57 protein-coding genes, 3 tRNA genes and 1 pseudogene (1 of these 61 cut by a window edge) are annotated in these 54934 nt (G+C 67.0%); 19 read left to right on the top strand and 42 right to left on the bottom strand.

The window, feature by feature from the left end; translation table 11 throughout:
* From F3J18_RS03565 to F3J18_RS03555, 3 genes and pseudogenes are all read right to left on the bottom strand, one after another.
* On the bottom strand, positions 1-271 hold the 5' portion of the coding sequence (locus F3J18_RS03565; RefSeq protein WP_025098869.1) for a DUF2214 family protein. The gene continues 197 nt to the left of window position 1, outside the view; 271 of the gene's 468 nt are visible here — the first part of the coding sequence; it begins with the start codon at positions 269-271; the stop codon falls past the left edge of the window.
* A 694-nt stretch (positions 272-965) separates the two neighbouring features.
* A pseudogene (locus F3J18_RS38045) lies at positions 966-1607 on the bottom strand (hypothetical protein); the annotation flags it as partial.
* Between the two features lie 312 nt (positions 1608-1919).
* Positions 1920-2984 carry a glycosyltransferase family 4 protein gene (locus F3J18_RS03555; protein ID WP_025098867.1) on the bottom strand — a complete coding sequence of 355 codons (1065 nt, stop codon included), beginning with the start codon at positions 2982-2984 and terminating at the stop codon, positions 1920-1922.
* Positions 2985-3609: 625 nt separating this feature from the next.
* Between F3J18_RS03555 and F3J18_RS03550 the strand changes: the two genes are divergently transcribed.
* Positions 3610-5448, top strand: a complete 1839-nt coding sequence (locus F3J18_RS03550) for an ABC transporter ATP-binding protein (protein WP_166911379.1) — start codon at positions 3610-3612, stop codon at positions 5446-5448.
* 93 nt (positions 5449-5541) lie between these two features.
* On the opposite strand, the gene otsA is transcribed toward F3J18_RS03550, so the two are convergent.
* Complete coding sequence (otsA, locus tag F3J18_RS03545; RefSeq protein ID WP_036053658.1) at positions 5542-6939, bottom strand: alpha,alpha-trehalose-phosphate synthase (UDP-forming); 1398 nt, start codon at positions 6937-6939, stop codon at positions 5542-5544.
* Positions 6936-7688, bottom strand: a complete 753-nt coding sequence (gene otsB / locus F3J18_RS03540) for a trehalose-phosphatase (protein WP_025098865.1) — start codon at positions 7686-7688, stop codon at positions 6936-6938. The genes otsA and otsB overlap by 4 nt, the downstream gene beginning before the upstream one ends.
* A 323-nt stretch (positions 7689-8011) precedes the next feature.
* Here otsB and F3J18_RS03535 point away from each other — a divergent pair, with 323 nt between their 5' ends.
* Complete coding sequence (locus F3J18_RS03535; RefSeq protein WP_025098864.1) at positions 8012-8695, top strand: SCO family protein; 684 nt, start codon at positions 8012-8014, stop codon at positions 8693-8695.
* Between the two features lie 40 nt (positions 8696-8735).
* On the top strand, positions 8736-9638 hold the full coding sequence (locus F3J18_RS03530; RefSeq protein WP_240155500.1) for a cytochrome c oxidase assembly protein: 903 nt from the start codon (positions 8736-8738) through the stop codon (positions 9636-9638).
* On the opposite strand, the gene F3J18_RS03525 is transcribed toward F3J18_RS03530, so the two are convergent.
* The gene (locus tag F3J18_RS03525) at positions 9635-10147 is read right to left on the bottom strand and encodes a GNAT family N-acetyltransferase (protein WP_166911377.1); all 513 of its coding nucleotides are present in this window, start codon (positions 10145-10147) and stop codon (positions 9635-9637) included. The two genes, F3J18_RS03530 and F3J18_RS03525, sit on opposite strands and share 4 nt — an antisense overlap.
* 101 nt (positions 10148-10248) lie before the next feature.
* Positions 10249-11115 (bottom strand): pirin family protein, encoded by an 867-nt coding sequence (locus F3J18_RS03520; protein ID WP_025098861.1) that lies wholly within the window; start codon positions 11113-11115, stop codon positions 10249-10251.
* Between the two features lie 125 nt (positions 11116-11240).
* Between F3J18_RS03520 and F3J18_RS03515 the strand changes: the two genes are divergently transcribed.
* The 6 genes from F3J18_RS03515 (at position 11241) to F3J18_RS03490 (ending at position 14976) form a co-directional block, all read left to right on the top strand.
* Positions 11241-12146: a LysR family transcriptional regulator gene (locus F3J18_RS03515; protein WP_166911424.1), complete on the top strand. Its 906-nt coding sequence runs from the start codon at positions 11241-11243 to the stop codon at positions 12144-12146.
* Positions 12147-12310: 164 nt separating this feature from the next.
* Positions 12311-12817: a GAF domain-containing protein gene (locus tag F3J18_RS03510; protein WP_013697151.1), complete on the top strand. Its 507-nt coding sequence runs from the start codon at positions 12311-12313 to the stop codon at positions 12815-12817.
* Positions 12818-13035: 218 nt separating this feature from the next.
* A complete protein-coding gene (locus F3J18_RS03505) occupies positions 13036-13587 on the top strand; it encodes a sigma-70 family RNA polymerase sigma factor (RefSeq protein ID WP_085963591.1) in 552 nt (183 codons plus the stop codon).
* 10 nt (positions 13588-13597) lie between these two features.
* Entirely contained in the window at positions 13598-13912 is a 315-nt protein-coding gene (locus tag F3J18_RS03500) for a hypothetical protein (RefSeq protein WP_013697149.1), read from the top strand.
* Positions 13913-13914: 2 nt separating this feature from the next.
* Entirely contained in the window at positions 13915-14211 is a 297-nt protein-coding gene (locus F3J18_RS03495; RefSeq protein ID WP_025098859.1) for a 4Fe-4S dicluster domain-containing protein, read from the top strand.
* 45 nt (positions 14212-14256) lie between these two features.
* On the top strand, positions 14257-14976 hold the full coding sequence (locus F3J18_RS03490; protein ID WP_166911422.1) for a class I SAM-dependent methyltransferase: 720 nt from the start codon (positions 14257-14259) through the stop codon (positions 14974-14976).
* A gap of 24 nt (positions 14977-15000) precedes the next feature.
* On the opposite strand, the gene F3J18_RS03485 is transcribed toward F3J18_RS03490, so the two are convergent.
* A complete protein-coding gene (locus F3J18_RS03485; protein ID WP_166911375.1) occupies positions 15001-15717 on the bottom strand; it encodes an Imm52 family immunity protein in 717 nt (238 codons plus the stop codon).
* Positions 15718-15830: 113 nt separating this feature from the next.
* Between F3J18_RS03485 and F3J18_RS38040 the strand changes: the two genes are divergently transcribed.
* From F3J18_RS38040 to F3J18_RS03465, 4 genes are read left to right on the top strand one after another with little or no spacing between them, the layout of a single operon-like run.
* Positions 15831-16241, top strand: coding sequence for a hypothetical protein (locus tag F3J18_RS38040; RefSeq protein ID WP_240154556.1), 411 nt, complete (start codon positions 15831-15833; stop codon positions 16239-16241).
* A gap of 11 nt (positions 16242-16252) precedes the next feature.
* Positions 16253-17272, top strand: coding sequence for a hypothetical protein (locus F3J18_RS03475; protein ID WP_166911354.1), 1020 nt, complete (start codon positions 16253-16255; stop codon positions 17270-17272).
* On the top strand, positions 17269-17556 hold the full coding sequence (locus F3J18_RS03470) for a hypothetical protein (protein ID WP_205195290.1): 288 nt from the start codon (positions 17269-17271) through the stop codon (positions 17554-17556). The genes F3J18_RS03475 and F3J18_RS03470 overlap by 4 nt, the downstream gene beginning before the upstream one ends.
* Complete coding sequence (locus F3J18_RS03465; RefSeq protein WP_205195282.1) at positions 17508-17876, top strand: helix-turn-helix domain-containing protein; 369 nt, start codon at positions 17508-17510, stop codon at positions 17874-17876. Before F3J18_RS03470 ends, F3J18_RS03465 begins: the two co-directional genes overlap by 49 nt.
* Positions 17877-17932: 56 nt before the next feature.
* Here the strand turns inward: F3J18_RS03465 and F3J18_RS03460 are convergent, their stop codons facing one another.
* The 8 genes from F3J18_RS03460 to uvrC all read right to left on the bottom strand — a co-directional run bounded on the left by F3J18_RS03460 (position 17933) and on the right by uvrC (position 24066).
* Positions 17933-18421 (bottom strand): type II toxin-antitoxin system PemK/MazF family toxin, encoded by a 489-nt coding sequence (locus F3J18_RS03460; RefSeq protein WP_166911371.1) that lies wholly within the window; start codon positions 18419-18421, stop codon positions 17933-17935.
* Positions 18421-19146, bottom strand: a complete 726-nt coding sequence (locus F3J18_RS03455) for a hypothetical protein (RefSeq protein WP_166911369.1) — start codon at positions 19144-19146, stop codon at positions 18421-18423. Before F3J18_RS03455 ends, F3J18_RS03460 begins: the two co-directional genes overlap by 1 nt.
* A gap of 74 nt (positions 19147-19220) precedes the next feature.
* Positions 19221-20414, bottom strand: a complete 1194-nt coding sequence (locus F3J18_RS03450; protein ID WP_166911366.1) for a site-specific integrase — start codon at positions 20412-20414, stop codon at positions 19221-19223.
* Positions 20415-20581: 167 nt separating this feature from the next.
* A tRNA-Cys gene (locus tag F3J18_RS03445) sits at positions 20582-20655 on the bottom strand.
* Between the two features lie 117 nt (positions 20656-20772).
* Positions 20773-20848: transfer RNA gene (locus F3J18_RS03440), tRNA-Gly, on the bottom strand.
* A 62-nt stretch (positions 20849-20910) separates the two neighbouring features.
* A tRNA-Gly gene (locus F3J18_RS03435) sits at positions 20911-20986 on the bottom strand.
* Positions 20987-21151: 165 nt separating this feature from the next.
* Entirely contained in the window at positions 21152-21745 is a 594-nt protein-coding gene (gene pgsA / locus F3J18_RS03430) for a CDP-diacylglycerol--glycerol-3-phosphate 3-phosphatidyltransferase (protein ID WP_013697096.1), read from the bottom strand.
* 95 nt (positions 21746-21840) lie between these two features.
* Positions 21841-24066, bottom strand: coding sequence for an excinuclease ABC subunit UvrC (uvrC, locus tag F3J18_RS03425; RefSeq protein ID WP_205195281.1), 2226 nt, complete (start codon positions 24064-24066; stop codon positions 21841-21843).
* 76 nt (positions 24067-24142) lie between these two features.
* Here uvrC and earP point away from each other — a divergent pair, with 76 nt between their 5' ends.
* From earP to F3J18_RS03410, 3 genes are all read left to right on the top strand, one after another.
* Positions 24143-25324 (top strand): elongation factor P maturation arginine rhamnosyltransferase EarP, encoded by a 1182-nt coding sequence (gene earP, locus F3J18_RS03420; RefSeq protein ID WP_166911364.1) that lies wholly within the window; start codon positions 24143-24145, stop codon positions 25322-25324.
* Between the two features lie 166 nt (positions 25325-25490).
* The gene (efp, locus tag F3J18_RS03415) at positions 25491-26048 is read left to right on the top strand and encodes an elongation factor P (RefSeq protein WP_025098850.1); all 558 of its coding nucleotides are present in this window, start codon (positions 25491-25493) and stop codon (positions 26046-26048) included.
* A gap of 265 nt (positions 26049-26313) precedes the next feature.
* Complete coding sequence (locus F3J18_RS03410) at positions 26314-27714, top strand: sigma-54 dependent transcriptional regulator (RefSeq protein WP_025098849.1); 1401 nt, start codon at positions 26314-26316, stop codon at positions 27712-27714.
* A gap of 95 nt (positions 27715-27809) precedes the next feature.
* On the opposite strand, the gene nagZ is transcribed toward F3J18_RS03410, so the two are convergent.
* From nagZ to F3J18_RS03300, 22 genes are all read right to left on the bottom strand, one after another.
* Positions 27810-28838 (bottom strand): beta-N-acetylhexosaminidase, encoded by a 1029-nt coding sequence (gene nagZ / locus F3J18_RS03405; RefSeq protein ID WP_013697091.1) that lies wholly within the window; start codon positions 28836-28838, stop codon positions 27810-27812.
* A 27-nt stretch (positions 28839-28865) separates the two neighbouring features.
* A complete protein-coding gene (acpS, locus tag F3J18_RS03400; RefSeq protein ID WP_025098848.1) occupies positions 28866-29297 on the bottom strand; it encodes a holo-ACP synthase in 432 nt (143 codons plus the stop codon).
* A 15-nt stretch (positions 29298-29312) separates the two neighbouring features.
* On the bottom strand, positions 29313-30086 hold the full coding sequence (gene pdxJ / locus F3J18_RS03395) for a pyridoxine 5'-phosphate synthase (protein ID WP_036052296.1): 774 nt from the start codon (positions 30084-30086) through the stop codon (positions 29313-29315).
* On the bottom strand, positions 30083-30970 hold the full coding sequence (gene recO, locus F3J18_RS03390) for a DNA repair protein RecO (protein ID WP_025098846.1): 888 nt from the start codon (positions 30968-30970) through the stop codon (positions 30083-30085). Before recO ends, pdxJ begins: the two co-directional genes overlap by 4 nt.
* Positions 30957-31859 (bottom strand): GTPase Era, encoded by a 903-nt coding sequence (gene era / locus F3J18_RS03385; RefSeq protein WP_013697087.1) that lies wholly within the window; start codon positions 31857-31859, stop codon positions 30957-30959. The genes recO and era overlap by 14 nt, the downstream gene beginning before the upstream one ends.
* Positions 31860-31918: 59 nt before the next feature.
* Positions 31919-33133, bottom strand: a complete 1215-nt coding sequence (rnc, locus tag F3J18_RS03380; RefSeq protein WP_166911362.1) for a ribonuclease III — start codon at positions 33131-33133, stop codon at positions 31919-31921.
* Between the two features lie 149 nt (positions 33134-33282).
* Positions 33283-34176, bottom strand: a complete 894-nt coding sequence (gene lepB, locus F3J18_RS03375) for a signal peptidase I (RefSeq protein WP_013697085.1) — start codon at positions 34174-34176, stop codon at positions 33283-33285.
* Between the two features lie 16 nt (positions 34177-34192).
* Positions 34193-35986: a translation elongation factor 4 gene (gene lepA / locus F3J18_RS03370; RefSeq protein ID WP_013697084.1), complete on the bottom strand. Its 1794-nt coding sequence runs from the start codon at positions 35984-35986 to the stop codon at positions 34193-34195.
* Between the two features lie 219 nt (positions 35987-36205).
* Complete coding sequence (locus F3J18_RS03365; RefSeq protein ID WP_025098843.1) at positions 36206-36460, bottom strand: glutaredoxin family protein; 255 nt, start codon at positions 36458-36460, stop codon at positions 36206-36208.
* Positions 36461-36467: 7 nt separating this feature from the next.
* Positions 36468-38009, bottom strand: a complete 1542-nt coding sequence (locus tag F3J18_RS03360) for a DegQ family serine endoprotease (protein ID WP_166911360.1) — start codon at positions 38007-38009, stop codon at positions 36468-36470.
* A 16-nt stretch (positions 38010-38025) separates the two neighbouring features.
* Positions 38026-39078, bottom strand: coding sequence for a MucB/RseB C-terminal domain-containing protein (locus F3J18_RS03355; protein ID WP_025098841.1), 1053 nt, complete (start codon positions 39076-39078; stop codon positions 38026-38028).
* 5 nt (positions 39079-39083) lie between these two features.
* Positions 39084-39698, bottom strand: a complete 615-nt coding sequence (locus F3J18_RS03350; protein WP_013697080.1) for an RseA family anti-sigma factor — start codon at positions 39696-39698, stop codon at positions 39084-39086.
* An 85-nt stretch (positions 39699-39783) separates the two neighbouring features.
* Positions 39784-40383, bottom strand: coding sequence for an RNA polymerase sigma factor RpoE (gene rpoE, locus F3J18_RS03345; RefSeq protein ID WP_013697079.1), 600 nt, complete (start codon positions 40381-40383; stop codon positions 39784-39786).
* 88 nt (positions 40384-40471) lie between these two features.
* The gene (locus F3J18_RS03340; protein WP_025098840.1) at positions 40472-40954 is read right to left on the bottom strand and encodes a hypothetical protein; all 483 of its coding nucleotides are present in this window, start codon (positions 40952-40954) and stop codon (positions 40472-40474) included.
* An 11-nt stretch (positions 40955-40965) separates the two neighbouring features.
* Positions 40966-42204 (bottom strand): beta-ketoacyl-ACP synthase II, encoded by a 1239-nt coding sequence (gene fabF, locus F3J18_RS03335; protein WP_013697077.1) that lies wholly within the window; start codon positions 42202-42204, stop codon positions 40966-40968.
* A 162-nt stretch (positions 42205-42366) separates the two neighbouring features.
* The gene (gene acpP, locus F3J18_RS03330; RefSeq protein ID WP_012735022.1) at positions 42367-42606 is read right to left on the bottom strand and encodes an acyl carrier protein; all 240 of its coding nucleotides are present in this window, start codon (positions 42604-42606) and stop codon (positions 42367-42369) included.
* A gap of 145 nt (positions 42607-42751) precedes the next feature.
* On the bottom strand, positions 42752-43501 hold the full coding sequence (gene fabG, locus F3J18_RS03325; protein ID WP_013697076.1) for a 3-oxoacyl-ACP reductase FabG: 750 nt from the start codon (positions 43499-43501) through the stop codon (positions 42752-42754).
* A 60-nt stretch (positions 43502-43561) separates the two neighbouring features.
* Positions 43562-44494: an ACP S-malonyltransferase gene (gene fabD / locus F3J18_RS03320; RefSeq protein ID WP_013697075.1), complete on the bottom strand. Its 933-nt coding sequence runs from the start codon at positions 44492-44494 to the stop codon at positions 43562-43564.
* A gap of 67 nt (positions 44495-44561) precedes the next feature.
* A complete protein-coding gene (locus tag F3J18_RS03315) occupies positions 44562-45551 on the bottom strand; it encodes a beta-ketoacyl-ACP synthase III (RefSeq protein WP_013697074.1) in 990 nt (329 codons plus the stop codon).
* Entirely contained in the window at positions 45552-46658 is a 1107-nt protein-coding gene (gene plsX / locus F3J18_RS03310; RefSeq protein ID WP_013697073.1) for a phosphate acyltransferase PlsX, read from the bottom strand.
* A 135-nt stretch (positions 46659-46793) separates the two neighbouring features.
* On the bottom strand, positions 46794-46973 hold the full coding sequence (gene rpmF, locus F3J18_RS03305) for a 50S ribosomal protein L32 (protein WP_010105341.1): 180 nt from the start codon (positions 46971-46973) through the stop codon (positions 46794-46796).
* A 99-nt stretch (positions 46974-47072) separates the two neighbouring features.
* On the bottom strand, positions 47073-47735 hold the full coding sequence (locus tag F3J18_RS03300) for a DUF177 domain-containing protein (protein WP_166911358.1): 663 nt from the start codon (positions 47733-47735) through the stop codon (positions 47073-47075).
* Between the two features lie 290 nt (positions 47736-48025).
* Between F3J18_RS03300 and F3J18_RS03295 the strand changes: the two genes are divergently transcribed.
* Positions 48026-48649 (top strand): Maf-like protein, encoded by a 624-nt coding sequence (locus tag F3J18_RS03295; protein WP_025098838.1) that lies wholly within the window; start codon positions 48026-48028, stop codon positions 48647-48649.
* Positions 48646-49368 carry an SAM-dependent methyltransferase gene (locus F3J18_RS03290; protein ID WP_013697070.1) on the top strand — a complete coding sequence of 241 codons (723 nt, stop codon included), beginning with the start codon at positions 48646-48648 and terminating at the stop codon, positions 49366-49368. Before F3J18_RS03295 ends, F3J18_RS03290 begins: the two co-directional genes overlap by 4 nt.
* A gap of 61 nt (positions 49369-49429) precedes the next feature.
* Here the strand turns inward: F3J18_RS03290 and F3J18_RS03285 are convergent, their stop codons facing one another.
* The 4 genes from F3J18_RS03285 to F3J18_RS03270 are packed head-to-tail and all read right to left on the bottom strand — an operon-like array spanning position 49430 to position 52524.
* Positions 49430-50446: a S49 family peptidase gene (locus F3J18_RS03285; protein WP_017918419.1), complete on the bottom strand. Its 1017-nt coding sequence runs from the start codon at positions 50444-50446 to the stop codon at positions 49430-49432.
* Between the two features lie 31 nt (positions 50447-50477).
* Positions 50478-50858 carry a Rieske 2Fe-2S domain-containing protein gene (locus F3J18_RS03280; protein WP_029950333.1) on the bottom strand — a complete coding sequence of 127 codons (381 nt, stop codon included), beginning with the start codon at positions 50856-50858 and terminating at the stop codon, positions 50478-50480.
* Positions 50855-51514 (bottom strand): HAD-IA family hydrolase, encoded by a 660-nt coding sequence (locus F3J18_RS03275; RefSeq protein WP_036052314.1) that lies wholly within the window; start codon positions 51512-51514, stop codon positions 50855-50857. Before F3J18_RS03275 ends, F3J18_RS03280 begins: the two co-directional genes overlap by 4 nt.
* A 5-nt stretch (positions 51515-51519) precedes the next feature.
* Entirely contained in the window at positions 51520-52524 is a 1005-nt protein-coding gene (locus F3J18_RS03270; protein WP_025098834.1) for an RluA family pseudouridine synthase, read from the bottom strand.
* 720 nt (positions 52525-53244) lie between these two features.
* On the opposite strand from F3J18_RS03270, the gene F3J18_RS03265 reads away from it, so the two are divergent.
* Positions 53245-54934: Rne/Rng family ribonuclease (locus F3J18_RS03265; RefSeq protein ID WP_166911356.1), on the top strand; the 1690-nt coding region annotated here is incomplete at its 3' end.

Raw genomic sequence — 54934 nt, 5'->3', positions numbered from 1 at the left:
CCGTCATCTTCAGGTGGAACAGGGGCGCGTGCAGATAGTAGGCGCTGCCCTTCTCGAAACCGCCGAAGGCGCGCATCAGGCCCGTGACGATCAGCACCAGGGCCGTCAGCCCCCAGCCCGTGTCGGCCCGGAACAGCGCGCGCAGGTCGGCGACCTGCGGCGAGTCGGCCGCCGCGATGCGCTTGAAGGCGCGGTTGCGCGTGGCGATCGCGGCCAGGGCCAGGCCGAATGCGCTGAGATGGATCGCGGCCAGCAGCCAGTGGGTGATCATGCTCGTCTCCTCGGGGCCGGCGCGAACGCGCTCAGACGAACTGCCTGAGCGTGGCGTCCAGCGCGCGGGCGGCCGCCCGATCGCCTTCGGTGGCGAGCGGCGCGCGCATCACGCTCTTGCGGTTGTGGCCGACCGCCGCCGGCGAATTCCACAGCAGCTCGACCTTGGGCCGCGAGAACGGCCGGCCGCGCGGGATATCGCCGGCCAGCGGCACGCCGGGGCGGCCATAGGCGACCTGGGAGTTGGGCGGCGTCGCGGCAGTGTCGGCGCTTGGGGCCGAGGCGGAAACGTCGGTCGAAGCGGTATCGATCGGAAGATCGGGCTGCGCCGAGGCGGCCTCGATGGTTGCGGCCGGCGCGGAGGTGTCGACGCCGGCGGGCTGGTCGATCGGCAGCGCCTGCTCCGTCGCGGAAGAATCGATCGCGGGCGCGGCAGCGGCTTGCGACGCGATCGCGCCCGGCTCCGGCTGGATCGCCGAGGACGCGTCCAGCGGCACCGTAGTCGAAACCGCGGCCTGGGCCGCCGTTGCGGGCGGCTCGGCGGATTCCGCCCGCGCCCCGCCCTCGCTCAACGCGCTCAACGGCGACTCGGCCGGAAGCACCGCCTCGGCTGCCATCGCCGAATCAGCCACCGGCACGGCGGTACTGACCGCCGCACCACGATCGCTCGCCCCCGCCGGCATGCCCGGCGCGAACGCCTCGGCCGCGCCCGCCGGGGCCGGCACGAAAGCCGCGGCAGGCGGCAACATCGTGCCGCGCGGCCAGCGCACCGCCAGCTCGCGCGCGTCGTACTGGCCGACCTTGCGGCTCTCCATCCAGACCACCACGGTGCGCGTCAGCACGTCGATCGAGATCGCGTAGCGGCCGATCGCGAAACGGCGCGCGGCGATATTGGTACGCCACAGCGGCTGCGGCCGGCAGATCCAGACCACCGCCGCATACAGCAGCGGCGCCGCGACCAGCCAGCCGTTGCTGGCCACCACGGCATGCATGCCGCGCCGCCAGCCGGCGAACCAGATGAAGGCGCCGACCGACCAGGCGGCGAACAGGAAACCGAGCAGGGCGAACAGGCGCAAGGCCTGGCGCAGCCATTGCGGCAGCGGATGGGCGGGCCGCTCGGCGCGCGCGACGGCGCCGGGCAGGGTCAGCAGCAGGAACAGGAATACCAGGTTGACGCAGGCCCAGGGCGAGGACGCCATGGTCGAGACCGTCGACCAGTCCATCTGGGCCATCGCGTGCAGCCAGCGAACGAGCAGCACGAGACCGATCGCGCGCAACGCGAAGATGACGCCGGCACCGGGGGCCGGACTTGCGCGCGTGGTTTTCGTTCTCGCCAAAACAACTCTCCTGTCGATCTGCCTGCGGGTGCCGGATTTTACGGCACGGCCATTATAGGGGCATGACCTGCCCGCCCACGCGGAAACCCCGCGGCACGACGGCGTTTCGCCGGGGCGCGCGGCGCGGATACAACACCGCCGGCACCGGTGCGGGCGGGGTGCCCCGCCCGGCGCCGGCGTGGCCCGAAGGCAGGCACCGGGCGAGCCTGGCGCCCGCGCCCGCTCCCGCCGCCGCCGTGCGCGGGCCGCAAAAACACGACGCCCCGCAGGGCAAACCCTGCGGGGCGTCGAGACCGGCGTGGAAAATCGCGCTTAGTTCGCGTTGACTTCGCGCAGCACCGTGCGACGGCTCTGGCGCAGCAGCTCTTCGTAGACCTTGATGTAGTTGGCGGCCATCACCTTCGACGAGAAGCGCGATTCGAACGCACCGCGAACCCCTTCGCGCGGCAGCGTGTGCAGGCGCTTGACGGCGGCCACGGCCGAGATCTCGTCCTCGACCACGAAGCCCGACACGCCGTTGTCGATCACTTCCGGCACCGAACCGCGCTTGAACGCGATCACCGGCGTGCCGCAGGCCATCGCCTCGATCATCACCAGGCCGAAGGGCTCCGGCCAGTCGATCGGGAACAGCAGCGCGTGCGCGTTGCCGAGGAACTCGGCCTTCTGCGATTCGTTGATCTCGCCGATGTACTCGACGTGCGGCAGCGCGAACAGCGGCTTGATCTTCTCTTCGTAATAGGCGCGGTCGGCCTTGTCCAGCTTGGCCGCGATCTTGATCGGCAGGCCGGCCTGCTCGGCGATGCGGATGGCCGTGTCGACGCGCTTTTCCGGCGAGATGCGGCCCAGGAAGGCCAGGTAGCTCGGCTTGGCGTCCTTCGGCGGCGTCAGCAGGTTTTCCGGCAGGCCGTGATAGACGGTCGGCTGCCAGTTCGCCTGCGGCAGCGGGATGCGCTGGTTGTCCGAGATCGACACCACCGGCACGGTGTTGAAGGTATTGAAGATCGGCTGCAGTTCCGGCAGGTCCAGGCGGCCGTGCATGGTCGTGACATGCGGCACCGGCTGGCGCGAGAACAGCGAGAACGGGTAATAGTCGATATGGAAGTGCAGCACGTCGAACTCGTCGGCGCGGCGGCGCACTTCTTCCAGCAGCAGCATGTGGGGCGCCATCACGTCGCGGATGGTCGGATCCAGGCGCAGCGCCTGCGGCCAGAAGGCTTCGAGCTTCGCCGAGGTCTGCGAATCGCCGCTCGCGAACAGCGTCACGTCATGGCCCATCTCGACCAGTGCCTCGGTCAGGTAGGACACCACGCGTTCGGTGCCGCCGTAGAGCTTGGGGGGAACCGCCTCGTGCAACGGAGCGATTTGAGCGATTCGCATCTGGGAAACTCCTAAAAAATCAGGCTAAGTGGGCCGTAAGCCCTGCCGTCCGGCGAGCCGGACATGGTTCAAAAAGTGGGAAAACCCACCACCGGCTCGCGGCATCGAGGCACCATCGGCTGACGGCGCACTTGCATTCAACGGATCTCGACGTACCGCGTTGACAGCATCCCGTAAAAATTCCTGCGTGATCCGGAACCGCTGCCGGGCCGCCCTGTAAAAATGACTCAGGGTTAGCCCGAGGCACATTATCGGACCGAAAGCTGGGTCCGGCGCGGAACATTTCAAAGAATTTACCTTGTTACAAAGGCGCAACATTTTGCAACCCTTGGATTTTCAAGGCGGAATTAGAGTAGGACCATCACGGGCGGCGCTGCGGCACCATTAGGGTCGGCGTCGCCTTTCGTTTTGCCGACTGACCGACGTCCGCGCAAGCCGCGCGGAAAGAGTGCGAGCCGACGGATTTTATCCCAAAATGCAGCGCGGACTGCAGATCGGATGCGATCCGGTGCGGCACAAACGTCGGGCTTGTTTACAATGCCGGCTTTCGTCCGCATCGCGGACCATCGCGGCGCGCGACGCACCCACGCCCCGCTCAACCTCCGTTCGACCACACGCACACATTTTGGAAGCTCTCACACCTGCCCAGCGCAACGCCCACAACGCGAAGCTCTCGAGCTATGCGAGCCGTCCCCTTGCGTTTCTGTTCCGCTATATCCGCAAGCATCCCGTCGCCCACCTGATCGTGCTGGCCAGCGTGCTGGCCGCGGTCGGCTGCGCGCTCGGCTCGCAATACGCGATCAAGCACCTGATCGACGTGCTGGCCGGCGGCCGCCATCATCCGGGCCCGCTGTGGGGCGCGTTCGCGCTGCTGGTCGGCCTGATCGCGGCCGACAACCTGCTCTGGCGCGTCGGCGGCTGGTTCGCCGCGCATACCTTCGTGGCGGTCACCGGCGACCTGCGCCGCGACCTGTTCCAGTACCTGAGCGGCCACTCGCCCACCTACTACGCGGAGAAACAGCCGGGCACGCTCGCCAGCCGCATCACCGCCACCTCGAACGCGGTCTACACGTCCGAGAACACCATGGCCTGGAACGTGCTGCCGCCGTGCATCGCGGTGGTGGGCGCGATCGTGATGATCATCGTGGTCAACCCGCTGATGGCGCTGGGCCTGTTCACCGCCTCGGCGATCCTGGCCGTGGTGCTGTTCAAGCTGGCCGGGCGCGGCTCGGCGCGCCACCACACGTTCGCCACCAAGGCCGCGGCGGTGGACGGCGAGCTGGTCGACGTGATCGGCAACATGGCCCTGGTGCGCGCCTTCGGCATGACGCTGCGCGAGCAGAAGCGCTTCGGCCAGACCGTCAAGGCCGAGATGGACGCGCGCCAGCAGAGCCTGCTCTACCTGGAGAAGCTGCGCCTGCTGCACGCGGTGATCACCGCCATGCTGTCGGCCGGCCTGCTGGGCTGGGCGCTGCTGCTCTGGGACCAGGGCAAGGCCACCTCCGGCGACATCGTGCTGGTCAGCTCGCTCGGCTTCACCATCCTGCACGGCACGCGCGACCTGGCGGTGGCGCTGGTGGACGTGACCCAGCACATCGCGCGCCTGGCCGAGGCGGTGCAGACCATCCTCGAGCCGCACGGCATGCCGGACCGCTCGGATGCCGTCGAGCTGAAGTCGCGCGGCGGGCGCGTCGAATTCGACCGCGTCACCTTCGCCTACCCGCATCGCCGCCCGATCCTCGACCACTTCGACCTGCGCATCGAGGCCGGCCAGCGGGTCGGCCTGATCGGCAAGTCGGGCGCCGGCAAGTCGACCGTGCTGGCGCTGCTGCAGCGCTTCTACGACGTGCAGGACGGCGCGATCAAGATCGACGGCCAGGACATCGCCGCGATCACCCAGGACAGCCTGCGCCAGCAGATCGCCCTGGTGCCGCAGGACATCTCGCTGCTGCACCGCTCGATCTACGAGAACATCGCCTACGGCCGCCCCGAGGCGAGCCGCGAGCAGGTGCTGGCCGCGGCGCGCGACGCGCGCTGCAGCGAGTTCATCGAGGCCATGCCGGACGGTTACGACACCGTGGTCGGCGACCGCGGCGTGAAGCTCTCGGGCGGCCAGCGCCAGCGCATCGCGATCGCACGCGCGATCCTCAAGGACGCGCCGATCCTTTTGCTCGACGAAGCCACCTCGGCGCTCGACAGCGCCTCCGAGGAAGCGATCCAGGCCGCGCTCGACCGGTTGATGGTGGGCCGCACCGTGATCGCGATCGCGCACCGGCTCTCGACGCTGCGCAACTTCGACCGGATCATCGCGATGAGCACCGGCAAGGTGATCGACGACGGCTCGCCCGAGGAACTGCGCAACCGCCCGGGCCTCTATCGCGACCTGCTCGCCAAGCAGCACGGCCGCGACCTGATCGACGACGACGGCGACGACGAATCGCGCAGCGACGAGCGCGTGGCCTGAACGCCCCCGCCCCTCGTCCCCAAAGAAAAACCGCCGGCTGGACCGGCGGTTTTTCATGTCTGCCCGAGGCTCGCGGCAATGCGGGCCGATGTTTCAGTGCGTGCCGCCGCCCGCCTGCTGCAGATCGCGCAGGAAGTTGTCGCGCCACACCGAGACATTGTTCTCGCGCAGTTGCGCGATCATGTCCTCGTAGCGCGCGCGCCGCTCGGCCACCGGCATCGACAGCGCGCGGGCCAGCGCCTCGGCCATCCCGTCGATGTCCATCGGATTGACGATCAGCGCGCCGGTCAGCTCGCGCGCGGCGCCGGCGAAGCGCGACAGCACCAGCACGCCCGGATCCTCGGGATCCTGCGCCGACACGTATTCCTTGGCGACCAGGTTCATGCCGTCGCGCAGCGGCGTGACGAACCCGACGCGCGCGAGCCGGTACAGCGCGGCCAGCAGCGGACGCTCGTATTGCCGATGGATGTAGAGGATCGGCGCCCAGTCGAGTTCGGCGTAGCGGCCGTTGATGCGCCCGGACTCGCCCTCGAGCTGCAGGCGGATGTCCTGGTAGGCGCGCAGGTCGGCGCGCGTGGACGGCGCGATCTGCAGGAAGGACACGCGGTTGCGATAGGCAGCCTCGTGTTCGAGCAGCTTCTCGAAGGCCCGGAAGCGCTCGACCAGCCCTTTCGAATAGTCGAGCCGGTCGACGCTCATCACCAGCTGGCGGCCATGCAGCGAGGTGGCGAGGGTGCGCACCGCGCGGCCGTTGGCGCCGGCCTGCGCGAGCGAGGCGATCTCGTCGGGATAGATGCCGATCGGATAGGCATGCGCGCGCAGCCGGCGACCGAAGGCCTCGATGGTGGCCGGGCCGCCGCCCTCGCGCCGCGCCGTGCCGCCCGCCTCGGCGTCGATGTAGTCGCAGAAGGCGCGCAGGTCGGGATCGGTCTGGAAGCCGAGCAGGTCGTAGGAACACAGCGCCTCGACCAGCTCGCGATGCGGCGGCACGTTGACCAGCACCTGCGCGGCGGGAAACGGGATGTGCAGGAAGAAGCCGATGCGGTTCTTCACGCCGGCCGCGCGCAGGGCCTGCGCGAACGGGATCAGGTGGTAGTCGTGGACCCAGATCACGTCGTCGTCGCGCAGCAGCGGCACCAATTGCTGCGCGAGCCAGACGTTGACGCGCGCGTAACCCTCGAATTCGTGGCGGTCGTACTGGATCAGGTCGGTGCGGTAGTGGAAGGCCGGCCACAGCGTGGCGTTCGAGAAGCCGCGGTAATACTGGTCGTAGTCGCGGCGCGCCAGGCCGATGGTGGCGAAGGTGACGGGCCCGCGCTCCTCGACGCGGATCTGCGGCGCGCCCGAGGCCACCACTTCCCCGCTCCAGCCGAACCACATGCCGCCGGTTTCCTTCAGCGCGTCGTAGACGCCGATCGCGAGACCGCCCGCCGCCGGTTCGCCCTCGGAAATCGGCGCGACCCGATTCGATACGATGATCAGTCGGCTCATGCCTGCGCGCGCCCCGCCGCGATCCATTGCGCGATCTGCGCGCGCATCGCCTCGACCGAATCGAGGCGCGTCTTCGCCGAGGTATCGCCGGCGCCGATCTTGATCGACAGCCCGCCCGCCGCGTCGACCACCGCGAAGCCCTTCTCGTCGGTCAGGTCGTCGCCGGCGAACACCGGGCGGCGCCCCGCGAAGGGCGGCTCGCCGAGGAAGGCGCTGATCGCGCGGCCCTTGTCGACGCCCTTGGGCTTGATCTCGAACACCATCTTGCCGGGCTGCAGCACATAGGCATCGGGATACTCGGCCACCAGCCGCTCGGCCGCCTCGCGCGCCACGCCCTCGCGTTCGGGCGCATTGCGGAAATGCAGCGCGACGGCCGCGCCCTTGATCTCGAGCAGGGTGCCGGGATTGCGCTCGACCACCGCGGCCAGTTCGCGCTCGATGCGCAGCAGGCGTTCGTCGTTGAAGCCGACGCGCATCGTGTCGCCGTTGGCGTCGCGCCGCTCCGCGCCGTGCAGGCCCGCCACCGGCAGGTCGGCCAGGCCGAGGAAGCTGTCGATGCTGTCGATGCCGCGTCCCGAGACGATCGCCACCGCGCCGCGCGCGAGCGTGCGCAGCTCGCTGAGCATGGCGGGCAGCGAATCGGGTACGTGGATGCCGTCGGGGGTGGGCGCGAGATCGACCAGCGTGCCGTCGAAGTCGAAGAAAAAGGCGGTGTCGGTCAGGGAGAGGGAAGCCGGGACAGGTTGCATCGGTTCTCTGATGAGGGTGGCGGCTGGCGGCAATCTTGCCGAAAGAATGTGCGCATCTTACCGCGCCCGCGCGGCCGAGCGCAAAAGGCGCCGGCCGGCTGCGCGTGCATGGATAAGGGTTCGCATGGAGGCGGACGGTGCGGCCGGGAGGGTTTTGTCGGCCGATTGCAAGCCCGCCGCGCGCGCGGCTATCGCCGGCATGCGGCGGTGCACATCCCTCGTATGAGGAATTGCGCTACAGTCGGCGCGTTCAGGTGCGGCCGCGGGATTGCCGGATCCGCCGCCGCGACACCGGATCGAACGCCCTGCCGACGAGCCGATCGATGCCCTTCCCGTTCTCCTTCCCCTTGCCCGCCGCCGCGCGCCGCGCCTGGCCCCAGCCGCGCCTCACCGCGCCGCCAAGACCGCTCGCCCGCCTGGCGAACCTGCTGGCCGCCGGCGCGGCCGTCCTCGCGCTGGCCGGCTGCGCGCCGCATGGCGGCCCCTACACGCTGACCGACGTGAGCGGCCACCTGCCCGACCTGGCCTTCTCGCTGACCGGCGAGGACGGCCGGCCGATCGACGCCGCGGCGTTCCGCGGGCGCCTCGCGCTGGTCTATTTCGGGTACACGCATTGCCCCGACGTCTGCCCCGAGACCATGGCGCGGCTGATGCAGGTGCTGGCCCGGCTCGGCCCCGAGGCCAGCCGGGTGCGCATCCTGTTCGTCTCGGTCGACCCGGCCCGCGATACGCCGGCGCTGATGCGCGCCTATGTCGGCGCCTTCGATGCCGAGCACGCGATCGGCCTGACCGGCAGCCAGGGCGAGATCGAATCGCTGGCCAAGCGCTATCGCGTCGCCTACCAGATGGAGCAGCGCGATGCGAGCGGCGGCTACGAGGTCACCCACAGTTCGGCCGTCTATGTGTTCGACGCCGGCGGCCATGCCCGGCTGCTCGCCACCGAGCAGGACCGGCCCGAGGCGATCGCCGCCGACCTGCGCCGGCTGATCGAGGCCGGGCCCGCCTGAGCCCGCCGCCGCGCATCCCTTCATTCGCCGATATCCGACCATGAACCCGCTCTACTGGCTCGATCCCTGGGAACCCTCGCCGACCGTGGTGATCGCGATCCTGGCCGCCGCCGTGCTGTTCCTGCGCGGTGCCCGCAAGGCGCGCGTCACGCCGCTGCGGCGCCTGTCGTTCTGGTTCGGGCTCGGCGCGCTCTACGTGGCGCTGCATACGCGGCTCGACTACTACTTCGAGCACGAGTTCTTCATGCATCGCGCCCAGCACCTGGTGCTGCATCACTTGGGGCCCTTCTTCATCGCGCTGTCCTATCCCGGCGCCGCGCTGCGCGCCGGCATCCCGTTCGCCTGGCGGCGGCGCTGGCTGCGCCCCCTGCTCGCCGCCGCGCCGCTGCGCCTGACGCTGCGCGTGCTGTTCCATCCGGTGGTGGCGGTGCTGCTGTTCGTCGGGCTGATCTATTTCTGGCTGCTCTCGCCGATCCACTTCGTCGCGATGCTCGACTGGCGCCTCTATCGCGTCATGAACTGGAGCATGGTGATCGACGGGCTGCTGTTCTGGTGGCTGGTGCTCGACCCGCGCCCCGCGCCGCCGGCCCGGCTCGCGCCGGGGCGCCGGATCCTGGTCGCGATCGCCGCGATCCCGCCGCAGATCCTGCTCGGCGCGCTGATCTTCTTCACCTCGCACGAGCTCTATCCGATCTACTCGATCTGCGGGCGCGCCTTCACCTGGCTGAGCCCGATGCGCGACCAGCAGATCGGCGGGCTGCTGCTGTGGATTCCCGGTTCGATGATGAGCGTGATCGGCGCGCTGGTCGCGTTGCGTCACTGGATGCGGCTGTCGGCGCGCGGCCGGCTGCGCGAGCGGGCACGGCCCGGGCCGCGGCGCGCGGCCTCGCCGGCCGAGGTCGCGGCGCGCCAGGCCGCGCGGGGGGAAGCTGCGGGGAATTAGGCCGAGCGCATCCAGATGTGCGGGATGCCGTCGTCGTCGTGGACCTCGGAGCTCGGCGAGAAGCCGAAGGCACCGTAGTACTTCTGCAGGTGCGCCTGCGCATGCAGGCTGATCGGCGTACCCGGCCACTGGGCGCGGATCCGTTCGAGCGCCTGGGCCAGCAGCGCGTTGCCCAGGCCGATGCCGCGAAACGGCGCGGTGGTCAGCACGCGGCCGATGCGGATATCGGGCGAGCCGGCATCGGGCAGCAGCACGCGCAGATATCCGGCGAGCCGGCCATCGGCATGATGCGCGCCGAGATGCCAGGCATCCTGGTCGGCATCGTCGATGTCCTTGTAGACGCATTGCTGCTCGACCACGAACACGGCGCAGCGCGCTTCCAGGATCGCGTAGAGATCGTGTGTGGACAGCGCCTCGAAGGCGCGCCAGCGCCAGTCGAGTTCGGCGAGGGAAACCGGCGAGGACGCGGCGGAGGCGGAACCGGAAGCGGTGGAAGGCGTGACAGACATGCGGCGGGCCCGAATCAAACGCGCGCCCGGGCGGGCGCGCTCAATCCGGACATTATGCCCGCCGCGCGGCTGCCTGGGCAGGCCGCGCGGCGGAACCGGGCTCAGGCGGGCATGCCGCCGAAACGGCCGCTGTTGAAGTCGTCCACGGCCTGGCGGATCTCGTCCTCGCTGTTCATCACGAACGGGCCATAACCGACCACCGGCTCGTCGATCGGCTCGCCGCTCAGCACCAGCAGGGTGGCGTCGTTGTTCGCCTCGATCTCGACGCCGCTGCCCTCGCGCGCCAGGTGCACGACCTGCGCCTCGCGCGCCACCTCCTTGCCGTTCACCAGCACCGTGCCGTGCAGCACCGCCAGGGCCAGCGTGCGGCCTTCGGCGATCTCGAAGCGCGCCTGGCCGCCCGCCGCGAGGCGCACGTCCCACACGTCGATCGGCGTGAAAGTGCGCGCCGGGCCGCGATGGCCGTCGAACTCGCCCGCGATCACGCGCACCCGGCCGGCGCCATCCGGCAGCGGCACCGAGGGAATCTCGGCATCGCGCAGCGTCTGGTAGCCCGGCTCGGCGAGCTTGTCCTTGGCGGGCAGGTTCACCCACAGCTGGACCATCTCCAGCGCGCCGCCGCGCCGCGCGAACGCATCCGAGTGGAACTCCTCGTGCAGGATCCCGCCCGCGGCCGTCATCCACTGCACGTCGCCGGGGCCGATATGGCCGCCCGCGCCGGTCGAGTCGCGATGGTCGACCTCGCCGTCGTAGACGATCGTCACGGTCTCGAAGCCGCGATGCGGATGCTGGCCCACCCCGCGCCGCTGCGTGGTCGGCTCGAAACGGGCCGGGCCGGCATAGTCGAGCAGCAGGAACGGGCTCAGGTGCGAGCCGGTGCTGTGATAGCTGAACAGCGAGCGGACCGGGAAGCCGTCCCCGACCCAGTGGGAACGCGGTGCGCTGTAGGTGCCGACGATCTGCTTCATCTCGATTCTCCTGATCTGCTTGCCCGAACCGAAACGTCCGGGGCGATAGGAAGTAGCATAGTTGCGCAACGATAACGGCGGTAGTGTGTGAAAATCACACTCAGCGTTCTATCTGGTGAACGATGATGCGAGATCTGAACGACCTTTATTTCTTCGTGCAGGTGGTGGACCACGGCGGTTTCGCGCCGGCCGGGCGCGCCCTGAACCTGCCGAAATCGCGCCTGAGCCGGCGCATCGCCGAGCTCGAGGAGCGGCTCGGGATGCGGCTGATCCAGCGCTCGACGCGCCGCTTCGCGCTGACCGAGATCGGCGCCACCTATTACGCGCATTGCCGCGCGATGCTGGTGGAGGCCGACGCGGCCGACGAGGCGGTCGCGCTGCTGCACGCCGAGCCGCGCGGGATCGTGCGCGTGACCTGCCCGATCGCCCTGCTCGACGCCGAGGTCGGCCAGATGCTGGCGGCCTTCATGGCGCAATGCCCGCATGTCGAGATCCACCTGGAGGAAACCAACCGGCGCGTGGACGTGGTCGGCGAAGGCGTCGACGTGGCGCTGCGCGTCAGGCCGCCGCCGCTCGAGGACAGCGAGCTGGTGCTGCGGCCGCTGGCCGAGCGCGGCCAGTGCCTGGTCGCGAGCCCCTCGCTGCTGGCCGGCCACGCGGCGCCGCGCGTGCCGGCCGACCTGGCCGCGCTGCCGAGCCTCGCGCTCGGCGCGCCGCAGGACGACCATGTCTGGAACCTGCGCGGCCCGGCGGGCGCCAAGGCGGTGATTCCGCATCGGCCGCGCCTGGTCACGCGCGGCATGTTCGCGCTGCGCGCGGCCGCGATCGCCGGGGTCGGCGTGGTGCAGTTGCCGACCATGATGGTCCGCGAGGCGATCGAGCGCGGCGCATTGCAGGTGGTGCTGGCCGACTGGGCGCCGCGCCGCGAGGTCGTGCATGCCGTGTATGCCTCGCGCCGGGGGCTGATGCCGGCGGTCCGCGCCCTGCTCGATTTTCTCGCGGCGCGCTTCGCCGAGCGAGGGGCCGATTAAGGGGCCGATCAAGGGGCCGATTGAGGCTCGCGCCGCCCGGCCATGGCCGTTCCGGCCATTGAAACCGTTCGGACAACCGGATCGAGCGCCGCGCGCCGATTTCTTTTAGACTGCCGGGACTTCTCGCGGCCCGCGCCGCTTCTCCGATTCCAGTGCAAGCGATCATGTTCGAACTCTCCACTTCCCCGGCCGCCACCAAATCCGAGCTTTACGAGACGCTGGTCGCGCAAGCGCGCTCGCTGATCGAATCGGAAACCGACCTGGTCGCCAACGCGGCGAATTTCTCCTCGCTCGTCTATCACTCGCTCGAAGGCCTGAACTGGGCCGGGTTCTACCTGTTCGACGGCGCCGAACTGGTGGTTGGCCCGTTCCAGGGCAAGCCGGCCTGCGTGCGGATTCCGCTCGGCAAGGGCGTGTGCGGCACGGCCGCCCGGACGCGCGAGACCCAGGTGGTGCGCGACGTGCACGAATTCCCGGGCCATATCGCCTGCGATTCGGCCTCGCAATCGGAAATCGTGGTGCCGCTGGTGGCGGACGACGGCGCGCTGATCGGCGTGTGGGACGTCGACAGCCCCGAACTTGCGCGCTTCGACGACGAGGACCGGCGCGGCATGGAAGCGCTCTGCCGCGTATTCGTAGAGCTGGCCTGGGCGCGACGCGCGACGCGCTGAATCGAGGGCCGGTTCGCCGGCCCTGGCTCCCTGCTGCCCCCGAACAGCCCCGTCCACGACGGGGCTGTTTCGTTTCCGCCTTCCCTTCCCCGGCGCGATTTCCTCATATCAGACGCCGCCCCTCTCGACCGACGCGACCGTTTTTCGTCGACGCGCCACAATATCCGCCCGCGCCGTTCGTCTTCAGGCGCATGGACTCGCCAACGAACCCGGACCCGATGACCGACCGAGACCGCGACATGAGCGCGACGATCTCGCGCGAACGCACCAAGCTCGGAAACTTCATCCGGCGCCGAGTGCGCGACCCGAGCGACGCCGAGGACATCCTGCAGGATGTCTTCCACGACTTCGTGCAGGCCTACCGGCTGCCCGCGCCGATCGAGCAGGCCAGCGCCTGGCTGTTCCGCGCCGCGCGCAACCGCATCATCGACCGCTTCCGCAAGAAGAAGGAGCAGCCGCTGGCCGAGCTCGTCGACCAGGGCGAGGACGGCGACGACTATCGGCTCGACCTCGCCCTGCCCGCCCACGACGCCGGCCCGGAAGCGCTGTATGCGCGCGGCGTGGTGCTCAAGGCCCTGCAGCAAGCGCTCGACGAATTGCCGGCCAACCAGCGCGAGGTGTTCATCGCGCACGAACTCGAAGGACTCAGCTTCAAGGCCATGGCCGCCGACAGCGGCGTGGCCGTCAACACCTTGCTGGCGCGCAAGCGCTACGCGGTCCTGCATCTGCGCGCGCGGCTGCAGGCCACCTATGACGAACTCGATATCTAGGAGTGGAAGGATGAATTGTCGAATCAGATGGATTGCCAAGGCCGTGTTCGCGCTGGTGGCGATCGTGGTGCTCGGCTGGGCCGTGATGATGTTGTGGAACTGGGTGATGCCGGCGCTGTTCGTCGGTGCGCGCAGCATCGACCTTGCACATGCGCTTGGCCTGCTGGTGCTGAGCCGCATCCTGTTCGGCGGCTTTCGCGGCCATGGCGGCTGGCACCGCCGGCGCCACTGGCGCAAATGGGAAGCCATGACCCCCGAGGAACGCGAGCGCTTCCGCTCGGCCTGGCATGCGCGCCGCAGCCCGCGCGCGAACGAGGGAGAGTGAGCATGCGCGATACCTTGAAGGTCGTCTGCAAACAGGAGCCGGGCGTGATCGTGCCGGTGGTCGACCTGCGCCGCTGCGAGGGCAAGGGCGATTGCCTCGATGTCTGCCCCGAGGACGTGTTCGAGATCCGGCGCATCGACGAGGCCGATTATCGCGGGCTCGGCATGCTGAATCGCTTCAAGCTGCGTGTGCACGGCATGAAGGTGGCCTATACGCCCAATGCCGATGCCTGCCGCGCCTGCGGACGCTGCGTGGAGGCCTGCCCGGAACACGCGATCAAGCTGGCCCGGGCGCGCTGAGCGCCGGCTGCCCGGCGGCGTGCTATTTCGATACGAGGGATGAAGATGACGACATCGAGCCATGTGCTGCTGCAACGCCTGCACGAACAGAATCGCGCCGAGTTGATCGGCCGTGCCCGCGCCCAGTTTCCCGGCGACAGCGCCACGTTCCTGGATCTCGTCAGCCAGTACGAGGCGCTGGCGCCGCGGCTAAAGGGGCAGTTCCTCAGCGATCACGGTTTGTCGGGCGACGACGACAGCGAGCGCTCGCGCGGCACCAGCCTGTCGCTGGCGATTTCCGCCGAGCTGGGCAGCCTGCTGCGCAATCTGGTGCTATCGCACCGGCCGATGCGGATCCTCGAGCTCGGCAGTTCCTACGGCGTATCGACGCTGTATTTCGCCGATGCGCTACGCACGCTCGGGCGCGGCACCGTGATCGCCACCGAGCGCGACGCGATGAAGTGCGCGCGCCTGCGCGATCATCTCGCGACGGCCGAGGTCGAGCGATATGTCGAGTTGCGGGAGGGCGATGCGTTCGAGACCCTTGAGCAGCTCGACGGCCCGTTCGACATCGTGTTCATCGACGTCTGGGCCGATCTCTATCTGCGCCTGTTTCAGCGCGTCGAACCGCTGCTGCGGCCCGGCTCGATCGTGCTGGCCGACAATATGTACACGGCCGGCGAGGCGGTGCAGCCGTTCAAGCGCTATCTCGATGCGCATCCGCGCATCTCGAGCACCACGCTCGATTTCGAATCGGGGCTGGAGTTCGCGGTGGTGACGGGGTGATGCGGCGCGGAGAAGGTGCCTGGGTTAAATGTCGGTGAAGCGTGGCAGCAGATCCATGGAAATGAGCCGCACCTCGATATCGTGCGCCGCTACCAGGTGGGCTTCGTTGTCGATCGAGAACGGCTCGTCCTTGATGCTGACGATGATCGTGCCAAGGCGTCGCTCGCCATCGGGCGAGAGGACCGGAATCAGTTCCCGTGCCTCCGGAATCTGTTGCGCAGTCAGCTCGACGGGGAGGTACAGCATCCAGCCCACGCCGGGACGATCGTCGAATGCCTGTTGTGCTTCGTAGTCGCCAGGCGCCGCAGTAATCGCCATCGGTGCAAACTCCTGCGCGCTCCGAGCCACGATGCTCGCGACGATGTTTTTTCGATCGAGAAATACGCCGCGGGCATCGACCGAAACGGTGTCGGGGAAGGTGCCGCCACACGCCATGATCTCGATCGACGCACCAAGGCCCTCGCGCCCGCCGTCCAACCATATCCCGATACTCGACACATCTTTTCCACGATACTCATCCTCCAGCTCCGCAAGCCTCGTCCGGTTGACGCCAGAGTCAAGCGCGTAGACGGCACGTGCCTGGGCCTCTTCGAGCGTGTAACCCTTCATGCGCCAGTTAGGGCGTGCAAGCAACGGCTCGGCCATCGACATCACATCGATGATCGCCCCGATCCGGGCGAACATCCCTGAGAAATCCGTCGGGGCGATTCCTCCACTCTTGATGATGCAATCGATTTTCATGGCGGCATGATCAGGGAAAGTATTCGGATTCGATTCTCAAAAAACGTAGGTGCCGAGCCATCTTTTTATACGTCAACCGTCCCTGGAAATAGTATCGAAGTCGAGTCGGCGGATTGTCGTTCACCACCTTTGACCGGTTGATAGCCGACTCGATCATCGGCGCCCATGCGCCCGCAAACGCCATCCAGAAGGATGGTGCGCCGCTATCGCGGCGAAAGACTATCAAGACGAACGAGGCGCCGCGTACGCGGCGCAAAGCTATCCAGATCGACGACGCCTCGACGCTTGCGCGCCGAGGCATGCAAGCGCGCATCGAGGCGCTCCACGTCGAGATTCGCTCGTTGGTCACAGATGTCATGCAGGCGGCCGACGTCGTGCTGCTCGACCTGATGCGCGACGAACTCGGCAGCTATGCACGCCACAAGCTCGCGCAGGAGGCGCGGACCTGGGCGGCGACCGCCGGCACCACGCTTGAGACTGGCCTGATGCAGCTCGGCCGTGCACTCCCAATTCAGCCGAAGTGAGATCCGACACCATGCCCATCCCTACCCATACTGGCGGTGCCGTAGATGATCGCCGCTACTTCGTCCTGCGCAGCTTCCCCCCGAATGAGCAGGCTCGACGCTATGAGGCACGAGTCGCGGCCGGCAGCAACACTCCGGCCACCGCGATCCGGGAGACCGAATTCTTCGTCCTCGACCTGACCAGCGACCCGCACGCGCCAGCGGCAATGATCGCTTACGCGCGTGCCTGCGCTTCGACACGCCCGGAGCTGGCCGCCGACATGTTGAAGCGGTTCGATGCCGGCGACTCCGCCGAGGCAGTTGCATTGCAAGGCGAGCCGGATAGTAGTGGCTCCGCCCTCGCGCTATCCGCGCTGAGAGTGATCGTGGCAGACGACGCTCGGGCCGCCACCTATCAGTCGATTAGCCAGTACCGGGCCGCGCTCCTGGCCGCAATCGACGATAGCTACACCTCGTCAATGGCAGATACCTCGCAAGAGTTTCGTATCCACGAGCGCAGGCGTATCGACGGCGCGATTCGGGCGCTGCGTGCCGCGCTGGCGGCATTCCCCAAGACGGTCAGCGAAGTGTGCCTCGAGGAGGCGCTCGGCATTCTGCAGGGCCGTGACATGACAGGTGGCTTCGTAGCATTCGAAGGCGCCGGCCAGTCGGAGAACGCAGCAGTATCGCCGGCCACGGCCAGCGGCCTGCCCGCGTGGTTCGATACGTTCCTGACGAACGTGTGCGAGATTCCCGATCGCAGCAGCCCGGAGGGCGAACCCGATGCGATCATTGCAACGCTCGAAGAACTGAAGAACTGCGCACTCAACGCGATCGAGGAATGCGCCGGAGACGAGCCGGCCACTGCCGACGAGCGGGCGGCGTTCGAGCAGAACAACCCCGGAAACATCAAGCGCGATCCCGATGGGGACTATGAAAATCCATATGTGGAAAGCGCATGGACCGGCTTCAAGTGGGGATGCGCCCACGTTCGCACATCGCAGGCCGCCGCCCTCTCTCAGTGCGCGCAGGGTGAGAACGAAGGCGAATGATGGGATCGCTCATCAACCTGCCGGGCGTCGCCGGAAAAATCGACAACGTGCCCTTCTGCAATTCGCCGGCGCACGCAATACGGCTTCTCCGTGAGCACCGTGCCTGCACCGGTGCCGGCGCTCATGGCGCCGTCTTGGTATATCGCGCCGACGACGGCACATGGAATTGCATTTTCAATCGGCACCTCATCACCCTAGAACATTCGGTCCACGACACAAAAAAAGCCATCCGAGAATGGCTCGATGCGTGGTATCCCAAGGTCAATGGAGGGGACGCCTGGTGAGAACTCTTGACCTGCTCGAATGCGCTGAATTCCTCAAAATTGATCGAACGACTATGCTCGACTTAGTCAACCGCGGTGATATCCAGGGGGCCAAGATTGGACGCGCCTGGGTATTTCTCGAAGACGACGTGGTCGCCTATCTTCGCGCCCAGGTGCAAATCCAGACCCAGAACCGCATCGAACAGATCCACACCGGCTCGCCAGCGGCCGACGCTAGAGCTGACCGTGCGATCCGAAAGTTACTTTCCGGTGACGATCGCCGACGACCAGGCCGACGCAGAAGACCTCCTCCCGAATTGCCATCGGTAGGGGCCGGATAAAACAAAAGGGCTGCGCACAAGCAGCCCTTTTCTCTTTCCGACGAAGACATGTTCAGCTAGCCGGCACCAGATGCTGCCTTTGTCACCGCCTTCGCTTCGTCCTTAGCACGGTCCTCATTTATCTTGTCGTTTCCGGCGAGCACCGCTTTATTCAACTGCGCAGCAAACGACACATCTTCGATCGGTGCGCGCCCAAGAATCGGCGTTGTCGCCCGCGCATTCCAGTCGGGTACATTGAACCACTTGTGGGTGAATGGCATCACCATCCGCTGCGAAAAGTCGAAGCGCGTCACCGTTGCCAGTCCAGTCCCGGCCCACACATACGGGGAGACGATCATATCCCACTGGTAACGCATCGTCGTCTTCGACGTACCATAAGCCACCATGATCCTATTGCCAGAATAGTCGTTTTCCGGCGGGTACACTCTCATTACAAACGCAGGACGTGGTTTGGGCGGCATCTCCGTACCGGGGTAGTTGGGAAACCAACACCACACGATGTCACCTTTGGTAACGCTTTCCCACCAGCTGGTCATTGTCGTCATTAGAAGGGCTCGATGTCTAGCAGATCGATGTCCGCCACATCGGCCGCAACAGCAGCACGGATGCATGCCAATTGCGTAGGCGTGAGATCGTCGGGATCTTCATATCCAACGGCTGGGGGCAATCGGGTTTCTCGAAATTTTTTCAAGTTTACAACCGAGCTGGAAGTGTCAGCACTGCCCTGCGCTACCGCTGGCACCACATCGCACCCGCCTAACAGCTCCACAATGGCTCCGGTATATGCCTCGTTTTCGATCTGATGCACAAATCGATTGGACAACCCCGGTGCGACCCACTCGGATCCAACAACCCCCTTCGCCACCATGACACGCCGGTAATGCTCAAGCACTACCTTGAAGGTGTCGCGGATATCGAGCGTTCTCACCATTACCCGTTGCGAGAACACCGCACACGTTGCTATGTCCGCATGTTTGAGCTGCAAAGTAACTTGCACGCCTTGCAGCAAATCATCAGCGACGGCGCGAGGAAAAGTATCTCCAGCACAAGTAGCAATCTTCACCGCATTGCTTATCTCGGCAATTGCACGCTTCCCTTCGACAAGGAGGGGCTGCTTACTGTCTAAATGCGTAACGAAAAAATCCACCCCGTGCCGCTCAGCCGGATCGCGGGTTAAGCGCTCCTTCGTCTTCCGGCGCTTGCGCACCTTCATCCGTAGTTTGGGATCAGCCAGCATAGCCAGATCTTGATCAGGGAGGGTCGTTTCCATGGTCGCAAGTATAACACTTTGCCACGCGTGTCAAGCAACGGGCACACCACATACTGAGTGTGTCCCCGACGCGGTCACCACAGCCGCTCGGCCAGATCGCTCCCTCGTAGATTCGCGTATCGCATCAGCACTTTGGGATCGCGATGTCCGGTGATCTTTGCGATCTGCACGTCAGTCAAGGTCGTTCGTTCGTAGAGCCGAGAAGTTGCCTCGTGCCGGAGGTCGTGAAAAACCAGGTCACCGCAACCAGCCGCGTCGAAAATCCGGCCAAACTGACCGGATAGCCTAGAGGTCACCCGCTCCATCAGTTTCGACCTGAGCGCCGGCTTGTTCTCCGCTCGCATCGCTGCCGCCATATCCGCCACCCACGGGAAGAGCGCACCGCCTGCGAAGCTGAAGCCGGCCATCTCTGGGTCACCAGAATTCACTGCGTCTACATAGCGCTCATGGGCTTGTATCGCGACGCTCGTGAGAGGAACTTGGCGCTTGTGTCCGTTCTTAGTCCGCTCAAGAGCCACGGTCCGGCGCGGCAGATCGAACTGGCCGACCTCAAGCGTGTAGATCTCCCGCATGCGCATTGCGGATTCAATTGCCAGCTCAAACAAGAAGATGACCGCCGGCCGATATGGAAGCGCCAGCGCACGCTCGCGGCCCTCGGGCTTCGCGCCGGCCATGATCGCCCGAATTGCCGCCTCCTCAAGGTCGGCGGGCCGGCGATCTCGATGGTGATCGCTCTTCACTTCGAAATCTTGCGCCTGCACCGCTCGCGCATCCTCTTCGGTATACGTTGCGTAGCGCCTTGGAAGATGCCGAAGCGGATTGTCGGCCAGGAGCGACGATTCAGTTTTCCGCGCCCAATCGAAGCATCTGGCGAGTGCACCTACGTAGTGACGGATCGTGGACGGCGACATATGATCGCGACGTTTCATGAACTTGACCCAGGTCTCGGCCCAAGCATAGTCAACGTCAACCAGCCGAACTGCCTCGTGAGTTCCGATCAGCGTATTCAGGAGATTTCTATCGGATACCGGGACCGAGACCGCCTGCAGGTACGCTCGAATTGCGTCACCCACGTTGGTCATGAGTTGGCGCTGCGCTACCACATCCTCCGGAACAATACCGGCATCGAGCAACTGCTCGATACGCGCGCAGTATGCATTGCCCTCAGCCTCTGTATCGAAAGTGAGGGAAAGTGGCTTTGGTAGGAGCTTCGCCCGCCGAATCGTGAATTCCCACGATCCCGATGCACGTTGTCGTTTTGTTGGCATGTCGCACACTCGTCCAACTTCCCTACACGGCCAAACTAGCCGTAGTTCGAGTGGTTACGAGTGATTTCCGAGTGGTTAGATGCGACTTTTTACCACTCTAGGCGACGCATTTCCAGCAATGGAAACGCTCAGAAAAAAGAAAAGCCCTGACGAATCAGGGCTTTATCTGGAGGCGCGAGCCGGAGTCGAACCGGCCTACACGGCTTTGCAGGCCGCTGCATAACCGCTTTGCTATCGCGCCATAAGCGGACTGACGACCGTCGCGATACCGATGCAACGACCGCAGATTTTTATCTGGCAAACCCGGCAAGCCGGAAAATTCGCCAAACAAAAAGGGAAGCCTGGCTTCCCCTTGTTTTGGAGCGGGAGACGAGTCTCGAACTCGCGACCTCAACCTTGGCAAGGTTGCGCTCTACCAACTGAGCTACTCCCGCATGTCCTGCAAAATCCAGCCCTTGCCGAACCACTACTGCTTCAACAAAACGCTGCTTGAATCTGGAGCGGGAGACGAGTCTCGAACTCGCGACCTCAACCTTGGCAAGGTTGCGCTCTACCAACTGAGCTACTCCCGCGTTTTGCTTCCTGCTGCCATCGCCACATTACTTGCCGGCATCTCCGCGCTTCTGCTTCGTTCGCTGCTGCGTTCGTTTCAGTGCAGCGGAGAAATGAGATTATGTAGAAGCTGTTTCAGTGTGTCAAGCGTTTTTCGCACCCTTTTTCTCGACACCTGAAAAATCTCACATCGCACCGCCTCGCTCGCGGATCTGCGGCCAGGCCAGCTTCATGTAGTACAGCATCGACCAGATCGTCAGCACCGTCGCGAGGTAGATGAGCCAGAGCCCCCACACGCGGGTGTCGATCGCGATACCGCCCCCAATCGGCAGCGCGCCATAGTACAGCAACATCGGGATCGCGACCATCTGGCAGGCGGTCTTGAACTTGCCGAGCGAATTGACCGCCACGCTCTTCGAGGCGCCGATCTGCGCCATCCATTCGCGCAGCGCCGAGATCGCGATCTCGCGACCGATGATCACCAGGGCGATCGCCGCGTCGATGCGCGCGAGCTGCACCAGGATCAGCAGCGCGGCCGTCACCATCAGCTTGTCCGCCACCGGGTCGAGGAAGGCGCCGAACGCCGAGGTCTGGTTCCACTTGCGCGCCAGGAAACCGTCGAACCAGTCGGTCAGCGCGGCCAGCACGAATACCAGCGCGGCCGCGAGGTTGCGATGCTCGACGCTCATCATCACGTCCGGCAGGTAGAACAGGCCGACGACGAGCGGAATCAGCACGATTCGCACCCAAGTCAGGAAAATCGGGAAATTGAACGGCATGACGGGCTGGACGTGTAAAGGATGTGCAATTGTGCCGCGCCGCCCGGCCTGCCACAAGCCGAGCGGAATCCGCGGCCCGAAGGCCCCGCGCCGCCTCAGTGCAACTGGCGGTAGATCTGCTCGGCCAGCGCGTGCGAGATGCCCTCCACGCTGGCCAGTTCCTCCACGCTCGCGGCCACCACGCCGCGCAAGCCGCCGAAGCGCGCCAGCAGGCGCTGGCGCCGCTTCGCGCCGACCCCTTCGAGCTCCTCCAGCCGCGAGGTCTGGCGCGTCTTGGCACGCTTGGCGCGCATGCCGGTGATGGCGAAGCGATGCGCCTCGTCGCGAATCTGCGCGACCAGCATCAGGGCCGCGCTTTCCTTGCCGAGTTCGAGCGAGGGGCGGCCGTCGACGAACACCAGCGTCTCCAGGCCGACCTTGCGCCCCTCGCCCTTGGCCACGCCCACCAGCATCGACACGTCGAGCCCGAGTTCGGTGAACACCTGGCGCGCCACCTCCACCTGCCCCTTGCCGCCGTCGATCAACACGATGTTCGGCAGCAGCGCGGCGGCGGCGCTGGCACGCGTCGCGTCGCCGTCGATGCCGGCGGCCGCATCGGCGGCGGCCGTCTGAGCCGCCTGCTCGACCATCTTCTCGTAGCGGCGCGTGAGCACCTGGCGCATCGCCGCGTAGTCGTCGCCGGGCGTGATGCCGGTGATGTTGTAGCGGCGATACTCTCCCGACTGCATCTTGTGGTGATGGAACACCACGCAGGAAGCCTGCGTCGCCTCGCCCATGGTGTGGCTGATATCGAAACACTCGATGCGTAGCTGGGCCAGGTCCTCGGCCTCGAAACCGAGCACCTCGGCCAGCGCGCGCGTGCGCGCCTGCTGCGAACCCTGCTCGGACAACAGCCGCGCCAGCGCGAGCCGCGCATTCTGCTCGGCCATCGACAGCCAGGCGCGCTTCTGGCCTTGCGGCTGGCGCAGCACCGCCACCTTGTGGCCGGCCTGCTCGACCAGCAGGTCGATCAGCTCGCGATTGGCCGGCGCGTGGCTGACCACCAGCACGGGCGGCACGCGATTGCCGAGATAGTGCTGGGCGATGAAGGCCTCGAGCACCTCGGTCTCGATCGAGATGCCGGCCGGATCGGCTTCCGCTTCGGTGGCTTCGGCTGCCTCGTTCAATTCATCGGCCGAAACGGCGACATCGTCACCGGCCGCCAGGGGCGCCGGCAGCTCGACGGGCGGCACCGCGCCCGCCGCATCGGCTTCGGGCGCGGCCGCCTGCGCATCGACATCGCCTGGCAGGGTGCCGACCGCCGCCGCCAGATCCTCGACGATCGCCGCCTCCTCGCCGGCGTCTTCCACCTCCTCGTCGCGCCACGCCGCCAGCGCGATCGCGCTGTCGGCATGCGCCGGGAAATAGGCCTTGTCGCCGAGATGCCGGCCGCCGCGCACCATCGCCAGGTTCACGCAGACGCGCCCGCCATGCGCCACCACCGCCAGGATGTCGACGTCGCTCTCGCTGCCGACCTCGATGGCCTGCTGGTGCAGCACGGTCGACAGCGAGCTCATCTGGTTGCGCACCGCCGCGGCCTGCTCGAACTTCAGCTCGGCCGCGAAGGCGTGCATCTTCTGCTCGAGCTCCTTCATCACTTCGTTCTGCCGACCGAGCAGGAAGCGCGAGGCGTTCGAGACGTCGCGCGCGTAATCCTCCGCCTCGATCGCGCCGACGCAGGGCGCCGTGCAGCGGCCGATCTGGTGCAGCAGGCAGGGCCGCGTGCGATTGTTGAACACCGAATCCTCGCAGGTGCGCAACTGGAACACGCGCTGCAGGATCTGGATGCTCTCGCGCACCGCCCAGGCGCTCGGGAACGGCCCGAAATACTGGTTCTTGCGATCGACGGCACCGCGGTAATAGGCCATGCGCGGAAACGCATGGCCGGTCAGCTTCAGGTAGGGATAGGACTTGTCGTCGCGAAACAGGATGTTGTAGCGCGGCGCCAGGGCCTTGATGAGGTTGTTCTCGAGCAGCAGCGCCTCGGCTTCCGAGCGCGTCACGGTGGTCTCGATCTTGCGGATGCGCGTGACCATCATCGCGATGCGCGGCGACAACTGGGTCTTGTTGAAATAGCTCGAGACGCGCTTCTTCAGGTTGCGCGCCTTGCCGACATAGAGCACCGCGCCGCCGGCATCGTAGTAGCGATAGACGCCTGGCAGGTGCGGCAATTGCGCGAGGATCGGCTTCGGCTCGAACGGCACGTCGGCCGGGGCGGGCACGGGTGGCGATTCGGACTGGCTGGGCGAGGAGGACGGGTCGGACTGATCGGGGGCTGTCATGCGTGATCCGGGCGCCGTGGCGCGCGAACAGGTCATTTAGAATCGCCAGTTTAGAGCATTCACCCCGGTTTCTTCGATGCCCCCGATCCCTGACGCTGCCGCCCTTCCCGAGCCGATCGCCTGCGATATCTTCTGCACCGTGGTCGACAACTTCGGCGACATCGGCGTGTGCTGGCGCCTGGCCACCCAGCTCGCGCGCGAGCACGGCTGGCAATTGCGCCTGATCGTCGACGACCTGCATACCTTCGCGCGCCTGGCGCCGGCGGTCGATCCCGCCGCCAGGCGCCAGCATGTCGAGGGCATCGCCATCGAACACTGGGGCGAGCCCGTCCATGCCGGCGACACCCTGGCGATCGCCGACGTGGTGATCGAGGCCTTCGGCTGCGAACTGCCGGCCGAGTACGTGGCCGCGATGGCGCGCCGCGAACGCGCGCCGGCCTGGATCAACCTCGAATACCTGAGCGCCGAGGACTGGGTCGCCGATTTCCACCAGCGCCCCTCGCCGCATCCGCGCCACGCCTTGCTGAAGAGCTTCTTCTTCCCCGGGCTCGGCCGCGGCACCGGCGGCGTGCTCAAGGAAGCCGGCCTGGATGCGCGCCGCGAGGCCTTCGAGGCCTCGACCGAGGCGCGCGAGGCCTGGTGGCGGCGCGCCACCGGCGCTTCGGCGCCGGCGCGCGAGGCCTGCGTGATCTCGCTGTTCGCCTACGAGAATCCCGCCTTGGGTCCGCTGCTGGAACAATGGCGCGACGGCGAACTGCCGATCGTGCTGCTGGTGCCGGAGGGCCGGATCTGCCCGGAAATCGCCGCCTTCTTCGGCCTGGCGCGCTTCGGCGCCGGCAGCCGGGCCACGGCGGGCAGGCTCAGCGCCCACGGCCTGGCCTTCGTCGCCCAGCCCGACTACGACGCCCTGCTCTGGGCCAGCGACCTGAACTTCGTGCGCGGCGAGGATTCCTTCGTGCGCGCGCAATGGGCGCGCAAGCCATTCGTCTGGCATATCTATCCACAGGGCGACGACGCGCACCTGCCCAAGCTCGACGCCGCGCTCGCCCATCTCGCCGCCGGCCTGCCCGAGCCCGCGCGCGAGGCCGCCGCGCGCTTCTGGCACGCCTGGAACGGCGCGGGCACGCCGGATTGGGCCGATTTCATCGCCCATCGCGCCGCCTTCGAGGCGCGCGCCGGCGCCTGGGCGGAGGAACTGGCGGCGGTCGGCGATCTCGCTGGAAATCTGGCGGAATTCACAAAAACTCAGTTAAAATAAGCGGTTATCCAACGGCGGACCACGCAAGCGCGTTCCGGCCCCGGCGCCTCGAGCTACCCGGCGCTACCCGGGCCGGATCGGTCAAGCCCGGGCCCCACCGCCCTCGCTTGCGTTGTCGGCCGTTGCGCAACGTCAGGACAAATTTTTTGCACAGGACAGTTTTGATATGAAAACCGCACAGGAACTCCGCGTAGGCAACGTCGTGATGGTCGGCAGTGACGCGTGGGTCGTCGCGAAGGCCGAATACAACAAGTCGGGCCGCAATTCCGCCGTCGTCAAGATGAAGCTGAAGAACCTGCTGACCAACGCAGGCCAGGAATCGGTCTACAAGGCAGACGACAAGTTCGACGTGGTGGTGCTCGACCGCAAGGAAGTGAGCTACTCGTACTTCGCCGATCCGATGTACGTGTTCATGGACGCCGACTACAACCAGTACGAAGTCGAAGCGGAAATGATGGGCGACGCGCTGAACTACCTCGAAGACGGCATGGCTTGCGAAGTCGTGTTCTACAACGAGAAGGCCATCTCGGTCGACCTGCCGACCGTCATCGTGCGCGAGATCACCTACACGGAACCGGCCGTCAAGGGCGACACCTCGTCGGGCAAGGTGCTGAAGAACGCCAAGATCGCCACCGGCTACGAACTGCAAGTGCCGCTCTTTTGCAACACCGGCGACAAGATCGAAATCGACACGCGCACCAACGAATACCGCAGCCGCGCATAAGTTCGCGCAAACGGCTTGAAAAAGCGCCCTTCGGGGCGCTTTTTCTTTTCCGGAGCCAGATTATTGCGCCAAAGCCGCGATGCACAAAAGCCGATGCGTCGTCATACAGAAAAGGCATCAATTTGTATCTTCGGTAACTCTTTTGCTTTCAACCGCAAATACCGTACGCTAGCGGCGCCGAGGGACATAAAATTCCGACTCTAATCGAACAATAGGGCGCACACGCCCGTCACGTACGGCCGGCCCTTTGAACATTCCGCACACCATGCCACACGCCCTCATAGTCGAAGACGATCCCAACAGCTTGTCCGGCCTGACGGCGCTGCTCGCCGCGGACGGCTTCACGGTCGACACGGCCACCTCGCTCGCCGAGGCCCGCGCCGCGCTGGCGCGGACCATCCCCGACGTGGTGCTGGTCGACCTGAACCTGCCGGACGGCAGCGGCTTCGACCTGCTCCAGCACCTGCCCCAGCCGCAGCAGCCGAACGGCGGCCTGCCGGTGATCGTGCTGACCGGCAATGCCACGGTCGAGAGCGCGATCGAGGGGCTGCGGCATGGCATCTGGGATTACCTGCTCAAGCCCGTCAATATCCCGCGGCTGCGCAGCCTGCTGGCGCGGATCCCGCGCCCCTACGAGCTGATCGAGGAAGTGCAGTCGCTGCGCACCACGCTGCGCCGGCTCGGCCGCTTCGGCCCGCTGATCGGCCGCAGCGACGCGATCCAGCACACCTACGACATGATCGAGCGCAATGCGCGCAGCGAGGCCGCGGTGCTGCTGTGGGGCGAGGCCGGCACCGGCAAGGAAGCCGCCGCCCGCGCGCTGCACGACCTGAGCCGGCGCCGCAAGGGCCCGTTCATCAAGTTCGACTGCCGCGCCGCGCTGCAACTGCCGCGCGTGCTCGAACTCGGCAGCATCGTGATCGAGAGCATGCTGTTCGGCCGCGAACGCGGCACCTACGGCGGTGCCGAGCGACGCGAGCCGGGCCTGTTCGAGCAGGCCAGCGGCGGCACCCTGCTGCTCAAGGACATCACCTCGCTGCCGCTGTCGATCCAGGAAGCGCTGCTGCGCGCGCTCGACTCGCAGGCCTTCATGCGCATCGGCGGCTCGGCCGAGATCGCGACCGACTTCCGGCTGATCGCCACCTCGCGCCGCCCGGCTCGCGAGGCGCTCGACAACGGCACGCTGCGCGAGGACCTGTGGCTGCGTCTGGACGCCACCTCGATCGCGCTGCCGCCGCTGCGCGAACGCGACGACGACATGCTGCAGATCGCCGAATCCTTCGTCGACGATCTCAACCGCGAAGCGCGCCAGGCCGGCCTGGGCGCGGTCGACAAGCGCATCGCGCCCGACTTCGTGCGCGAATGCCTGGCCTACGAATGGCCCGGCAACGTGCGCGAGCTGCGCGAACGCGTGCGGCTGGCCTACGAGGCCTCGGGCGATTTCATCGAGACGCTGCGCGCCAACGACGGCGTGTTCGTGCCGGGCGCCGCACTCAACGGCAGCAGCGTGCAGGTGCGCGTCGGCACGCCGCTGTCGGACGTCGAGGACCTGCTGATCCGCGCCACGCTCGACGCGGTCGGCGGCACGCGGCACCGCGCCGCCGCCCTGCTCGGCATCAGCCCGAAGACGCTCTATAACAAGCTGCAGCGCATGAAGATGAATTGAGCGAACCGGGCGGGGACACTGCTCCGTGCCGCTGGTTAACGACAAAGGCCGCGCCCAGCGCGGCCTTTGTCGTTGATGACGCGAGGCGAGACCAATCAGCCGAGCGTCTCGCGCAGCAGGGCCGAGGCACGCTGGTACTCGGGCCGGCGCATCAGCTTGTCCCAGCTGGCGGGCTTGCCGCGCGGGCGCAGGCGGCGGATACGGCGCGCCGACTCGGCCGAAACCTCCGCCTGCATCTCGTCGAGCACCTTCTCGGCCTGCTCGGGCTGGTTGCAGACCAGCACCATGTCGCAGCCGGCCTCGAGCGCCGCGTCGGCAGCCTGCGCGAGCGTGCCGCCGGCGCGCGCCGCCTCCATCGAGAGATCGTCGCTGAACACCGCGCCGGTGAAGCCGAGCCGCTCGCGCAGCACGCGCTGCAGCCAGATCGACGAGAAACCGGCCGGGCGCGCATCGACCTGCGTGTAGATCACATGCGCCGGGATCACCGCCGACAACGACAGGCCGAGCCAGTCATAAGGCGCCGCGTCGAGCTTGAGGATCTGCTCGAGCGGGCGATCGTCGGTCGGCAACGCGACGTGGGAATCGGCTTCGGCAAAACCGTGGCCGGGGAAATGCTTGCCGCAGTTCGCCATGCCAGCCAGCGCGAGCCCGTGGTTGAGACTCTTGGCCAGCAGCGTGACCACCCGCGGGTCGCGATGGAAGGCGCGATCGCCGATCACCTTCGAGCGGCCGTAGTCGAGATCGAGCACCGGCGTGAAGCTCAGGTCGATGCCGCAGGCGCGCAACTCGGCGGCCAGCACATAGCCCACCGCGGTGGCCAGCTTGGTGGCGTGCAGCACGTCCTTGTCCCACAGCTCGCCCAGGCGCCGCATCGCCGGCAGCACCGTGAAGCCGTCGGTGCGAAAGCGCTGCACGCGGCCGCCTTCGTGGTCGACCGCGATCAGGATGTCCTCGCGCACCGCGCGGATCGCGTCGGTCAGCGCGCAGAGCTGGGCACGGTTCTCGAAGTGGCGCGCGAACAGAATCACGCCGCCCGTGCGCGGATGCGCGAGGCGGCGCGCGTCGTCGCGCGTGAGCGTGGTGCCCACCACATCGAGCATGACGGGGCCGGGAGTCGGTTTCATCGAATCGGGTCCGTGGAAAAAGGAAGTTCAGTCGCGGGCGGCGACGGCGGCAGGCGCGCCGTCGTCGGGCACCTCGGCGACCACGAAGGACACCGCGTAGTCGCGTTCGTCGCTGACCGTCACGCGGGCCGTGATGCGCCGCTCGGCCAGCCACGCGGCGAGTTCGCCGGAAGCCAGCACATAGGGTTGGCCGCTCGCTTCGTTGAGGGTCTGCAGGGCGCGCCAGGTCATCGGCCAGCGCATGCCGAGGCCGATCGCCTTCGAGAACGCCTCCTTCGCCGAGAAACGCGTGGCGAGGAAGGCGATGCCGCGCGCCTCGGAGCGCTTGCGGCGCGCCGCGAACACGCGCAGCTCGTCGGGGCCGAGCACCTTCTCGGCGAAGCGCCCGCCGGTGCGTTCGAGCACCGCCGCGATCCGGCTTACCTGGACGATGTCGGTGCCGATGCCGTAGATGGCCATGAGCGCGGCCCGGGCTCAGCGGCCGCCGTGACGCGCGGCCACGCGCGCGGCGACCATGATCGCCTTCATCTCGCGCACCGCGTTGTCCCAGCCGGTGAAGATCGACTGCGCGACGATCGCGTGGCCGATGTTCAGCTCGACGATGCCGTCGATCGCGGCGATCGCCTGCACGTTGGTGTAATGCAGGCCGTGACCCGCGTTGACCTTCAGGCCCAGCGCGACGCCGGCGTCCACGCCGGCCACCACGCGCTCGAATTCGCGCTGCTGGCCGGCCGCGTCGTGCGCCTCGGCGTAGGCGCCGGTATGCAGCTCGATCACCGGCGCGCCGGCCTCGTGCGCGGCACGGATCTGCTCGGCATCGGGATCGATGAACAGCGACACGCGCACGCCCGCCTCGGCGAGCTGCCGGCAGGCGGCACGCACGCTCTCGAAATGGCCGGCCACGTCGAGGCCGCCCTCGGTGGTCAGCTCCTCGCGCTTCTCGGGCACCAGGCAGGCGTCGTGCGGCTGCACCTCGCAGGTGATGTCGAGCATCTCCTGGGTGATCGCGCATTCGAGGTTCATGCGCGTGGTGAGCAGCGGGCGCAGCGCGCGCACGTCGGCGTCGCGGATGTGGCGGCGATCCTCGCGCAAGTGCAGCGTGATCGCGTCGGCGCCGGCCTGCTCGGCGGCCAGCGCGGCGCGGATCGGGTCGGGATAGGCGGTGCCGCGCACGTTGCGCAGCGTCGCGACGTGATCGATGTTGACGCCGAGATCGATGACGGTCGGCGCGGTCAGGAAGAAGCTCATAGGTTTTGCAGGTCGATCAGGATCTGGCGCGTGGCGAGCGGCGTGCCGCCCAGATAGGTGTTGAGCAGGAAGCGCATCAGCGTCTTGCTTTGCGCGACGGTCTGGGCACGATGGTAATCGTCCTCCTCCATGTCGAGCAATGTCTGGCCCGCGACCACCGGCCAGTGGGCCGGCAATTCGTCGCTGGCCTCGCGCACGCCGCGCTCGGGGTCGAACACGTAGCGCCCCTCGGGCTGCACCGCGCGCCGCGCCGTGGTGCGGTTCAGCGCGCGCGCATAACCGGTCTCGCGCAGCAGCACGCGCTCGAACGAGCGCAGCACCTGCACGGCCGGCTCGTCGTGCGCGAGCCGCGCCAGCGTCACGAGGTAATGCTGGAACAGCGGCGGGAACGGATCCTCGCGCGCGCAGAACTTCACCAGCAGTTCGTTGACGTAGAAGCCGCAGAGCAGCGCGTCGCCGCCCAGCGGCAGCATGCCGCCGACCCACTCGGCGCCGGTCAGGGTGCGCATCTCGGACTTGCCGGACCAGGACAGCGAGAGCGGCTGGAAGGTCTGCAGCACGCCGCGCAGCGCCGAATGCGGGCGCTTGGCGCCCTTCGCGACCAGCGCGACGCGGCCGTGGTCGCGCGTCAGCACGTCGATGATCAGGCTGGTTTCGCGATAGGGATAGCTGTGCAGCACGAAGCCGGGCTGCTCGGAGACGCGGAAGTCGGAAGCGCGCGCGGAAGGACGGCGCGGCTTGCGCGCCGGCGCCGGCTCGGCGGCCGGGGCGGGAGCAGCGGAAGCGGCCGGCGCGGAGGAAGCCGCCGACGCTAAGGGCGGCGCCGGATCGACGACGGACACGGGAAGCTCGTCGGCGCCGTGCGTGTCCTCATTCGTACCCATAGGCACGGAGCCCTGCTTCGTTGTCGGCCCAGCCGCTCTTCACCTTGATGAAGGTTTCGAGATAGACCGGTCCATCGAACAGCTTCTCCATGTCGAGCCGCGCCTCGGTGCTGATCTGCTTGAGCTTGGCGCCCTTCTTGCCGATCACCATCGCCTTGTGCGAATCGCGCTCGACCAGGATGGTGGCGAACACGCGTGTCAGGCGCCCTTCCTCCTCGAACTTGTCGATGATCACGGTGCTGGTGTACGGCAGCTCGTCGCCGGTCCAGCGGAATACCTTCTCGCGCAGGATCTCGGCGGCGAGGAAGCGCGAGCTGCGATCGGTCAGGTCGTCCTCGCCGTAGATCGGCTCGCCTTCCGGCAGGTAGGGCTTGACCGTTTCCATCAGGCGGCTGATGTCGTCGACATGCTTGGCCGACAGGGGCACCACCTCGGCGAACTCGCGCAGCTCGCCCATCTGCTTCAGGAACGGGAACAGCGAGCTCTTGTCGGTGATCCGGTCGAGCTTGTTGAGGATCAGCAGGGTCGGCACGCTCTTCGGGATCAGGTCGAGCACCTTCTGGTCGTCGGGACCGAAGCGGCCCGCCTCGATCACGAACAGGATCGCGTCGACGCTGGTCAGCGTCGAGGTGACGGTGCGATTCAGCGAGCGGTTCAGCGCGGTGCTGTGGCGGGTTTGGAAACCGGGGGTGTCGACGAAGATGTACTGCGCGTCGGGCAGCGTGTGGATGCCGGTGATGCGGTGGCGCGTGGTCTGCGCCTTGCGCGAGGTGATGCTGATCTTCTGGCCGACCAGCGCGTTCATCAGCGTCGACTTGCCGACGTTGGGCCGGCCGACGATGGCGATCATGCCGCAACGGAAACCGGCGGGAGTGGCGGGTGCGTTCATATCAGGCTGCTGCAATTCGAGGCGGGCCGCACGACGCGGCTCGCGGATGGATCAGGGATTCAATGGCCGGCATCGGCCACGCGCAGGGGCGCGGCGGCGAGATCGGCGTCCGGCTCGCCGGACGGCGTCGCGGCGGTGTCGCGTGCACGCAACGTCCGATCCGGGGCGCCGGCGCCTCGCGAGGCGGCTTCGGGCTTGTCGGCGGCCGGCGCGGTCTTGTCGCCGGCGGGTTTTTCCGTGGATTTCTCGGCGGGCTTGTCAGCAGGCTTGTCGGCGGGTTTGTCGCTGGCGACCAGCTTCTCGGCCACGGCCGGCGCCGGCTTGTCGGCAGGTCTTACCGCACGTTCCGCGCGCTCGACCTTGTCGGCGCCAGCTTCGGCATGCGCGCCGGCACGGATCACAGCCACCGGCGCGCCGCGCTCGGCAGCCGTTTCCGCCGGTGCCTTGGCAACCTCGCCCGGCGCGGCAGCGGCGCGCTCCTTGCGTTCCGGCGTCGAGCGCAGGTCCAGCGCTTCCTGCACGCCCTTCACGCCCGGCACGATCTCCGGCTCGGCCTTGGAGGCCCGCGCGCTCTTCGAGCGCTTCGGCTTGGCGGCCGCCATCGGCCGCGCCATCACCTCGTCGAGCGCCTTCTTCGCGGCGGCCTGCTCGGCCGCGCGGCGGCTCGCGCCCGAACCCGACACCTTGATATCGAGCTTGGGCACTGTGCACTCGACCTCGAACTGCTGGTTGTGCGCCGCACCATGCGTGGCCACCACGGTATAGGTGGGCAGCGCGATCTTGTGGCCCTGCAGATACTCCTGCAGCAGCGTCTTGGCGTCCTTGCCCAGCGTGCGCGGATCGATGTGGTCGAGGATCGGGATATAGAGGCGCTTGATCACCCCCTGGGCGGCTTCGAAGCCGCCATCGAGGAAGACCGCCCCGATGATGGCTTCGAACGCGTCCGCGAGGATCGACGGGCGACGGAAGCCGCCGCTGCGCAGCTCGCCCTCGCCGAGCCGCAGGCCTTCGGAGATATTGAGGGCCTGAGCGATCTCGTACAGCGACTGCTGCTTGACGAGATTGGCCCGCACGCGCGACAGGTCGCCTTCGTCCAGCTTGCTGAAGCGCTGGAACAAAAGGGCGGCCACCGCGCAATTGAGAACGGAATCGCCGAGAAACTCGAGCCGTTCGTTATGCGTGGCGCTGTGGCTACGATGGGTCAAAGCCTGACGCAGCAATTCCGCATTGCGAAATTCGTAGCGCAGCCGGCTTTCCAACTGGGACTGAGGCATGTGCAGGAGTATAACGCGGGCGCCGGTGCCGTCGAGTGACGGATGCCGGGCACGAAAAGGCGTGTGGCAGCGGTGTTACCGCCGGTTCTTGAAGTGATTTGCCAGCATTGCGCCCGGCCGTGGCGCAATGCTGGCGAGGATTGCGACGTTCAGTGGAACAAGCCGATGCGCTTGAGATCGCTGAAGTTCATCCAGATGAAGAAGGCGCGGCCGACCAGGTCCTTGTCGGGCACGAAACCCCAGTAGCGGCTGTCCGCGCTGTTGTCGCGGTTGTCGCCCATCATGAAGTAGTGGCCCGGCGGCACCTTGCAGGTCACGCCGTGCTCGTTGTACTCGCAGTTGCTCTTGTAGGGAAAGTCGTCGGCGCCCATCACGAAGGGCGGCACGGCCGGGTTGTTGAGGATCGCGTTCTTGCGGCCGTCGATGCTCTCCTCGTACTGCTTCGCGTAGTTCATGCGCTCTTCGTCGAAGTAGTCGGCCAGCGGCGTTTCCGGCACGGGCTGGCCGTTGATGGTCAGCTTCTTGTCGTAGTACTGGACGGTGTCGCCGGGCAGGCCGATCACGCGCTTGATGTAGTCGACCGACTCGTCCTTCGGATAGCGGAACACCACCACGTCGCCACGCGCCAGCGGCCGGCCGGCGGTGATCTTCTGGTTGGTGATCGGCAGGCGCAGGCCGTAGTCGAACTTGTTGACGAGGATGAAGTCGCCCACCAGCAGGGTGGGCACCATCGAGCCCGAGGGGATCTTGAACGGCTCGACCACGAAGGAACGCACCACGAACACCGCCAGGATCACCGGGAAGAAGCTCGCCGTGTATTCGAGCCACCACGGCTGGCGCAGCTTATCGTCGCGCAGCTTGGCGCGCGTCTCGGCGGCGTTCTCGTCGGCGAAGCGCTCGCCGACGCGCGCCTGCTGGCGGTCGAATTCGGCGGCGGCCTCGTCGGCGGCCTTGCGACGGCCCGGCAGGAACACCAGCTTGTCCAGCACCCACGCGATACCCGTCAAGACGACGAGCACAAAAAGAATCAATGCGAAATTCATAAAAGGATCAGTCCTGTTATTTGTCTTCGACACGCAAGATCGCGAGGAACGCCTCCTGCGGGATCTCGACCGAACCCACCTGCTTCATGCGCTTCTTGCCGGCCTTCTGCTTTTCGAGCAGCTTCTTCTTTCGCGAGATGTCGCCGCCATAGCACTTGGCCAGCACGTTCTTGCGCAGCGCCTTGATGTTCTCGCGCGCCACGATGTTCGCGCCGATCGCGGCCTGGATCGCCACGTCGTACATCTGGCGCGGGATGATCTCGCGCATCTTGGCCGCCACCTCGCGGCCGCGGTACTGCGACTGCGAACGGTGCACGATGATCGACAGCGCATCGACCTTGTCGCCGTTGATCAGCATGTCGACCTTGACCACGTCCGAGGCGCGGTACTCCTTGAACTCGTAGTCCATCGAGGCATAACCGCGCGACACCGACTTCAGGCGATCGAAGAAGTCGAGCACGATTTCCGCCATCGGGATTTCGTAGGTCAGTTGAACCTGGCGGCCGTGGTACTGCATGTTGATCTGCGAGCCGCGTTTCTGCTCGCACAGCGTGATGACCGAGCCGACGTAGTCCTGCGGCATGTAGAGGTTGACCGTGACGATCGGCTCGCGGACTTCCTCGATGCGGCCCGGATCCGGCATCTTGGCCGGGTTCTCGACCACGAGGGTTTCGCCGTTGCTCTGCACCACCTGGTAGACCACGGTGGGTGCCGTGGTGATCAGGTCCATGTCGAACTCGCGCTCGAGACGTTCCTGCACGATCTCCATGTGCAGCAGGCCGAGGAAGCCGCAGCGGAAGCCGAAGCCAAGCGCCTGCGAGACTTCCGGCTCGTATTGCAGCGCGGCGTCGTTGAGCTTGAGCTTCTCGAGCGATTCGCGCAGCGCGTCGTACTGGTTCGCCTCGACCGGATAGAGGCCGGCGAACACCTGCGGCTTCACTTCCTTGAAGCCCGGCAGCGGCTCGGGCGCGGCCTTGGCCGCGTGCGTGACGGTGTCGCCCACCTTGGCGGCCGTCAGCTCCTTGATGCCGGCGATGATGAAACCCACCTGGCCGGCCGACAGCGATTCGAGATTGCGCGACTTCGGCGTGAACACGCCGATATGCTCGACCGGGTACTGCGCGCCGGTCGCCATCAGCTTGATCTTTTCCTTGGGACGCAGGGTGCCGTTGACGATGCGCACCAGCATCACCACGCCGACGTAGCTGTCGAACCAGGAATCGATGATGAGCGCCTGCAGCGGCGCGTCGACATCGCCCTTGGGCGCCGGCACCTTGGCGATCAGCGACTCCAGCACGTCCTCGACACCGAGGCCGGTCTTGGCGCTGCAGCGCGTCGCGTCGGTCGCGTCGATGCCGATCACGTCCTCGATTTCCTCGATCGCGTTCTCGGGGTTGGCGGCGGGCAGGTCGATCTTGTTCAGGACCGGCACCACCTCGACGCCGAGCTCGATCGCCATGTAGCAGTTCGCGACCGTCTGCGCCTCGACGCCCTGGCTGGCGTCGACCACCAGCAGCGCGCCCTCGCAGGCCGACAGCGAACGGCTGACTTCATAGGAAAAGTCGACGTGCCCCGGGGTATCGATCAGGTTCAGGTTGTAGACCTTGCCGTCGCGCGCGCGGTACGACAGCGCGGCGGTCTGCGCCTTGATCGTGATGCCGCGCTCGCGCTCGAGATCCATCGAGTCGAGCACCTGGGCTTCCATCTCGCGGTCGGTCAAGCCGCCGCATACCTGGATGATGCGATCCGCGAGCGTCGACTTGCCGTGGTCGATGTGCGCGATGATCGAGAAATTGCGAATATGATCCATTCAGTGCCGATCAAGCGAAAAAGGCGCGCTCGACGACTGCGGAGCACGCCTTGTGTAAGTCGGTGAAAAAACAGCCTATTTTAGCCGAAAAGGCCTGGCCGGGGCGGCATTTTGGCGGGCTTGCCGCGCCAACGGCACGAAACCTGCTGGGCCGGCCGCGACGGCCTTGCTTTCCGGGCCCCGGCGCCTGGGGCCCGATCGGGCCGTGCCCAGCCGGCATCAAGCGCCCGAGCCGGCCGGCCGCCGCGACAGCGCGGTGCGCACCGCGCCTTCGTCGAAGCGATGCCGGCACACTTCCACGCCATCCAGCAGCAGCACCGGCACGTCCTCGTCGTAACGCTCGACCAGCGCGGGATCGGTGTCGATGTCGATCACCGTCACCGGCAGATGGAACTCGGCCGCGACGGGCGCCAGCGCGACCTGCATCTCGTCGCACAGATGGCACCAGCCGCGGCCGTAGAGCGTGAAGGCCACGCGCGCCCTACTTCTGGGCCGCGCGCGGACGCAGCGGGATGAATTGCGTGTTGTCGCCGCGTCGCACCAGCACCGCGACCATCTTCTGCGGGTCCAGCTTCGAGGTGACCTCGACGAATTGCTTGGCGCTGGTGATGTCGGTATCGCCGACGCGCACCACGATGTCGTCGCGCTTCAAGCCCGCGCGCGCGGCCGGGCCGTCGGCGGCGTCGACATGCACGCCGTTGGGCACCTTGGCCGCCTTCAACTGCTCGGCCGTCAGGTCGCTCACGGTCAGCCCCAGCGCATTGCTCTGGCGCGGCTTGGCGGGCTGGCTCGGCTTGCCGCCGTCGGCGCGGGCATTGCCCTTCTCGGCCGGCACCTCGGCGATCGTGATCGGCAGCTCGCGCGCCGCGCCCTTGCGCCAGATCGTGATGGTGGCCTTGCTGCCCGGCTTGGTGTCGCCCACCATGCGCGGCAAGTCGGTGGCCTCGTCCACGTCGCGGCCGTTGAACTTCAGGATGATGTCGCCCGGCTGCACGCCGGCCTTGTCCGCCGGGCCGCCCGCCTCGACGCTGCTGACCAGCGCGCCTTCCCCGCGCGGCAGCCCGATCGAGTCGGCGACGTCCTTGGTGACCTCGCCGATCGCCACCGCGATGCGCCCGCGCGTGACCTTGCCGCTGGCCTTGAGCTGCTCGGCCACGCGCATCGCCTCGTCGATCGGGATCGCGAACGAAATGCCCATGAAACCGCCGGTGCGGCTGTAGATCTGCGAATTGATGCCGATCACCTCGCCGTTCATGTTGATCAGCGGGCCGCCGGAGTTGCCCGGGTTGACGGCCACGTCGGTCTGGATGAACGGCAGGTAGTCGCCGGTGTTGCGCCCCTTGGCGCTGACGATGCCGGCCGTGACGGTGTTGTCGAGCCCGAACGGCGAGCCGATCGCGACCACCCACTCGCCCACCCGCACCTTGTTCGAATCGCCGATCGCCACGGTCGGCAGGTTGGTGGCGTTGATCTTGACGATCGCGATGTCGGTGCGCTCGTCGATACCGATCAGCCTGGCCTTGAACTCGCGCTTGTCGGTCAGCGTCACGTAGATCGTGTCGGCATCGTCGACCACGTGCGCATTGGTCATCACGTAGCCGTCCTGGGACAGGATGAAGCCCGAGCCGACGCCGCGGTTCTGTTCCGTGTCGGGCGCATCGGGCTGCGCGTTCTTGGGCGCGCCCGGCGCCTGCGGCAGCGGGATGCCGAAGAAGCGGCGGAAGAATTCCGACATGTCGCCGTCGTCCGGGCCTTGCGGGAAGACGCCGCGCGGATCGGCCGGCACCGTCGCCGTGGTGCGGATGTTGACCACCGCCGGGCCCGCCTTCTCAACCAGGTCGGCGAAGTCGGGCAACGCGGCGCGTGCCGCCGGCGCCGAGGGCGGCGCCACGGGCACCGAGGCGGCGGCCGGCGCGGAGGCGCCCGGCACGATCGAAGCGGGTTGCGCAGCGAGCGACGCGAGCGGCAGGCAGGCCGTCAGCGCCACCGCGGCCATCCAGGTAGGCAGCGTGGTGGTGGTCATGTCGAGGAACCGGAGCTTACTTCGAAGGCTTGTATTCTATGGCAGCCGCGAACTGCTGCAAGGTGGCCGGCGGGACTTCGCCGAGCAGGGTGATCCAGAAATCGCCGCGGCGCTTCACCAGCACGTGGGTGGCGCCGGTGCTGCCCGCCCCTTCCTTGCGCGAGCCCTTCTCGACCGGCTCGAGGAACACCGAGACGGTGGCCAGCCCGTCGGTGAAGACGGCCTGGTCGACGGCGATCGGCGGCTCTCCCGGATCGCGCGCGGCCATCGGGCGGCGCACCTCGCGAATCTTGCGGAAGCCCGCCACGCTCGGCCCCAGCTTCCAGCCCTGCCCCTCGATGTCGACGCTCGCCACCGGCGGACGCACCACCGTGCAGTCTGCGGGATTGCGCACGCCATTGGCGATGGTGGTCTTCAGGGTGGGGTTCGCCGTGCCGATCTGCAACTGCGAGAAGGCAACCTGCTCGAGCACGTGATCGTCGGCGTCGAGCGTCTGCGTGCGCAGCAGCAGGCCGGTCCTGGCATCGGTCCAGAGCTTGTAGGCGTAGCGGTAGCCATCCTTCGGCACCAGCTCGACCACTTGCGCGTCGATGCCGGCCACCCGGTCCTGCCCGAGCGGCTTGGCGTCATAGACCGACAGCACCTGCTCGCCGCTCGCGCCGAGCAGCGACGGGAAGGCATCGCGGTTCTGGCGCCGCTCGACCACGCAGAGATGCCGCTCCGGCACCAGCGTGACGAGGTCGTCGTTGTGGCGCAGCAGCTTGCGCGGCTTGCCGTCGAGGCTCTCGATCTGTTCGAATTCGCCGCCCTTGGCGGCGATGTGGGTGATCCGCGAGGACTGCACGTAGGTGCCGCGCTGGAACACGAAGGTGCCGTCGTAGCTTTGCTGCTGGGCAGCCTGCTGGATCCGGTCGAGCCAGGCGGCCGCAGCCTGCGGGCCGGCGGCCGGGTCGACCGGCTGCTGCGCGATCGCGCGCGATTGAACGGAAATCAGGGCGGCCGCGCAGAGCACGAGCGCAGGCAGCCGCGTCCAGCCGGAGGTGGCGCGATTCAACAGCAGTGTCCGCATCGAGTTTATTGGCCTTGCGTCGCGACGGCAGTCCGAATGAGCGGCATCGAGCCCGACACCACGGGCTGCTGCGCGAATTGCTGGTGAGCTTCGAGGTATTGGTCGAGGCTCGCGTCGCGGATGATGTTGAGATCCTGGTGGGACGAGGCGGCCACGCGCTGCAGGTCCTGCGGCGCGACCGAGGCGACCTGCACCGGCGAGACGCCGGGCTGGCCGGCCGTGCCCTGCAGTTGCGGGACCACGATCCAGGTCAGGGTGGCGGCCGCGGCGGCCACCGCCAGTGCCGGCACGAAGCGGCGGCGCAGCGCGCGCTTGAGCGGCGAAGCCGGGCTGTTGGCCGCGACGGTGATCGCGGCCGGGGCGATCAGGTGGGGCTCGGCCGCGAAGGCGGCGGAAAACCGGGCCGTGAAGGCCTGGCTGACGGCCGGTTCGATCGCGAGTTCGTCGGAACGCAGCGCGTCGCCGATCGCGTGAAATTCGGACCAGGCACGCCGTTCCGTGTCGCCGAAACCGGCCAGGATCTGAGCGAACGGCAGGCCGTCAGGCGACTCGCCGTCGATCAGTGCGGACAGACGCTCGCGTTGCGAGCTCGGTTGCGATTGCGTAGAGACCGACCCCATGATGCTCCCCATCTTCGATACCCCGTCGTGACACACGACTCTATCTGTAACTAGACCCCGTGCCGCTTCCGAACGCCGGCCAGGCTCACCAGCGCCTGCCTTCCGGCGTGTCCAGAAGCGGACGCAACTTGTTCGCAATCGCCTCGCGGGCCCGGAAAATACGGGAACGGACGGTGCCGATCGGACAATCCATCATTTCCGCGATTTCCTCGTAGCTCAGACCCTCGATTTCCCGCAGTGTGATGGCCGTGCGCAACTCCTCGGGCAACAGCGCCATCGCCGCGTTCACCGTTTCGGCGATCTGCTTGCTCATCAACATCGACTCGGGCGTGTTGATATCCCTTAGTTGGTCCGCGTCGGAGAAAGTTTCAGCCTCTTCGGCATCCGCTTCAGTCGAGGTCGGCGCGCGGCGTCCCTGGGTCGCAAGGTAGTTCTTCGCCGTATTCACGGCAATCCGGTACAACCACGTGTAGAAGGCCGATTCGCCGCGAAACTGCGGCAGCGCGCGGTAGGCCTTGATGAAGGCGTCCTGGGCCACGTCCTCGACCTCGGCGGGATCCCGCACGAGGCGCGAGATCAGCCGGATGATCTTGCGGTGGTATTTGGAGACCAGGAGTTCGAACGCTGCCTTGTCGCCTTTCTGTACGCGCTCGACCAGGGCCTGATCGATTTCTTTTTCACTCACCTGACAAATCCGTTAACTAGGGATGCAACGCGGAGCGCCATTGTAGCAACGCCCTGCGACCTGCCGCGAAACCGCGCGGCGCGCGCCCTCAGCCTCGTCCGGCCCGCCGCGGGCGCCTGCCGAGCACCGACAGGGCGCGGAACGCCGCCATGTCGAGCGCATCGGCCGGCACCAGCAGCGCCACCGGGGCGCCGCGCTCGCGAGCGATCGCCAGCACCAGCAGCCGGTCCGCCCAATGCGTGCAGCGGACCACGGCACCGTGCGCCACCCGCCGGCCCGCGTGATCGTAGGCGGCGAGCGTGCCGGTGGCCGGCTCGATGCGCAGCGCGGCCGGGATCCGGCGCGCGCAGGTTTCACGCGCGACCGACGCGAGACTCGCGGCGGTCAGCAACCCGACGAACACCGCTCCGATCTTCCCGGCGAACTGGCCGTCGGCCAGTTGCAGCGCGACACCGCCAGCCGCCGCCGCGCATAGCGCGACGAAGGCCGCCAGCACGACGCGCAGCGTCGCCGAGGCACGCAGCGCGACGGGCTGCGTGCCGGAGGAAGACAGGAGGGAGGGACCCGTCAAGCGATCCTGCTTCAGGCGCGCTTGAAAACCAGCGTGCCGTTAGTCCCGCCAAAGCCGAAGGAGTTCTTCAGTGCGACGTCGATCTTCATGTCCCGCGCTTCGTTCGCGCAGTAATCGAGATCACATTCGGGATCCTGATTGAAGATGTTGATGGTCGGCGGCGAGACCTGGTTGTGCACGGCCAGCACCGTGAACACCGACTCGAGGCCGCCCGCGCCACCGAGCAGGTGGCCCGTCATCGACTTGGTCGAGTTGACCACCATCTGCTTGGCGCGATCGCCGAAGGCGCGCTTGATGCCGATCGTCTCGGCCAGGTCGCCGAGCGGCGTCGAGGTGCCGTGCGCGTTCAGGTAGTTGACCTCGTCGGGATTGACACCGGCGTTGCGCAGCGCGGCCAGCATGCAGCGGCGCGCGCCGTCGCCATCCTCGACCGGGGCGGTCATGTGATAGGCGTCGGCGCTCATGCCGTAGCCGGACACTTCGGCGTAGATCTTCGCGCCGCGTGCCTTGGCATGCTCGTACTCCTCGAGCACCATCACGCCGGCGCCCTCGCCCAGCACGAAACCGTCGCGGTCCTTGTCCCACGGACGGCTGGCGGTGGCCGGGTCGTCGTTGCGCTGCGACAGCGCGCGGGCGGCCGCGAAACCGCCGATGCCCAGCGGCGAGACGGTCGCCTCGGCGCCGCCCGCGATCATCAGGTCGGCGTCGCCGTACTCGATCAGGCGCGCGGCCTCGCCGATGCAGTGCAGGCCGGTGGTGCAGGCCGTCACGATCGCGAGGTTCGGGCCCTTCAGGCCGAACTTGATCGACAGGTGACCGGAGATCATGTTGATGATCGAAGCCGGCACGAAGAACGGCGAAATGCGGCGCGGGCCGCGATTCAGCAGTTCGGTCTGCGTGACCTCGATCATCGGCAGGCCACCGATGCCGGAGCCGACGACCACGCCGAAGCGCTCCGCGTTCTCCTCGGTGACCTCGATGCCCGAATCCTTCATGGCCTGCATGCCCGCCGCGATGCCGTAATGGATGAAGGTATCCATGTGGCGCGCTTCCTTCGCGGGCAGGTATTCCTCGACATTGAAGCCCTTCACCTCGCCCGCGAAGCGGGTCGAATAGTTCGTTGCATCGAACTTGGTGATGTTGGCGATGCCGGATCGACCGGCGACCAGATTGGCCCAACCGTCGGCAACATTATTGCCAACAGGCGAAATCAGCCCAAGGCCTGTAACGACAACTCGACGGCGGCTCACGGTACCCTCTTTTCCATTGGATGACAAAAACAAAAGCCACAGGGGCCGCAGGTACCAGCCCTGCGAGCCCTGTGGCTGTTAGCGCGGCCGGCAACGAAGCCGGCGGCGAGATCTGGCGCCCACGCAGCGTTCCGAAAAACGTTGCTGACGGCGTGCCGGGTCTTAGGCCTTGACGTTCGCGCGAGCGTAGTCGATCGCTTGCTGAACGGTCGTGATCTTCTCGGCCTCTTCGTCCGGGATTTCCATGCCGAACTCGTCTTCGAGCGCCATGACCAGCTCGACCGTGTCGAGCGAGTCGGCGCCGAGGTCGTTCACGAACGAGGCTTCGTTCTTGATTTCGCCTTCGGCGACGCCCAGTTGCTCGGCGACGATCTTCTTGACACGTTGTTCGATGTTGTCCATTACCCCTCCGAGGGAAAGTTCAGATTTACAAGTGCGCGCATTTTATCAGGTTTGATGCCGCCAAAAATGCGCGCCGGCGTTGCGGTTCGAGAGGCGCTCGAGGCGCCTCCATCCGACGTACGGCGCGGATGGTAAACGAATTCCGTTACGACATGTACATGCCGCCGTTCACATGCAGCGTCGTGCCAGTGATATACCCGGCAAGCGGCGAGGCGAGGAACGCGACGGCGTGAGCGATATCGTCGGTGCTGCCGAGGCGCCCGAGCGGAATCTGGGTTTTCAGCGCGGCCTGTTGCTCCTCGGGCAGCGACTTGGTCATGTCGGTGTCGATGAAGCCGGGGGCCACGCAGTTGACGGTGATGCCGCGGCTGCCGATCTCGCGCGCCAGCGCGCGGGTAAGGCCCGCCACGCCGGCCTTGGCGGCCGCGTAGTTGGCCTGGCCCGGATTGCCGAGCGAGCCGACCACCGAGGTGATGTTGATGATGCGCCCGCCGCGGGCCTTCATCATCGGGCGCAGCACGCCGCGCGAGAGGCGGAACACCGACTTCAGGTTGGTGTCGATCACCGCGTCCCAGTCGTCGTCCTTCATGCGCATCGCGAGCTGATCCTGCGTGATGCCGGCGTTATTGACGAGGATGTCGAGACGGCCGAATTCCTTGACGGTCGAATCAATCAGCGCCTCGGCCGAGGCCGCGTCGTTGACGTCGAGCACCGCGCCGCGGCCGGCCAGGCCGGCTTCGGCCAGCGCCGCGCCGATGCCCTGGGCACCCGCTTCGCTGGTCGCCGTGCCGATCACCGTGGCGCCCTGGCGCGCGAGTTCGAGCGCGATCGCCCGGCCGATGCCGCGCGAGGCGCCGGTCACGATCGCCACCTGTTTGTCGAGAGTCTTGTCCATGTTGGTCCGTGAGTCGGATGAATCGTGGCTCGCCGCGGCGCCGAGGCACCGCGCGGCCGCTCAGGCCGTGACGAGCTTGAGCACGTCGTCGAGCGTGGCCGGGTCGTACACGGCCGCGCCCGCCAGTTCGCCGTCGATGCGCTTGGTCAGGCCGGTGAGCACCTTGCCCGGGCCGCATTCGACCAGTTGCGTGACGCCGGTGCCGGCGATATGACGCACGCATTCGACCCAGCGCACCGGACCGGCGGCCTGGCGAACCAGCGCGTCCTTGATCGCGGCGGGGTCCGACACGACCGCCACGTCGATGTTGTTGACCACCGGGATGCGCGGCGCGTCGATCGTGACCGTCGCCAGGTAGTCGCGCAGTTGATCGGAAGCCGGCTTGAGCAGCGAGGAATGGAACGGCGCCGACACCGGCAGCGGCAGCGCGCGCTTGGCGCCCTTCGCCTTGGCGATCTCGCAGGCCTTCTCGACCGCGGCCTTGGCGCCGGCGATCACCACCTGCGCGGGCGCATTGAAGTTGACCGCCTCGACCACGCCGGCCGCCGCGGCTTCCGCGCAGACCGCGCGCACCGTGTCGTCGTCCAGGCCGAGGATCGCGGCCATGCCGCCTTCGCCGACCGGCACCGCGTTCTGCATCGCCTGGGCGCGGAATCGCACCAGCGGCACCGCATCGCGGAAGGCCAGCGCGCCGGCCGCCACCAGCGCCGTGTATTCGCCCAGGCTGTGGCCCGCGACGATCGACGGCGCCGGGCCGCCCGCCTCTTGCCAGGCGCGATAGCAGGCGTAGGCGGCGGTCAGCATCACCGGCTGCGTGTTGGTGGTCAGGTTGAGTTCTTCGGCCGGCCCCTCGGCGATCAGCTTGCCGAGATCCTGGCCCAGTGCATCGGACGCCTCCTGCACGGTCTCGCGCACCACGGCGAGCTCGGCGAATGCGTTGAGCATGCCGACCGCCTGCGAACCCTGCCCGGGGAAAACAAATGCGAATTTCATCTCGTCCTCTTGTGAAACGTTCAGACGGCGCGCCGATCGGGCGCGCCTGCCGGCAAGGCGCGGCCGCTCAGAAGCGGAATACCGACGCGCCCCACGTGAAGCCGCCGCCGACACCTTCGATCAGCACGGTCTGGCCGCGCTGGATGCGGCCGTCGCGCACCGCCACGTCGAGCGCGAGCGGGATCGAGGCGGCCGAGGTGTTGCCGTGCTCGCCGACGGTGACGACCATGCGCTCCTGCGGCAGCCCGAGCTTGCGGCAGGTGCTGGTCATGATACGGATATTGGCCTGGTGCGGAATCAGCCAATCGACCTGGTCGGCCGCGAGGCCGGCCTTCTCCAGCGCCTCGACAGCGACCTTCTCCAGCACGTTCACGGCGAGCTTGAACACCGCCTGGCCGTCCATGTGCAGGAAGGCGCTGCCCGCGATCACGCCGCCGTTGACGTTGCCCGGCGTGCAGAGGATGTGCGAGTAGCTGCCGTCGGCATGCAGCGCGCTGCCCAGGATGCCGGGCTCCTCGGAGGCCGACAGCACCACCGCGCCGGCGCCGTCGCCGAACAGCACGCAAGTGGTCCGATCCTTGAAATCGAGGATGCGCGAGAAGGTTTCCGCCCCGATCACCAGCGCGTTGCGATGCTGGCCGCTGCGGATGAAGCTGTCGGCCGTGGCGATCGCGTAGGCGAAGCCCGAGCAGACCGCCTGCACGTCGAACGCGGCACCGCCGTTGCGGATGCCGAGCTTATTCTGCAGCAGGCAGGCAGTGCTGGGGAAAACGAAATCAGGGGTGGACGTGGCGACAATGATCAGATCGATCGACTGCGGATCGATGTCGGCCGCCTCGATGGCGCGCTGCGCGGCGATCAGCGCGAGATCGCTGGTGGTCACGTCGGGATCGGCGAAATGGCGCGCATGGATGCCGGTGCGCGCCACGATCCATTCGTCGCTGGTTTCGATGCCGTCCTTCGCGAGACGCTCGGCGAGCGCCTGGTTCGTGACTCGGTTGGGCGGCAGGTAGCTGCCCGTGCCGAGCACGCGGGAATAGAGAGTCGATTGGGCCATTTAAGCTTTAGAGGATAAAGCGGCAGAAGGCTCGGCCTGCTGGCCTGCAGACGGACCTGCCTGACCGGCACCGCCCGCGTCGTGACCGCTTTCGCCAAGCGGCATCGCGTTTTCCGCCATGGCCCGGGAAAGGCGCTCCAGCACGCCATTTTTGACCGCATCATACCCGCGTTTGATGGCCCACTCAAACGCGTAGGCATCGGCCGAACCGTGGCTCTTGATCACCAGGCTGCGCAGGCCCAGCAAGGCCGCGCCGTTGTACTGGCGGTGATCGACGCGGCGCTTGAAGCGCAGCAGCACCGGCAGCGCGAGCACGGCCATCAGCTTGCTCATCAGCGAGCGGCTGAACTCTTCCTTGATGATGTTCGCGAGCATCTGCGCCAAGCCTTCCGAGGTCTTGAGCGCGACATTGCCGACAAAGCCGTCGCAGACGATCACGTCCACCGTGCCCTTGTAGATGTCGTCGCCTTCGACGTTGCCGCGGAAGTTCAGCGTGCTGGCGCGCAGCAGTTCGCCCGCGCGCTTGATCGTGTCGTTGCCCTTGATCATCTCCTCGCCGATGTTGAGCAGGCCGATCGTCGGACGATCCTTGCCCTCCAGGGCCGCGACCAGCGCATGCCCCATCTCGGCGAATTGCAGCAGATGCTGAGGCTCGCAATCGACGTTGGCGCCGAGGTCGAGCATCATCGTGTAGCCGGTCGGATTCGGCAGCGCGAACGCGATCGCCGGCCGCTCGATGCCGGGCAGCGTCTTGAGCACGTAGCGCGACACGGCCATCAGGGCGCCGGTGTTGCCGGCCGAGACGCAGGCCTGCGCCTCGCCGTCCTTGACGTGGTTCAGCGCGACGCGCATCGAGGAATCTTTCTTCCGGCGCAGCGCGACCTCGACGGAATCGTCCATCGCGACGACTTCCGTGGCCGGAACAATCGACAGCGAGGGATCGTCGAGCGCCTTGAGTTTCTTGAGCTGGGCGCGGATCGCGGTATCGATGCCGACCAGCATCAGGTGCGCATCGGGATGCGCACGCACAAACTTGACTGCCGCGGGAACGGTCACGGACGGGCCGTGGTCGCCTCCCATGCAATCGATCGTGAGCTTTACTGTCATGGAGTGCGACGAATTTCAGGCACAAAAAAGCGGCAGTTGAATGCCGCCTTCTTGTTGAGCCAGGAAAGTGTCAAGCGAACCGGTCGTCACGCTGGATGAGCCCGAAAGCATGCGGGCGAGCGCGACGAAACGTGCTTAGTCGTTCTTCGTCTTGACGACTTTCTTGCCGCGATAGTAGCCGTTCGGGCTGATGTGGTGACGCATATGCACTTCACCCGTGCTCGGCTCGACGGCCAGCGGGGTGGTCGTCAGGAAATCGTGCGAACGGTGCATGCCGCGCTTGGACGGCGACTTCTTGTTTTGCTGAACTGCCATGACTAACTCCTAAAAATTTTCCGGATTCTAACACAGCCCGATCCGGCGCCATCCTACCCGGGCACTGCCGCCCGACGCCTTCCCGTGCTCCAACCTACCTCAGTGTTTCTTGTCGCCGTCCCGCTTGAGCGCCTCGAGCGCCGCGAACGGGTTGGGGCGCGCTTCGCCGCTTGCTTCACCGCCCGCCTCGTCGCCGGCCGGCTCCTCGGCTTCATCGAAGGCCTCGGCATCGGCGGCGGGACCGCTGCCCCCCGATGTCAGGCTTTCGTGGACCGAGGGACAGACCTCGTGCTTCGGTACCAGCGGCAGCGAGAGCAACAACTCCTCTTCGATCAAGTCGACGAGATCGAACTGGCGCGAGCCCACGATCACATCGACTTCATCGTTCTCGTCGAGGGGAATCGCTTCCGCTTCCTCTTCGGTCGCGACGATCCGATACACCATGTCGATATCGAAGGCCTGCTGGTACGGCGTCATGCAGCGCTGGCATTCGAGCCACGCGGTGCCGTGCAGCGCGAGCCGCAGATACGGCTGCTGACCTTCGCTCCCGTCATCCTGCAATTCGGACTGGGTCGACCCTTCCGCCTGCCACGTAAACGTGGCGTCACGATCTGGCGCGTCGGCCGGCACTTCGTTTAACATGCGCGGCAGTTGCGAGAGCCGCACCGCGCCTGCCGATTGCCGGGCACTGCGGGCGAATTCGAACAGGTCGACCAGATGCGGATCCAGCGATACCGCAGGTTTGCCAGAAGAAGGATTCATGTGCGCTCCTGCGTGTGATTCAGCACCCGGTTCCACTACCCGGCATTACTCGACTACTCGGCACCGCCCGGTTTTCGCCGCGCCGACCGCCAGTACCGGGCCGTCGGGCCCCGTGCGCCGGGGTGGAGCCCCGGCTTGGCCGGCCCTGCAAGGGTCTTGCGGGCCTTTCGACGAAGCATCGGCGTCGCTGCCGATGAAAAGCGCAAAACTATATCCGTTTTATCTTTTCGAGTCAATTACTTAACCGGCGGCGTCGCGCCGAGCCGCGACGCCCCTCCCGACACCTCGCCATGACCACGTTTTCCCGTCCGCCCAGGCTGATCCTGGCGTCCAGTTCCCGCTATCGGCGCGAGTTGCTCGAGCGCCTGCGGCTCGCCTTCGAGGTCGTCACGCCCGATCTCGACGAAACCCCGCTGGCCGGCGAATCGCCGGCCGACACCGCGCTGCGCCTGGCCGCCGCCAAGGCGCGCGCGGTCGCGGCCCGGATCGAGGCTCCCGAGGGCGCCGTGGTGATCGGCTCCGACCAGGTCGCGACCTTCGACGGCCGCCAGGTCGGCAAGCCCGGCACCCACCAGCGCGCGCTCGAGCAGTTGCAGGCGATGCGCGGCCGCGAGGTCGAATTCCACAGCGCGCTGTGCGTCTACGACAGCCGCAGCGACCTTGCCCAGGTCGAGGACGTGGTCACGCGCGTGCGGTTCCGCTGCCTGTCCGACGCCGACCTGGACGCCTACCTGCGCGCCGAAACGCCTTACGACGTGGCCGGCAGCGCGAAATCCGAGGGGCTCGGCATCGCCCTGCTGGAGGCGATCGACTCGAACGATCCGACCGCGCTGGTCGGCCTGCCGCTGATCGCGCTCACCCGCATGCTGGCCGAGGCCGGCATCTCGCCGTTCGCCACGGAGGCACGCGCATGAAGGCCGGCACGCTCTACCTGATCCCCAATACGCTCGGCGAGGGCGAGGCCGCGATGCTGGCGGCCGTGCTGCCGGCGGCCGTGCAGGCCCGCGCCGCCTCGCTCGGCTACTACATCGGCGAAAACGCCAAGACCACGCGCGCCTTCCTGAAGAAGGTCGGCACTGAACGGCCGATCCAGGAGATCGAGATCCGCGAGCTGAACGTGAAGACGCCGTCGGGCGAGATCGACCGGCTGCTGGCGCCGATCCTGGCCGGCGCCGACGGCGGGCTGGTATCCGAGGCGGGCTGCCCGGCGGTGGCCGATCCGGGCGCCCTGCTGGTGCGCCGCGCCCACGAGCGCGGCGTGAAGGTGGTGCCGCTGGTGGGCCCGAGCTCGATCCTGCTGGCGCTGATGGCCTCCGGCCTGAACGGCCAGACCTTCGCCTTCCACGGCTACCTGCCGGTGGACCCGGCGGCCCGCGCCAAGCGCCTGCGCGAACTGGAGCAGCAGTCGCGCAAGGCCCGCGAGACGGAAATCTTCATCGAGACGCCGTATCGCAACCAGGCAATGCTGGAGACGCTGGTGGCGACCTGCGCGCCGTCCACGCTGATCTGCGTGGCGGCCGACCTGACGCTCGAGACCGAGACCATCCTCAGTCGCAGCGCGGCCGACTGGAAAAAGGCGCCGGCGCCGAACCTGCAGAAGCGCCCGGCGATCTTCCTGCTGCTGGCCAACTGAGGCCGGCAACGCGGACCAGGGCGGCAAATGAAAAACGGGGCGCCGCTGGCGCCCCGCTCGCTCAGTGCAGCCTGACCCCGCTTTCCGACAAGGCCGACTTCACCGCGCCGCCGCCGATTGCCGCGCCGAAGCGCCGCGCCACGCGATTGCTGAGGCTTTCCTTGACCGTGTAGTCGACGATGTCGGGCGCCTTCAGCACGTCGCGCGCCACCGTGTCGGTAGTGCCGAAGCCGTCGGCCAGCCCCAGCTCGACGCTCTTCGCGCCGGTCCAGAACAGTCCCGAGAAGATCTCCGGCGACTCGTGCAGGCGCTTGCCTCGGCCGTCCTTGACGGCCTGGATGAACTGCGCGTGGATCTCGTCGAGCATGGCCTGCGCGTGCTCGTCCATCTTCGGCGTTTCCGGCGAGAAGGGATCGAAGAAACCCTTGTTCTCGCCCGAGGTATGCAGCCGGCGCTGGACGCCGAGCTTGTCCATCAGCCCGGTGAAGCCGAAACCGTCCATCAGCACGCCGATCGAACCGACGATGCTGGCCTGGTTCACGTAGATCTTGTCGGCCGCCGAGGCGATGTAGTAGCCGCCCGAGGCACACATGTCGCTGACCACCACGTAGAGCGGCTTGGACGGGTACTTCTTGCGCAGCCGGCGGATCTCGTCGTAGACGATGCCGGCCTGCACCGGGCTGCCGCCCGGGCTGTTGATGCGCAGCACCACGCCCACCGTGCCGGAATCCTCGAAGGCATCGTCGAGCGCGGAGTTGATGTCCTCGGCATTGGCATTGGTGCCGGCCGCGATCTCGCCGTCGATCGTCACCAGCGCCGTGTGGCGGCTGCTCGAGAGCTTGCCGTCGCCGGAGAAATCGAAGATCGCGAACACCAGCACCACGAACACGATCAGCCACAGGAAACGGAAGGCGATCCGCCAGCGGCGCGCGGCGCGCTGCTCGACGATCGCCGCCATCGCGATCCGCTCGAGCGCGGCGCGCTCCCAGTTGGGTTCGCGGCCGGCTTGCGGCGCGGCCGGCGGGTTCGACTCGCGCTCGGCGCCGGTTGAATCGGGAGAAGTCGGTTGGTCGGACATGCGAAGGCCAGTGAGGAGGAGGAGAAACGGATCAGGCCGCCTGCGGGACCAGGTCCGCGTCGGGCAGCCAGTAGACGGCGCGGCCGTCCGGCGTGTCGCGCTCGTCCACCTCGACGGCGCGCAGGCGCGCGCCGCGGCACGGGCCGCCGACGCACTTGCCGGTATCGGGCGCGTAGATCGCGCCGTGCGTCGCGCACATCAGGTAGAGGCCGGAGGATTCGAAGAACTGGCCCTCGTTCCAGTCCAGTTCCATCGGCACGTGGGCGCAACGGTTCAGGTAGCCGTAGGCACGGCCGTCGTAGCGCACGAAGAACACCACCACCTCCTCGCCGCGCAGCGTCGCGGCGCGACGGATGCCGGCGCCGCCGTCGACCAGCGCCTCGGCGGCGCAGACGAACACCGGCTCGCTCATGCGTGCTCGCGCAGCCAGCCGGCCAGCGCCTCCACGTCGGCGGCGATGTAGCGCGGCTCCAGCGTGGCCAGCGATTCGGACGAATGCGCGCCGTAGGCCACGCCCACGCCGGCCGCGCCGGCGCTGGCCGCCATCTGCAGGTCGTGGGTGGTGTCGCCGATCATCACGGTGCGCGCCAGATCCTGCCCCAGTTCCCGGCTCAGCTCGTGGAGCATGGCCGGATGCGGCTTGGAGAAGGTTTCGTCGGCGCAGCGCGTGCCGTCGAAAAAGCGCGTCAGCTTGGTTTCGTCGAGCGCGCGATTCAGGCCGACGCGCCCCTTGCCGGTGGCCACCGCCAGCAGGTAGCCGGTATCGCGCAGCTCCTCGAGCATCTCGCGCACGCCGGCGAACAGCTCGATCAACTGGTCTTTCACCAGGTAATGGAAGCGGTAGCGCTCGGCGAGCTTGGCGTAGTCGGCGGGATCGAGCGAGGGCGCGGCGATCGCCAGCGCGTCGCGCAAGCCCAGGCCGATCACGTATCGCGAGGCCTCGTCGGAAGGCGTGGGCAGGCCGAGGTCGCGGCAGGCCGCCTGGATGCTGCGCGCGATGTGCGCGGTCGAATCCATCAGCGTGCCGTCCCAGTCGAAAACGATCAGGTCAAATTGCTGTCGGGCCATGCGGTTCACGCGCCGGACGCGCGCAGTTCGTTGAGTTGATCGAGGAAGCGCCGGCATTCGTCGGGCAGCGGCGCGTCGAACTGCAGCGTCTCGCCCGACAGCGGATGCGCGAGCTTCAGGCGATACGCGTGCAGGAACATCCGTTTCAGCGACGGGCGCGCGTTCGCGCGGGCCAGCGCCTTGTTCAGGGCGAAATCGCCGTACTTCGCGTCACCGACGATCGGCAGCCCGAGATGCGCCAAGTGTACGCGTATCTGATGGGTCCGACCCGTTTTGAGTTCCGCCTCCAGGAATGCGTAGTCGCTCCAGCGGTCGATCAGGTTGAAGACGGTATGCGAGGGCAGCCCGTCGTCCTGGACCCGCACGCGGCGCTCGCCGTCGGGGGTCGAATACTTGAACAGCGGCACCTTGACGGCACGCCGGCGGCCCCAGTCGGCGGCCCACTCGCCATGCACGGCGGCGTAGTAGCGCTTGTCCATGCGGTTGTCGCGGATCTGCTCGTGCAGCCCGACCAGGGCCGAGCGCTTCTTGGCGATCATCAGGATGCCCGAGGTCTCGCGGTCGAGGCGGTGCACCAGTTCCAGGAAGCGCGCCTCGGGCCGGGCCTCGCGCAATTGCTCGATGACGCCGAACGACACCCCGCTGCCGCCATGCACGGCCACGCCGGCCGGCTTGTTGATGACCAGCATCGCCTCGTCCTCGAACACCACCGCGAACTCGGCGGCCGGCACCGGCACGGACTCGCGCGAGGGATCCGCGGCGGCGATCCGGATCGGCGGGATGCGCACCACGTCGCCATAGGCGAGCCGGTACTGGGCATCGATCCGCCCCTTGTTCACACGGACTTCGCCGCTGCGCAGGATGCGATAGATGTGACTTTTTGGCACGCCCTTGCAGACGCGCAGGAGGAAATTGTCGATGCGTTGACCGGCGGCTTCCTCGCCGACCTCCACCATGGAAACCTGACCGCTTGCGACCGTTTTCTGAGAAATTTTGCCTAACTCATTCATACTGAATATAATTTTGCCCAGCATACCGCTGCGGGCGGCCGGATCGGCCAGGTTCGGGCGGATTGCATGAGGCGCAAGCGCAAACCGCTATTTTACTTGCGCCGGGGGGCTGCTGCTCACCCCTGCACAAAAGAGAGGCAGCAAGTTGCACGCACGGCACTCGCGCCGGCAAGGATCGCGCCCACAGGCGGATTCGGTCGGCGGCATGCCGCGGTAACGGAAAGTTGGACAAAAAGAATTCAATTGGCAGCGGCGGTACGGCACGAGGTGTGCCGCCCGCGCTGTCGGTTGCGAATATGACGGCGTGCGCCCGGCACGGTTTCGCGAAACGTGCGAAGCCGGAGGCGACGTCAAACCAAGGTAGAACACCCCAGGCGGGAAAGTCGGGCTGGATTCGATACTCCCCGCTGCGGCCAGGCCGCAGCACATGCCACTCAGCGACGTCGCGCGCATCCTGCGCCGCGCGCTGCGGCATTGCCCGGTAACAGGCTTAGCGCGCCGCATGGCGCGCGGAGTGAACCATCCGTGCTTTGAAGCCGCGTTCGCAGGTGCCCATGGCAGCCGGCCGGTCGTATCGGTGCGCGCCTCTTCAGGCAATTCTCCCGCCAGCCTTCCCGCTCCAGCGTGCTTGTGACAACACAACAAGGCGCGGCCTGCCTTCGTCCGCGTTCCGCCTGACAAACGGAACGCGCCGCCGGTAGGGCCGCCTGGAGTCGTTCAATGAAACGCATGCTGTTCAATGCGACACAGCAGGAAGAACTGCGTGTCGCCATCGTCGATGGGCAGAAACTCATCGACATCGATATCGAAACCGCCGGCCGCGAACAGCGCAAAGGCAATATCTACAAGGGCGTGGTCACCCGCATCGAGCCCTCGCTCGAAGCCTGCTTCGTCAACTACGGCGAAGACCGCCACGGCTTCCTGCCGTTCAAGGAAGTCGCCCGCCAATACTTCCGCGACGGCGTCGACATGCGCTCCGCGCGCATCCAGGATGCGCTGCGCGAGGGCCAGGAGCTGATCGTCCAGGTCGAGAAGGAAGAGCGCGGCAACAAGGGCGCCGCCCTGACCACCTTCATCTCGCTGGCCGGCCGCTACCTGGTGCTGATGCCGAACAACCCGCGCGGCGGCGGCGTGTCGCGCCGCATCGAGGGCGACGAGCGCCAGGAACTGCGCGAGACCATGGCGCAGCTCGAGATCCCGGAAGGCATGAGCATGATCGCCCGCACCGCGGGCATCGGCCGCAGCGCCGAGGAACTCCAGTGGGACCTGAACTACCTGCTGCAGCTCTGGCACGCCATCGAGGCCGCCTCGAAGAGCGGCCACAACGGCCAGCCGATGCTGATCTACCTGGAATCGAGCCTGGTGATCCGCGCGATCCGGGACTATTTCCAGCCTGACATCGGCGAAATCCTCATCGACACCACCGAGATCCACGACCAGGCGCGAGCCTTCATGGACATCGTGATGCCCGACAATGTCGGCAAGGTGAAGCGCTACCACGACGACGTTCCCCTGTTCTCGCGTTTCCAGATCGAGCACCAGATCGAGACGGCCTACTCGCGCACGGTGCCGCTGCCCTCGGGCGGCGCGATCGTGATCGATCACACCGAGGCGCTGGTCGCGATCGACGTGAACTCCGCGCGCGCCACCAAGGGCGCCGACATCGAGGAAACCGCCACCCGCACCAACCTGGAAGCCGCCGACGAAGTGGCGCGCCAGTTGCGCCTGCGCGACCTGGGCGGCCTGATCGTGATCGATTTCATCGACATGGAATCGGCCAAGAGCCAGCGCGAGGTCGAGCAGCGCCTGAAGGACGCGCTCAAGCATGACCGCGCCCGCGTGCAGATGGGCAAGATCTCGCGCTTCGGCCTGATGGAGCTGTCGCGCCAGCGCCTGCGCCCGGCCCTCTCCGAAGGCAGCCACGTGACCTGCCCGCGCTGCAACGGCACCGGCCACATCCGCGATACGGAATCCTCGGCGCTGCAGGTGCTGCGGATCATCCAGGAAGAGGCGATGAAGGAGAACACCGCGGCGATCCATTGCCAGGTGCCGGTCGAGGTCACCGCCTTCCTGCTGAACGAAAAGCGCCAGGAAATCAACAAGATCGAGTCGCGCTTCAAGGTCGGCATCGTGCTGATCCCGAACAAGCACCTCGATACGCCGCATTACAAGCTCGAGCGCCTGCGTCACGACGACGCCCGTCTCGACGACCCGCGCGCCTCCTGGAAGATGGCCGAGGAAGCCGCCCGCGAGCTCGAATCGGAAACCGGTTACAGCAAGCGCGCCGCCGACGCGAAGCCGAAGCAGGAAGCGGCCGTCAAGGGCATCACGCCGGCCAGCCCGGCACCGAGCGCCGCACCGCAGCGCGAGGCGGCCCCCGCCCCGGCGGCCGCACCGGCTCCGGTGGCCG

The sequence above is a fragment of the Burkholderia sp. Ax-1720 genome, from assembly GCF_011753035.1.
In the GTDB taxonomy this organism is placed as follows: Bacteria; Pseudomonadota; Gammaproteobacteria; order Burkholderiales; family Burkholderiaceae; genus Burkholderia; species Burkholderia gladioli.
This window is presented reverse-complemented; position numbering and strand designations above follow the sequence as displayed.

Excerpts from the sequence above, each read along its gene's own strand:
- F3J18_RS03555 (WP_025098867.1), bottom strand. The coding sequence starts at position 2,984 with ATGCGAATCGCTCAAATCGCTCCGTTGCACGAGGCGGTTCCCCCCAAG.
- otsA (WP_036053658.1), bottom strand. The coding sequence starts at position 6,939 with ATGAGCCGACTGATCATCGTATCGAATCGGGTCGCGCCGATTTCCGAG.
- otsB (WP_025098865.1), bottom strand. The coding sequence starts at position 7,688 with ATGCAACCTGTCCCGGCTTCCCTCTCCCTGACCGACACCGCCTTTTTC.
- F3J18_RS03535 (WP_025098864.1), top strand. The coding sequence starts at position 8,012 with ATGCCCTTCCCGTTCTCCTTCCCCTTGCCCGCCGCCGCGCGCCGCGCC.
- F3J18_RS03530 (WP_240155500.1), top strand. The coding sequence starts at position 8,736 with ATGAACCCGCTCTACTGGCTCGATCCCTGGGAACCCTCGCCGACCGTG.
- F3J18_RS03525 (WP_166911377.1), bottom strand. The coding sequence starts at position 10,147 with ATGTCTGTCACGCCTTCCACCGCTTCCGGTTCCGCCTCCGCCGCGTCC.
- F3J18_RS03520 (WP_025098861.1), bottom strand. The coding sequence starts at position 11,115 with ATGAAGCAGATCGTCGGCACCTACAGCGCACCGCGTTCCCACTGGGTC.
- F3J18_RS03515 (WP_166911424.1), top strand. The coding sequence starts at position 11,241 with ATGCGAGATCTGAACGACCTTTATTTCTTCGTGCAGGTGGTGGACCAC.
- F3J18_RS03510 (WP_013697151.1), top strand. The coding sequence starts at position 12,311 with ATGTTCGAACTCTCCACTTCCCCGGCCGCCACCAAATCCGAGCTTTAC.
- F3J18_RS03505 (WP_085963591.1), top strand. The coding sequence starts at position 13,036 with ATGACCGACCGAGACCGCGACATGAGCGCGACGATCTCGCGCGAACGC.
- F3J18_RS03500 (WP_013697149.1), top strand. The coding sequence starts at position 13,598 with ATGAATTGTCGAATCAGATGGATTGCCAAGGCCGTGTTCGCGCTGGTG.
- F3J18_RS03495 (WP_025098859.1), top strand. The coding sequence starts at position 13,915 with ATGCGCGATACCTTGAAGGTCGTCTGCAAACAGGAGCCGGGCGTGATC.
- F3J18_RS03490 (WP_166911422.1), top strand. The coding sequence starts at position 14,257 with ATGACGACATCGAGCCATGTGCTGCTGCAACGCCTGCACGAACAGAAT.
- F3J18_RS03485 (WP_166911375.1), bottom strand. The coding sequence starts at position 15,717 with ATGAAAATCGATTGCATCATCAAGAGTGGAGGAATCGCCCCGACGGAT.
- F3J18_RS03475 (WP_166911354.1), top strand. The coding sequence starts at position 16,253 with ATGCCCATCCCTACCCATACTGGCGGTGCCGTAGATGATCGCCGCTAC.
- F3J18_RS03470 (WP_205195290.1), top strand. The coding sequence starts at position 17,269 with ATGATGGGATCGCTCATCAACCTGCCGGGCGTCGCCGGAAAAATCGAC.
- F3J18_RS03465 (WP_205195282.1), top strand. The coding sequence starts at position 17,508 with ATGGCTCGATGCGTGGTATCCCAAGGTCAATGGAGGGGACGCCTGGTG.
- F3J18_RS03460 (WP_166911371.1), bottom strand. The coding sequence starts at position 18,421 with ATGACGACAATGACCAGCTGGTGGGAAAGCGTTACCAAAGGTGACATC.
- F3J18_RS03455 (WP_166911369.1), bottom strand. The coding sequence starts at position 19,146 with ATGGAAACGACCCTCCCTGATCAAGATCTGGCTATGCTGGCTGATCCC.
- F3J18_RS03450 (WP_166911366.1), bottom strand. The coding sequence starts at position 20,414 with ATGCCAACAAAACGACAACGTGCATCGGGATCGTGGGAATTCACGATT.
- pgsA (WP_013697096.1), bottom strand. The coding sequence starts at position 21,745 with ATGCCGTTCAATTTCCCGATTTTCCTGACTTGGGTGCGAATCGTGCTG.
- uvrC (WP_205195281.1), bottom strand. The coding sequence starts at position 24,066 with ATGACAGCCCCCGATCAGTCCGACCCGTCCTCCTCGCCCAGCCAGTCC.
- earP (WP_166911364.1), top strand. The coding sequence starts at position 24,143 with ATGCCCCCGATCCCTGACGCTGCCGCCCTTCCCGAGCCGATCGCCTGC.
- efp (WP_025098850.1), top strand. The coding sequence starts at position 25,491 with ATGAAAACCGCACAGGAACTCCGCGTAGGCAACGTCGTGATGGTCGGC.
- F3J18_RS03410 (WP_025098849.1), top strand. The coding sequence starts at position 26,314 with ATGCCACACGCCCTCATAGTCGAAGACGATCCCAACAGCTTGTCCGGC.
- nagZ (WP_013697091.1), bottom strand. The coding sequence starts at position 28,838 with ATGAAACCGACTCCCGGCCCCGTCATGCTCGATGTGGTGGGCACCACG.
- acpS (WP_025098848.1), bottom strand. The coding sequence starts at position 29,297 with ATGGCCATCTACGGCATCGGCACCGACATCGTCCAGGTAAGCCGGATC.
- pdxJ (WP_036052296.1), bottom strand. The coding sequence starts at position 30,086 with ATGAGCTTCTTCCTGACCGCGCCGACCGTCATCGATCTCGGCGTCAAC.
- recO (WP_025098846.1), bottom strand. The coding sequence starts at position 30,970 with ATGGGTACGAATGAGGACACGCACGGCGCCGACGAGCTTCCCGTGTCC.
- era (WP_013697087.1), bottom strand. The coding sequence starts at position 31,859 with ATGAACGCACCCGCCACTCCCGCCGGTTTCCGTTGCGGCATGATCGCC.
- rnc (WP_166911362.1), bottom strand. The coding sequence starts at position 33,133 with ATGCCTCAGTCCCAGTTGGAAAGCCGGCTGCGCTACGAATTTCGCAAT.
- lepB (WP_013697085.1), bottom strand. The coding sequence starts at position 34,176 with ATGAATTTCGCATTGATTCTTTTTGTGCTCGTCGTCTTGACGGGTATC.
- lepA (WP_013697084.1), bottom strand. The coding sequence starts at position 35,986 with ATGGATCATATTCGCAATTTCTCGATCATCGCGCACATCGACCACGGC.
- F3J18_RS03360 (WP_166911360.1), bottom strand. The coding sequence starts at position 38,009 with ATGACCACCACCACGCTGCCTACCTGGATGGCCGCGGTGGCGCTGACG.
- F3J18_RS03355 (WP_025098841.1), bottom strand. The coding sequence starts at position 39,078 with ATGCGGACACTGCTGTTGAATCGCGCCACCTCCGGCTGGACGCGGCTG.
- F3J18_RS03350 (WP_013697080.1), bottom strand. The coding sequence starts at position 39,698 with ATGGGGTCGGTCTCTACGCAATCGCAACCGAGCTCGCAACGCGAGCGT.
- acpP (WP_012735022.1), bottom strand. The coding sequence starts at position 42,606 with ATGGACAACATCGAACAACGTGTCAAGAAGATCGTCGCCGAGCAACTG.
- fabG (WP_013697076.1), bottom strand. The coding sequence starts at position 43,501 with ATGGACAAGACTCTCGACAAACAGGTGGCGATCGTGACCGGCGCCTCG.
- fabD (WP_013697075.1), bottom strand. The coding sequence starts at position 44,494 with ATGAAATTCGCATTTGTTTTCCCCGGGCAGGGTTCGCAGGCGGTCGGC.
- F3J18_RS03315 (WP_013697074.1), bottom strand. The coding sequence starts at position 45,551 with ATGGCCCAATCGACTCTCTATTCCCGCGTGCTCGGCACGGGCAGCTAC.
- plsX (WP_013697073.1), bottom strand. The coding sequence starts at position 46,658 with ATGACAGTAAAGCTCACGATCGATTGCATGGGAGGCGACCACGGCCCG.
- rpmF (WP_010105341.1), bottom strand. The coding sequence starts at position 46,973 with ATGGCAGTTCAGCAAAACAAGAAGTCGCCGTCCAAGCGCGGCATGCAC.
- F3J18_RS03300 (WP_166911358.1), bottom strand. The coding sequence starts at position 47,735 with ATGAATCCTTCTTCTGGCAAACCTGCGGTATCGCTGGATCCGCATCTG.
- F3J18_RS03295 (WP_025098838.1), top strand. The coding sequence starts at position 48,026 with ATGACCACGTTTTCCCGTCCGCCCAGGCTGATCCTGGCGTCCAGTTCC.
- F3J18_RS03290 (WP_013697070.1), top strand. The coding sequence starts at position 48,646 with ATGAAGGCCGGCACGCTCTACCTGATCCCCAATACGCTCGGCGAGGGC.
- F3J18_RS03285 (WP_017918419.1), bottom strand. The coding sequence starts at position 50,446 with ATGTCCGACCAACCGACTTCTCCCGATTCAACCGGCGCCGAGCGCGAG.
- F3J18_RS03280 (WP_029950333.1), bottom strand. The coding sequence starts at position 50,858 with ATGAGCGAGCCGGTGTTCGTCTGCGCCGCCGAGGCGCTGGTCGACGGC.
- F3J18_RS03275 (WP_036052314.1), bottom strand. The coding sequence starts at position 51,514 with ATGGCCCGACAGCAATTTGACCTGATCGTTTTCGACTGGGACGGCACG.
- F3J18_RS03270 (WP_025098834.1), bottom strand. The coding sequence starts at position 52,524 with ATGAATGAGTTAGGCAAAATTTCTCAGAAAACGGTCGCAAGCGGTCAG.